This window comes from Pseudobutyrivibrio sp. 49 (assembly GCF_900100545.1).
Taxonomy (GTDB): Bacteria; Bacillota; Clostridia; order Lachnospirales; family Lachnospiraceae; genus Pseudobutyrivibrio.
This window is the reverse complement of sequence record NZ_FNDP01000005.1, coordinates 57,672-115,342: the sequence shown is the minus strand read 5'-3', so window position 1 is coordinate 115,342 and position 57,671 is coordinate 57,672. Positions and strand designations below refer to the sequence as shown.

Sequence of the window (57,671 nt, the reverse complement as noted above, 5' to 3'; positions counted from 1 at the left end):
TACAATCGAGGCACTTATGCACGATGGAAAGGCTTTACAGTCTGGTACTTCACACAACTTTGGCCAGAACTTCTCAAAGCCATTTGGTATTCAGTACTCAGATAAGAATAATCAGCTTCAGTATGTACATCAGACATCTTGGGGTATGACAACACGTCTTATCGGTGCTATCATTATGGTACATGGTGATGATTCAGGACTTGTTCTTCCACCACGTATCGCACCTACACAGGTTATCGTTATTCCTATTCGGCAGAAGAAGGAAGGGGTACTTGAGAAGGCAGCAGAGGTTACAGAGCGCCTTGGCAAGACTATGCGTGCTAAGCTTGATGATTCAGATAAGTCACCAGGTTGGAAGTTCAACGAGGCAGAGATGCGTGGTATCCCTGTTCGTGTAGAGCTCGGACCAAAGGATATCGAGGCAGGTAAGTGTGTACTTGTTCGTCGTGATACACGCGAGAAGATTGAGTGCCCACTTGATCAGGTAGAGGCAAAGGTTGCAGAGCTTCTTGAGACAATCCAGAAGGATATGTTTGAGAGAGCAAAGGCTCACCGCGACAGCCACATCTGGGATGCTCACAACTATGCAGAGTTTACAGAGATTGCAAATAACAAGCCAGGTTTCATTCGTGCTATGTGGTGCGAGGATGAAGCTTGTGAGAACAAGATTAAAGAAGATTTAGCTGTTACTTCACGTTGTATGCCATTCAATGATCAGGAGCATATTTCTGATGTATGTGCATGCTGCGGCAAGCCAGCTAAGAAATTAGTATATTGGGGTAAAGCTTATTAATATGAATTTACCAGCAGACGTTCAAAACATAATAAATGTATTAGAATCTAACGGACACGAAGCCTATGCAGTAGGCGGCTGTGTCCGTGACTGCATTCTAGGGAAAAATCCTCACGATTGGGACATTACCACATCGGCCTTGCCAGAACAGGTGAAGGCTTTGTTTGAGCGCACTTTTGATACAGGCATTGAGCATGGCACGGTTACTGTTTTGATGCATGGCATTGGCTACGAGGTTACTACTTACCGTGTAGATGGTAAGTACGAGGATGGTCGTCATCCTAAGGAGGTTACCTTCACAGCTTCTCTTGAGGAGGATTTGAAGCGCCGCGATTTCACCATCAACGCCATGGCATATAACGATACAAATGGTCTAGTGGATTTGTTTGGTGGAAAAGCAGATTTGGAGGCTGGCATCATAAGGGCTGTTGGTAATCCGATCGAGCGCTTTACAGAGGATGCCCTTCGTATGTTGCGTGCTCTTCGCTTCTCAGCCCAGCTTGGTTTTGAAATTGAGCAGGACACTTATGAGGCAATCAAGACTCTTGCGCCTACCCTGGAAAAAATCAGCGCAGAGCGTATTCAGGTGGAGATGGTAAAGCTGGTTACTTCTGCTCACCCAGAACGTATCAGGGATGTATATGCTACAGGTCTTACAAAGATATTCTTCCCAGAGTTCGATGCCATGATGGAATGCGACCAGGTAAACAAGCATCATATGTACTCAGTAGGAGAGCATACTATTGTGTCTATGGGACTTGCTCCAGAGGACAAGGTTATTCGCCTTACAATGATGCTTCATGATGTTGCTAAGCCAGTTTGCAAGACTACAGATGAAAATGGTCAGAATCATTTCAAGACCCATCCTGTAAAGGGTGCTGATATGGCTCGTACAGTATTGCGTCGCCTGAAATTTGATAATGACACTACTGATAAGGTATGCAATCTTGTAAAGAATCATGATGACAGACCGGAGATTAATCACCGCAATGTTCGTCGAATGATTATTCGCGTGGGACAGGAGAATTTCCAGGACCTATTGGCGGTTAAAAGAGCAGATACACTGGCTCAGAGCGCATATCATCGTAAAGAGAAGCTTGAATATATAGATGAGCTTGAAAGAGTTTTTAATGAGGTGGTTGCAGCAGGCGATTGCCTTCGAATCAAGGATTTGCAGATAAATGGCAAGGATTTAATTGCCATGGGAGTTCCACAGGGACAAAGAATAGGAGAGGTATTATCCACTATTTTTGACTCGGTTGTGGAAAATCCTGAATTGAATCAGAGGGAAACTCTGTTAAATATGGCTAAAAGTATGATAAAATAATCCCATGAGAGGGATTTTTACGAAAAAATGGTCTAATTTAATAGTATTATCAGTTATTTGTGCAGGGGCATTGCTGGGATGTGGATATCGTAACAATGCCACTGTTACTAACTATACTGGTTCGGCTCTTCAGAATGGTAATGAGACTGAAGAGGTGGAGGACCAGCAGGAGCAGGCTGAGGCTGAGAACCCGGAGCTTTACATAGTTGAAAGTCTGGATATGACAGATGAGACTATAGCCCTTTATTCTATCGAATCTGACCAGCAGCTACGCTACAATTACAACATGACCACGAAATTCTTAAATCAATATGGCAGTACAGACACCTGGGCCGAGTTTACTACCGGTTCCGTAGTTTCTATAGGTGATTTTCTGCCGTCTTCAGGAGCACTAAGTCTGGTGCAGAAATCAGCAGATGTATGGATGTATGAGGATATTAAAAAATATAATATCGATATGTCCCACAATTTAATAGCTATCGATGGTAAGAATTATAAGCTTACAGAGAAGACCAAAGCATATTCTGACAGTGAAAAGATTCTTATAGAGAATATAGGTAAGGATGATGCAATAACTGTCATAGGAAAGGACAAGGAGGTAATATCTATTGCTATCACTACTGGGCATGGATATCTCAGCCTTGTAAATACAGCTGTTTTTGATGGTAGTCTAATTTTTATAGGAAATAAGATTGTTTCAATGGTAAATGGAAATGAGACAATTGAGGTGCCTGAAGGCACTTATCTGGTGACTGTGGCCAATAACGGCTGGGGCGGTTCTCAGGAAATAACAGTTAATCGTGGCGAAAATATCATGGTGGATTTGGATTCCATGAAAGGAGACGGTCCATCCTACTGTCTGATGACGTTCCTGGTGACGGTACCAGAAACCTATGTATATATAGATGGAAAGATTGTGGACACAAACGAGCCTCAATATGTACAATACGGCACCCACAAGTTGGTGGTAAAATGCTCTGGCTATAAAGCCTGGAAAAAGACCCTTGTAGTTAATTCAGAATCTGCTGAGATTACCTTGGCAATGGAGGCTGAAAATGATAGTGGAGTTACCTCTTCGGAGTCAACAAGTGAGGCTTCTGAACAGGCTGAAGAAATAATTGACGAAACTGTTTCAAACGGCCATGAAGAGGAGACTGCAGGCAGCGCAATTAAGGATGATTATGACTACGAAGTTGACTATTTATCAACGATTTCCGACCTTATAAGCAACTTAATGAACTAGATTGTGTGAAAAAGTTGTGAACTTCCTAGAAAATCAAGGGTTTGTAAATGGTAATTATAGTTAAAAATCACGTTAGAAATTTGTAATATTTCATAAAACCCTTATAAAATCGGGATTTTTTGGGGTTTTTGTGTTGACACTGTTATATAAAACAATTATAAAGGATATTGTAGTTATTAAGGATTTTGGTCCTAAAATAAAAATAACAATTCTCGAGGAGGAATAAGTAATGAACAAGACAGAATTAGTAGCAGCTATCGCTAGCAAGGCTAACATTTCAAAGAAGGATGCTGAGGCTTCTGTAAAGGCTTTCACAGAGGTTGTAGCTGAAGAGCTTAAGAAGGGGGAGAAGATTCAGCTTGTTGGCTTCGGTACATTCGAAGTTTCTAAGAGAGCAGCTCGTACAGGTAGAAATCCACAGACAGGCGCTGAGATGAAGATTCCTGCATCTAAGGCTCCTAAGTTTAAGGCTGGTAAGGCTCTTAAGGATTCTATCAACTAATAACTTTTAGAATCGACTAGGGTTCGGCAATGCCGAACCCTTTTTTTAAGCCTACGCTAGTTACGGCTACAAGCCTACTAGCTTATGTTGAGATAAGAGGTACGCTATGAGACTAGATAAGTATTTAAAAGTAAGTAGATTGATAAAACGTAGAACTGTTGCTAATGAAGCTTGTGACAGCGGTCGTGTACAAATTAATGGAAAAATTGCGAAAGCTTCCACCGACGTTAAAGTTGGTGATATAATAGAAATAGCATTTGGTAATAAAAATGTGAAAGTTGAGGTCCTTGATATTCAGGACACTACAAAGAAGGATGCAGCTGCAGATCTCTTTAAATATTTATAATTATGGCAAAGAAAAAAAGAAAACAGGTTAGAAGACGAAAGAAAACCTCCACAGGTAGAATATATGTAGCGGTTATTATGCTTTTCATGATAGGCGTAATGACTGTCCAGATTGTGCGCCTCTACGATAAGAATGAGGAGCTCAAGAAGAAGGAGGAGACTTTACAGACTCAGCTTGATGCAGCAGAAGAAAAGAGTAAGCAGTTAAAAGAACAGGAAGAATACGTCGGTAGTGACGAATACATAGAAAATGAGGCTTCACAGAAGCTTGGATTGACACATGACAATTGGATCATTTTTAGACAAAAAGAAGATTAGAGAATATATTCAAAAAAATAATATGTTAAACAAAGGCGACAGGGTGGTCTTGGGTTTATCCGGAGGACCTGATTCTGTATGCCTTTTTTTTGTGCTCCTTGCATTGAAAGAGGAGTATGGTCTTGATATTCATGCCCTTCATGTAAATCACTGCATAAGGGAAGGGGATGCTGATGAAGATCAGGCATATGTGGAGAGTCTTTGCAGGGACTTTGAGGTGCCGTTAAAGGTCGTTAGAGTGGATATTCCTGCAATGGTGGCAGAATCAGGCAGGTCTACTGAAGAAGAGGCCAGAATGGCACGATATGAGGCCTTTGAGGCCTACGCAAAGGAACTGGAAGGTGATAGTGATGAGGAGACAGTAAAGATTGCGATAGCCCACAATGCGGACGATAACGCAGAGACGGTTCTTTTCCATATGGCAAGAGGTACAGGCTTGGATGGAATGTGTGGAATAGCCCCAACCAGAGGAAGAATTATACGTCCTTTATTGGAGATTCCCAAGGCAGAAATATTGGAATTTATTCAGGATAATGAGATTGCCTATTGCGTGGATGAAACCAATTCAGAGGTCTGCTATGACAGGAACAGGATAAGACACAATATTTTACCAGAACTTTCAGAAATAAATCCTAAGGCACTAGAGCATATTACCGATATGACTAACAGATTGATGGAAGTTGCAGATTATATCTCACTTGAGGCGAAAGGGCTTTTGGCTATTGCCAAGGATGAGGGAGATAAGCTGAGAAAGCGAGCTTTTATCACTGCTCCACGAGTTATCGCCAGTCAGGCCTTAAAAGAGTATCTTAGTGGTTTTATGCCAAATCAGAAGGATGTAAGTGCAGTTCATATTGAAAGTATTTTAGGGCTCCTACAGGAGGAGGGAGAGCGACAGGTACAGCTTCCATATAAGAAGACTCTCATCATTTCCTACGAGCATTTATATGTGATTGACGAGGAGGAAGATGATGAGCCAAAAGGTACCATTTCCTACCGTGAATTCGACCTTGAGCCGGGTATGAAATACCCTACGTCAACCTATACTAAATGGTTTGATTGTGATAAAATATCGGATAATGTTGTAATAAGAACCCGAGCTGAAGGGGATTATCTTACTATCGATTCCGCTGGAAATCATAAGTCTATTCAGGACTATTTTGTGGATGAAAAAATACCTAAGCATATGAGGGACAAAATCATTCTTGTGTGTGATGGTAGCCATGTAATGTGGGTAGTAGGTTATCGAATCAGCGAATATTATAAAATCTCTAATAATACCACTCGTGTATTAGAGGTAGTTTACGGAGGAATTGGAAATGAGTGAGAACATCAGAGTCCTTTTACCAGAGGATGAATTAGCAGCACGTATTGCTGAGCTTGGAGCACAGATTAGTAAGGATTATGAGGGTGAGACAGTATTTTTAGTTTGCATCCTTAAGGGAGCTTCATTCTTCGCATGTGAGCTTGCTAAGAGAATTACAGTGCCAGTTATTATCGATTTTATGGCTACATCAAGCTATGATGGTGGCACAGTATCTTCTGGAGTAGTTAAGATTAAGAAGGACCTTGATTTAGATCCAACAGGTCAGAATGTAATCATTGTTGAGGATATTATTGATAGTGGTAATACACTTAACTACCTCGGTCAGCTTTTCAAGGACCGTGGCGCAAAGTCAGTTCGTATGGTTACAATGCTTGATAAGCCTGACCGCAGAGAAGTTGATGTTCATGTTGACTATACAGGCTTTACAATTCCAGATCAGTTTGTTGTTGGCTACGGTCTTGATTATGACCAGAAATATCGTAACCTTCCATACATCGGTATTGTTGAGCTAGACTAGGAGGACACTTTGAAGAAAAACAGAGCTTCAGGAATGATTATCTACGCCCTATTTGTTGTGGTTGTGTTAGGTATTCTTTACAGCAGCATGGGCAACAAGACTACTACCTATTCTATGGCGGAGTTTAAAGGTGCAATGAAAAGGGAACAGGTCAAATCTGTTAGTATTACACAGAATGAGGAAGTTCCTACAGGTGCGGCTACCATAAAGCTCACCACAGGCGATACAGTCACACTGTATGTGTCTGATGTAAATGATTTTCAGGATATGCTCACTGAGGCAGATATTGCTTACAATCTCAGTGATATTCCTCATGATAGTTGGCTTTCTGAGCTTTTACCTATGCTCATTGTTCTTGGTGCAGTATTCATTCTCTTTATGATTATGATGAATGCGCAGGGGGCAGGTGGCGGTGGTGCCAATGCCAGAATGATGAACTTCGGCAAGAGCCGTGCCAAGATGTCTACAAAAGAGGACATCCACACACGTTTCAATGACGTTGCAGGTCTTAAAGAAGAAAAGGAAGAGGTTGAGGAGCTTGTTGATTTCCTCAAGGATCCTAAGAAATATACAAAGCTTGGAGCACGTATCCCTAAGGGAGTTATTCTTGTAGGCCCTCCAGGTACAGGTAAGACACTTCTTGCCAAAGCTATTGCTGGTGAGGCAGGAGTACCTTTCTTCTCAATTTCTGGTTCGGACTTTGTGGAGATGTTCGTCGGTGTAGGTGCATCACGTGTGCGTGACCTTTTTGCAGAGGCAAAGCAGAATGCGCCATGTATTGTTTTTATCGATGAGATTGATGCTGTTGCCAGACGCCGTGGTACAGGTATGGGCGGCGGTCATGATGAGCGTGAGCAGACACTGAATCAGCTTCTTGTAGAGATGGATGGTTTTGGTGTAAACGAAGGCATCATTGTTATGGCAGCCACAAACCGTGTAGATATTTTGGATCACGCTATCATGCGTCCAGGACGTTTTGATAGAAAGGTATTTGTTGGACGTCCAGATGTGCAGGGACGCGAAGAAATACTTAAAGTACATGCTAGTAATAAGAGTTTGGGCGATGACGTTGATCTTAAACAGATTGCTCAGACTACAGTTGGCTTCACAGGCGCAGATTTGGAGAATCTTCTTAATGAAGCAGCCATTCTTGCAGCAGGTGAGGACAGACAATACATCACAAATGATGATATTAAGAAGTCATTTGTAAAGGTTGGTATTGGTAAGGAAAAGAAGAGCCGTGTGGTTTCTGATAAGGAAAAGAAGATTACAGCCTACCACGAGAGTGGACATGCGATTTTATTCCATGTGCTTCCTGATGTAGGTCCTGTATATTCTGTTTCTATCATTCCTACAGGTGCCAGCGCAGCAGGCTACACTATGCCTATCAATGAAAATGATGAAATGTTCAATACAAAGGGCAAAATGCTTCAGGATATTGTGGTTTCATTAGGTGGTAGAGTTGCTGAAGAGCTTATTTTTGATGATGTTACCACAGGTGCATCTCAGGATATTAAGCAGGCTACTCAGGCAGCCAGAAACATGGTTACCAAGTTTGGTTTCTCTAAGAATATTGGTATGGTTCATTATGGTGATGACGAGGAAGAAGTCTTCATCGGAAGAGATTTGGCTCATACTAAGGGATTCTCAGATGCAACAGCTAAGGCCATCGATGATGAGGTTAAGATGATCATCGATGAATGTTATGAAAAAGCTGTGAAACTTTTGAAAGAGTATGAACCTATCTTACACAAATGTGCTAATCTATTATTAGAGAAAGAAAAGATTAGTCGATCAGAATTCGAAGCTTTATTTGGGGATGAAGTGAAGGATGAAAATACCGAAGAAAGCCTCGAGGGAGTCGCTGTAGAAGGTATTAACTGGGATAATTAGTGCAATATGCACAAAAAATATTGAGGGGTTTTGGTATGTTTGTGCACACTTGAGTGTTGCACCGCCATATAATAAACATCGTAAAAACCCCCCAATACATTATATAATTTTTACTAACCCCATAGTAAAAATACCTTCTCCTAAAAAGACAGCGATCGTTGCTGTCTTTTTTACTATCTAAAAATATTCTTAGTCAGCTAGGGGGATTCACATGAATATCCACGCAATATACTCAGATGGAACAGCTGAATATAGATACCCTATGGAACCAGATGAGAATTCTCTGGTGACTATTAGTATTAGAGTTTATCATCAGGAAGATGTAGATGTTTTTTTGATGTCTAAAACTGACAATCTCAGTCAGCGCATGCACCTGGACAGAACTCGTGGTGAATTTGATTTTTATTCTTGCACAGTACAACTGGGCGAAAAGGAATTTAGATATTATTTTGAGCTCGTAGTGGGCCTTGATCATTATTACTATGACCGTGTAGGTCTGTGGAGAGATTACAGGGAGCACTATGAGTTTTCTATTATGCCAGGCTTTTCCACACCAGCCTGGTCTAAAGGTGCGGTTATGTACCAAATCCTGGTGGATAGATTCTGCAATGGAAATCCTGACAATGATGTGGTAACAAACGAATATCATTATGTTGGTGCGCCAGTTGAGGGAGTAAAGGACTGGAATTCTATGCCAGCAAATCTTGATATAGGTAGATTCTACGGTGGAGATTTAGAGGGAGTCCGTCAGAAGCTGCATTACCTGAAGAGTCTTGGCGTGGAGGTAATCTATTTCAATCCGCTGTTTGTATCTCCTTCTAATCATAAATACGATACTTCGGATTACGATTATATTGATCCTCATTTTACTGTAATTAAAAAGGATGGCGGAGAATGCCTTGATCCAGGGGACTATGACAATACCCATGCCACAAAGTACAAGCTCCGTGTTACCAATAAGGAGAATCTGGAGGCCAGCAATCAGTTTTTTGCTGACTTTGTTAATGAGGCGCACCAGAAAGGTATCCGTGTAATCATAGATGGTGTATTTAACCACTGTGGTTCCTTCAACAAGTGGCTGAATCGAGAGAAGATTTATTCTAAGGCGGAGGGCTATGCGCCAGGTGCTTATGAAAGTAAGGATAGTCCTTATAACAGCTTCTTTAAGTTCTATGAGGACAGTTGGCCAGATAATAAGAGCCATGACGGTTGGTGGAGCCATGATACGCTTCCTAAGCTCAATTACGAGGATTCGCCAAAGCTATATGAATATATACTAAATATAGGCAAAAAATGGGTTAGCGAGCCATATAACTGTGATGGCTGGCGCCTTGATGTTGCTGCTGATTTGGGACATTCCGAGGAGTTTAATCACAAATTTTGGCGTGATTTTAGAGATGCGGTAAAGAGTGCCAATCCAAATGCCATTATTTTGGCAGAGCATTACGGAAATCCTTCTGCCTGGCTTGCAGGTGACCAGTGGGATACTATTATGAATTACGATGCTTTTATGGAGCCTCTTACCTATTTCCTTACAGGTATGGAGAAGCATTCTGATGAGTTCCAGCCTAGTGCCTTGGGTGATGGTGACCGTTTCAAGAATACTATGCTTCATTTTATGGCGAGACTTAAAACACCATCCCTGTACTGTGCCATGAATCAGCTTTCAAATCACGATCATTCACGCTTCCTAACACGTACTAATCATACTGTGGGAAGAATTGCTACAAAGGGCACGAAGGCTGCTGAAGATGGTGTAAGCATTCCTGTGATGAAGCTTGCAGAGATGATTCAGTTCACATGGCCTGGAGCACCTACACTTTATTATGGCGATGAGGCAGGTGTATGTGGATTTACTGACCCGGATAGCCGTCGTACTTATCCATGGGGTAATGCAAATTATGATTTGATAGATTATACCCGAGATATAATTATGATTCATAAGCAGAGCCACGCTATTAAGGAAGGATCCTTTAGATTTTTGAATTGTGGGCAGGGATTTATCAGCTATGGAAGATTTACCAGCAATGAACAAATTGTTGTTTTAATTAATTCCAATGGCCATGATATCGACGTAGATGTGCCTGTTTGGATAGCTGGTGTGCCACTTAATTGTCAACTTGAGAGATTGATTTTGAGTAATGAGGTTGGGTATTCCATCATGCCGACCGATATAACTGTTGAGGGAGGAAATCTCCATGTTACACTTGGACCAAATTCGGGCATAGTGTACAAAAGAATTTAAAAATACTTGACCAATGTACTAATTTACAACGCCGAAGTTACCATAGTATAATTAGGAAAACCAAAAAATTTGGTAATTAAAGCGGGAGAAAAATTATGGCGAAGAATCTCACATGTCAGGACAAGATCGACATGCAGGAACTTGAGAAGCGACATAAAGAGTTAGAAAAAGCATGGAACGATTTATTAAAAGAAAAGAGGGAAGTCGAGGCTAGGATACATACCCTCGAGCAGCAGGAAAAGCAGTTTGAGATGAAATGGGAAATGCTCATTAGAGAGACTCAACAGCTTGCTGATGATAAACAACAGTTTGAGCGCAAGAAAAAGTTTTATGACCACGTTCAGGCTAACGCACAGGAGGAGTATGCTGTCGCTACATCTGACAACATAGTCCATGGCGAAATGTTCTTCTCTGGCGTATCCACTCAGAAAGCACTTAAAAAGCGTTACAAGGATCTTATTAAGATTTATCATCCAGATGGAGACGCAGGTGATACAGCTACAGTTGCTGAAATCAACAGAGAGTACGAGGACCTTAAGTCTCAGATGAATTAAATATTGCAGACATATCATCAGGTAATGGAGCAACAAACTCCATTACCTTTTTTGTTATCGGATGAGTAAAAGCAATCTTATGAGAGTGCAGTGCCTGCCTCTCCATATACTCAAAATCTGGATTGTACAAGTGGTCACCAATCAATGGATGACCAAGATATTTAAAGTGAACACGAATCTGATGGGTGCGGCCTGTCTCAAGATGAATTGAGATGAGGCTGTGCCCATTTTTTTCGTCCATAACTTTGTAGTGGGTGACAGCTCTTTCACCATTTTCGAAATCCACCTGTCTTGTGATGATTGAGTCGCTAACACGTCCAATAGGAGCATCTATAGTGCCTTCCTGCTCATCTAGTGTGCCACGAACGATGGCATAGTATTCCCTGTGAAACTCTCTGTTCTTTACCATTGTGGAAAGAATGTTGGCACTAACAAGATGCTTGGAAATAACCGTTAGCCCAGAAGTGTTCTTATCTAATCTATTAGCACATCTGAATATAAATGGTTTGCCCTGCTGCTCATAGTAATATGCAAGTCCATTTGCTAAAGAATCCTCGTAGTGATTTAGGCTTGGATGAATTGAAAGCCCTGCTGGCTTGTTAATTACTATGATATCTTCATCTTCATAAACAATATCTAAAGGCATTTCTACAGGAGGAATCTTCTCAGAAGAATCTTCCTCAGTGATATTTACAATCAGAATCTCTCCAGTGTGAAGCTTACGATTCATATGTACCCATTCGCTATCAATAACCACGTTGTTTGGCATTTTTTTAATAGCGGTGATGTTGGCAGATGAATAGCCGTTGGCTTTAAGGAATTTATCTATTTGAAATCCATCATATTCAGTTGAGATTGTGTATGTTAATGTTCGATTCATACTCATCATTAAACAGCAAAAGAGCCGAACGGTCAACGTCGGCTCTTTTTCGAAGGAGAATAAATTAATATATATGAAGAAAATGAAAAGAAACTATTTCATTGTAGCAACGACATTTACTGTCTTCTTGCTACCATCGAATGGAATGATGTTTCCTTCGATTTCCTTACCATCAACAAGTAAGCTTGCTACACCCTTCTGTACCTTGTTAGGGTTCTTGATTTCGATGTTGTATGTAACACCGCGGTAAACACGAGTTACATTGAAATCACCAAATTCAGCTGGAGTACAAGGATTTACTGAAAGTCCCTCAAGTGTTGGATAAATACCTAAGATGTACTGAGAGATATTTGTAAATGTCCAAGCTGCTGTACCTGTAAGCCAGCTGTTCTTAGCTTCACCATGGAACTTTGCGTCAGCACCAGCAACCATCTGTGAGTAAACATATGGCTCAGTTCTATGAATCTCAGAAATGTCCTCGATGTATGAAGGACAAGTCTTCTTGTAAACTTCAAATGCTCTGTCGCCGCGACCAATGCAAGTCTCAGCGATAGAAATCCAAGGATTGTTGTGGCAGAAGATACCAGCATTCTCCTTGTATCCTGGTGGATATGATGTGATTTCACCAAGCTCGAGATGATATCTTGTGTAAGCAGGCTGAAGAATCATAACACCATATTTTGTATCAAGCTTCTCTTTAACTGAATCAAGGGCCTTCTTAGCGTTGCCATCTTCAACACCAACACCAGCCATTACGCACATACCCTGTGGCTCGATGTAAATCTGTCCCTCGTCACATTCCTTAGAACCAACCTTGTGGCTGTAAGCATCATAAGCACGTACGAACCACTCGCCGTCCCAGCCATCCTTCTCGATAGCTGCAATCATCTTATCAACCTCTGCAAGAACTCTTGCTTCCTCAGCTGTATCACCCATGAGCTTAGCAAGTGCTGCGTACTCACGACCATACTTAACAAACATACCAGCGATGAATACTGACTCAGCAACTGGTCCTTCAGAAGGTCCGAAGCACTGGAAGCTTTCGCCTGGATGCTCAGAGAAGCAGTTAAGGTTCAAACAGTCGTTCCAGTCAGCACGACCGATAAGTGGAAGGTCATGTGGACCCTTGTGGTTTACGATGTAATCAAATGAACGCTGTAAGTGCTCCATAAGTGTAGTTGCAACTGACATATCGTTGTCATATGGAACCATCTCCTTAAGGATTGAAGTATCACCTGTTTCACGGATGTAAGCTGATGTACCAGCGATGAGCCAAAGTGGATCATCATTGAAGCCTGAACCGATATCAGAGTTACCCTTCTTTGTAAGTGGCTGATACTGGTGGTAAGCTGAACCATCCTGGAACTGTGTAGATGCGATATCAATAATACGTTCTCTTGCACGGTCTGGAATAAGGTGAACGAATCCGAGAAGATCCTGACAAGAATCTCTGAATCCCATTCCACGTCCGATACCTGTCTCATAGTAAGAAGCAGAACGTGACATGTTAAATGTAACCATACACTGATACTGGTTCCAGATGTTAACCATACGGTTTACATGCTCGTCCTTAGACTCGATATGGAATTTGCTGAGAAGGTCATTCCAGTAAGCATTAAGTGCTGCGAAAGCCTTATCAAAATCTTCTGTTGTCTGGTACTTAGAAAGAAGAGCAGTTGCTTTCTTCTTATTGATAACGCCTGGCTTCTCCCACTTGTCATCTTCAGCGTTCTCTACATAACCAAGTGCAAATACAAATGTCTTTGACTCGCCTGGATTTAAGCTAACGTTGAGCTGGTGTGAAGCGATTGGATACCAACCAGAAGCGATTGTGTTATGAAGTTTTCCTTCGATAACAGCTGCTGGCTTATCAGGACCATTGTAAGCGCCTCTAAATTCATCACGGCTTGTCTCGAAACCATCAATCTTAGCGTTTACAGAGTAAACAGCATAGTGATTACGACGCTCTCTGTACTCAGTCTTGTGATAGATTGTAGAATCGATTACCTCAACCTCACCGATTGAAAGGTTACGCTGATAGTTCTTCATATCATCATCGGCGTTCCAGAGGCACCACTCTACATATGAGAAAAGAGTAATATCTTTCTTTGAGTTTCCTTTATTTGTAAGAGTAACCTTAGTAAGCTCTACAGGATCATCGAAAGGAACAAAAGTAACAAGTGCTGCTTCGATATCATTTTTTACACCTGTGAACTTGCTGTAGCCAATGCCATGGCGGCACTCATAAGAGTCAAGTTCAGTCTTTGTTGGCTGCCAACCTGGATTCCAGATTGTATCGCCATCTTTAATATAGAAATACTTACCATTTGTATCTGGTGTAGTATCGTTGTAACGATATCTGGTCATGCGAAGAAGCTTTGCATCTTTATAGAAGGTATAACCTCCGCAAGTATTTGATAATAATGTAAAGAAATCCTTGCAGCCCAGATAGTTAATCCATGGCAAAGGAGTCTTTGGAGTTGTGATGACATATTCCTTATTAGCATCATCGAAAAATCCGTATTTCATGTTTTCCTCCCTTTTTAAAGTGATCATATTTATGGTATTTCGAAGTACGGCCTGCATTAAATTTAAGAAAACGATTAAGTAACTGAGAGCCTATGCATTAGCCGTTTTCGAAATAATAGACCCGTAAACGTTTAAGTAAATAAACCAAGGTACTCCACAAAAAGAATAACATAAACAAGGTAAAAAGCAATTACTCTATTGAATTTTTGTGCAAAATGCACTAAACTGTAATAGAAAAATCTAACGAAAATCCAAATTTTCGAAAAAGACTTGTGTATCTACTTAAATCGAGCTATATTTAAGTTAGCGAAAACGATTAAGGGAGAAATCAAAATATAGAGCTGGGAGAGAGTAATGGTTTCATTGAAAGATATTGCATCGGAATGTGGTGTATCAATAGCTACTGTTAGTAAGGCTTTGAATGACCATAGTGATATAGGTGCAGAAACAAAGACCAGAATTCGAAAGGCTGCTAAAGATATGGGATACGTTCCAAATGCGGCAGCGAAATCTATGAAAACAAATCGCACCCATAATATAGGAGTTTTATTTATGGATGATGCGAACAGCGGGTTGACACACGATTTCTTTGCAGGAGTTCTGGAGAGTTTTAAGAGGGAAGTAGAACGAGAAGGGTACGATATAACATTTATATCGAATGATAGAAGCAGGCCGGGCAGGGCAACCTACCTTGAGCATGCAAGGTACAGAAGATTTGATGGTGTTATTATAGCAAATGTTCATTTTGATGACCCAGAGGTAGTTGAGCTGGTAAAGAGCAACATTCCGGTGGTAACAATTGATCATATCTATAATGAAACAACAACAATTCTTTCTGACAACGTTGGCGGAATGTCCGATCTGGTTGATTTTGCAGTACAAAACGGACATAACAGAATAGCATACATACATGGTGCTGAATCCGCTACCACCAATTTGAGATTGGTTACTTTTAATAGGAAGTTAGAAGAATACGGGATTGAAGTTCCTGAGGAATACATCAAAGAATCTCCTTATAGAGATACTCATGGTGCATACGAAAGGACCTTGGAGCTTTTAAAGCTTCGCACAAGACCGACCTGTATCTTTTACCCAGACGATTATGCTACATACGGCGGCATGAGAGCTATAGCAGAAAGGGGCCTTAAGATTCCTGATGACATTTCGGTGGTAGGATTCGATGGAATTAAGGTCGCAAGACACATTAGACCACGTCTTACAACTTACAGACAGAACACCGAGGAGCTTGGGACTCTGGCAGCAAAGAGTCTGGTTGCATTAATTGAAAAGCCTAAGACAACATTGATTCAGCAAATCACAGTCAAGGGCTGGTTACTTGAGGGTGACACTCTCAAGAAACTCAATTAGGCATTTAGTTGAGCCATCAACTTGAATAAATGCAGTAACTTAAAAAAAACGTGACAAACACGTAAAAAATTTGGGAGGAACACAAAATGAAAAAAAGAATTGTTAGTTTGCTTGTATTAGCAACAATGACAGCGACAATGTTTGCTGGCTGTGGCGGCTCTGATTCAGCTACTACAGAAGCTCCAGCAGACAGCGCAGCTACAGAGACAGCGGATGCTGAAGTAGCAGCAGAGTTACCTGCAGACACAGGTAAGGTACTTAACATCCAGTGCTGGAATGATGAGTTCCAGTCAAGACTTAAGTCACACTATCCAGGATATGAGGAAGTTGACGCTACTCATGGTAAGATTGGTGATGTTGAGGTAGTTTGGACAATTACTCCTTCTACAGACAACGCATACCAGAACAACCTTGACGAGGCACTTCTTGCACAGGAGTCAGCAGCAGCTGATGATAAGGTTGACTTATTCTTAGTAGAAGCTGATTACGCTCTTAAGTATGTTGATACAGATTATGCTATGGCATTATCAGATCTTGGTATCACAGATGCTGACCTTGCAGATCAGTATAAGTACACACAGAGCATCGTTACAGATAGCAATGGAAAGTTAAAGGGTTCTTCATGGCAGGCTTGCTCAGCTGGTCTTATCTACAACAGAGAAGCAGCTAAGGAAGTTCTTGGAACAGATGATCCAGACGAAGTACAGGCAGCAGTAGCTGATTGGGGCAAGTACAACGAGACAGCAGCAAAGGTTGCTGAGGCTGGTTATACAATGTGTTCTGCTTATGATACATTCCGTGTATATTCAAACAATGTATCAGGTAAGTGGGTACAGGATAACAAGGTTGTTATCGACAAGAACATTGATAAGTGGATTGATGATTCAAAGGAACTCGTAGACGCAAAGGCTGAGGATACAGATGACCTTTGGGGCGATGACTGGGCAAAGGGTAAGAATCCTGAAGGAAAGGTATTCTGCTACTTCGGACCAGCTTGGTTCTTCAACTTCTGCCTTAACGCAGATGATCCTGCTTCAATCGCTGGCCAGGGTGGCTGGGGATACTGTGTAGGACCACAGTCTTACTACTGGGGTGGTACATGGATCTGCGCTGCAACAGGTACAGACAATGCTAACCTTGTAAAGGATATCATCCTTAAGATGACAACAGATAAGGGTATCCTTAAGGATATCGCTCAGCAGGATGCTGACTGTGTAAACAGCAAGACAGTACTTGCAGAGCTTGCAGCTGATGACTCAGGTAACCTTGATCTTCTTGGTGGACAGAACCCATACAAGCAGCTTGCAGAAGGTGCTGAGAAGGTAGACCTTTCAAATATTTCTGCATACGATCAGGGATGTAACGAAGAGCTTCAGAAGGCAATCAAGAACTACTTCCAGGGCAATGCTACAAAGGAAGAGGCACTTGATATGTTCAAGAAGGCTGTAGTTGAGAAGTATCCAGAGCTTACAGCAGAGTAATTTTACAATTACACTTAGCGGGAAATAAAATAATGGGGGCGCATGGGTTAGTCCTGTGCGCCCTATATTAAAGATATTCAAAAGGGAGCACTTATGAACAAGAAGAGTAAAGTAGTAAGCTACAACAAATGGGGCTACATATTCTTAATTCCATTTACTGTAATCTTTTTAATTTTCCAGTTGGTGCCACTTGCAACAACTATTTACAATTCATTTTTTGAGAATTACCGTTCAGGTCTTACTCAGATTGGCCCTAACTTCGTAGGGCTTCAGAATTATGGCACAATTATCACAAATGGTGATTTGCCTACATATTTCTATAACACAATGGTTATGTGGTTAATGGGATTCATTCCACAGATTCTATTATCGCTTCTTTTAGGAGCTTGGTTTACAGATCCATCACTTAGATTAAAATGCCAGACATTCTTCAAGACAGTAATTTACTTACCAAACTTGATTATGGCTTCGGCTTTTGCCATGTTATTCTTTACATTATTCTCAGATAGCGGTCCTATCAACTCTATGCTTATGCAGATTGGAGTTTTTAAGGAAGCATATCAGTTTATGAGTCATGTTTGGACAGTTCGTACTCTTGTTGCTACAATGAACTGCCTTATGTGGTTTGGAAATACGACAATTCTTCTGATGGCCGGAATGTTGGGCATTGACCCATCACTCTTTGAGGCTGCACAGGTAGATGGAGCTACATCTACTCAGATTTTCTATAAAATTACATTACCACTACTTAGACCTATTCTAATCTTCGTTATGATTACATCACTTATTGGTGGTTTGCAGATGTTCGACGTTCCACAGATCTTAACAAACGGAACTGGAGATCCAATGCGTTCATCAATGACACTTATTATGTATTTGAACAAGCACCTGTTCAGCAAGAACTACGGTTTAGCTGGTGCGCTTTCAGTATTCCTGTTTGTAATAACTGGTATCTTAAGCTTGATCGTATTCAAGTTTACAAATTCTGATAAGGTGAAGTAATTCTATAGTTATTTAAATAGAAACGAGGTAAAATATTATGGATATGGCAGCTAACACTACTATAGCAGGCAAGCAGGACACTGGTGCCTCTGTACATGCTAGAAGAGTAGTATCATATGTAGTATTGATTTTAATTTCATTCTTGTGCCTGTTTTGGTTTTATGTATTGTTTATCAATGCCACAAGAAGCAATTCTGAGCTTAGCTTAGGATTTTCAGCAGTTCCAAGTACTCATTTTGTTGAGAACTGGACAAACCTTAAAAATGGAACACTTCCTATTCTTAATGGTTTGATTAACTCGCTTGTAATTGCATTCTTAACAGCAGGTCTTGCAACTTACTTCTCTGCAATGACTGCTTATGCAATTCACGCCTATGATTTTAAAGGTAAGAAGTTCATGTTCACATTCATTCTTATGATTATGATGATTCCAACACAGGTTACTGTACTTGGTTTCTTACAGTTAATTGGTAAGATGGGACTTGATAACAACCCAACAGCACTTATTGTGCCTGCAATTGCATCTCCAGCTGTATTCTTCTATATGAAGCAGTACATGGATTCTACACTTCCTCTTTCACTTGTTGAGGCAGCAAGAATCGATGGCTCTGGAGAGTTTAGAACTTTTAATCAGATTGTAGTACCTCTTATGAAGCCAGCTATTGCTGTTCAGGCAATCTTCAGCTTCGTAAACAGCTGGAATAATTACTTCACTCCAGCACTTGTACTTCATGATGATACAAAGAAGACGCTTCCTATATTAATTGCACAGCTACGTTCAGCTGACTGGCTTAAGTTTGATATGGGACAGGTATACATGATGATTGCATTCTCTATTTTCCCTGTAATCATTGTTTACCTTATTCTTTCTAAGCATATCGTAGGTGGCGTAACTCTTGGTGGTGTAAAGGGTTAATCCCGTTGAATTGATATAACTAAAAGTTTATTATTTAAAGGGGGCTAAAATTTAGTCCCCTTAATATTTTCGAAAGACTTGACAGAGTTGACTAGCTGTGATATATTTTGCTAGCGACTAAGAAAAGCAGGTCTTTTTTTTATGCTCTTTTTTCGCCTCATCAAATTGTTCGCTATGATGAGTGAGCGTAAGTAAGACCAAAGTAGAATTATAACGGAGGTGGAAGTTGTGCGCACAAAGATAACATTGGCATGTACAGAATGCCAGCAGCGTAATTACAACATGACAAAAGACAAGAAGACACACCCTGACAGAATGGAAACAAAGAAGTACTGCAGATTTTGCAAGAAACACACAATGCACAAGGAGACTAAATAGTCTAACGGGGGTGCTATTATGGCAGAAGAGAAGAAAACTAAGTCAGGACGTTTTGCAGGTCTCAAGGCAGAATTTAACAAGATTGTCTGGGCAGACCCAACAGACGTGTCAAAGCAGACAACAGCAGTTGTTGCTGTGTCAGTAGTTGTAGCAGTGATCATCATCGTATTAGATGCAGTGATCAACAAAGGTGTAAATATCCTAGTTAATTTATAATGGAGGCATCGGATATGGCAGAGGCAAAGTGGTATGTAGTTCATACTTACTCAGGCTATGAGAACAAAGTCAAGACAAACATTGAAAAGGCTATCGAGACACAACATCTCGAGGAGCAGATTCTTGATGTACGCGTACCTATGGTTGAGGTAACAGAGACTAAGGATGGCGTTAAAAAGCAAGTTTCAAAGAAGATGTACCCTGGTTACGTTCTTATTGAGATGATTATGAATGACGAGACCTGGTACGTTGTCAGAAATACCAGAGGTGTTACAGGCTTCGTAGGACCAGGAAGCAAGCCAGTGCCATTGTCAGAGGCAGAAGTTAAGGCTTACTTACTAGGTGATAACACTGAAAAGGTCAACGTTGAGGTTGACTTCGAGGTTGGTGATACTCTTAGCGTTATCGACGGTACCTGGAAAGATACTGTCGGCGTTGTTAAGTCTATCAATGCTAAGAAGCAGACAGTTACAATCAGCGTTGAAATGTTCGGACGTGAGACTCCAGTTGAGATTGATTTCACGGACGTACGAAAAATGGATTAATTTTTTTGCAGGAGGAATAGGATAATGGCAAAGAAAATCGAAGGCTATATCAAGTTGCAGATTCCAGCAGGCAAGGCTACACCAGCCCCACCTGTAGGTCCAGCACTTGGTCAGCACGGTGTAAATATCGTGGAGTTTACAAAGCAGTTTAACGCAAAGACAGCAGATATGGGAGATACAATCGTTCCTACAATCATCACTGTTTATGCAGATAGAAGCTTCAGCTTCATCACAAAGACTCCACCAGCAGCAGTTCTTATTAAGAAGGCTTGCAAGATCCAGAAGGCATCTGGCACACCTAATAAGACAAAGGTTGCAAAGATCACAAAGGCTCAGGTTCAGGAGATTGCAGAGACAAAGATGCCTGATCTTAACGCAGCTTCACTTGAGGCAGCTATGAGCATGATCGAGGGAACATGTAGATCAATGGGCGTTGAGGTTGTAGAGTAATCACAGCTTAGCGAAAACAACGTTCTTACTATTAATTATTGAGTGGGAGAGCTTAGAGCTCGATTAACCACAGGAGGTAAACATGAAAAGAGGAAAGAAATACGTTGCAGCTGTAGCTACATACGACAAGTCAGTTGCATACGATCCAGCAGAAGCAATCGCTCAGGTTAAGAAGAATGCTACTGCAAAATTTGATGAGACAATTGAGGCTCATATCAGAACTGGTTGTGACGGACGTCACGCAGAGCAGCAGATCCGTGGTGCAGTTGTACTTCCACACGGAACTGGTAAGTCAGTTAGAGTTTTAGTATTCGCTAAGGGTACAAAGCTTGACGAGGCTCAGGCTGCTGGTGCTGATTTCGTTGGCGGCGAGGAGCTTATTCCAAAGATCCAGAACGAAGGATGGAATGAGTTTGATGCAGTAGTTGCTACACCAGACATGATGGGTGTTGTTGGTCGTCTCGGTCGTGTACTTGGACCTAGAGGACTCATGCCAAACCCAAAGGCTGGTACAGTTACTATGGATGTTGCTAAGGCTGTTGAGGAAATCAAGGCAGGTAAGATTGAGTATAGACTTGATAAGACAAACATTATCCATGTACCTATCGGAAAGGCTTCTTTCTCAGAGGAGCAGTTAGCGGACAACTTCCAGACTCTTATGGATGCAATCAACAAGGCTAAGCCATCAAGCTTAAAGGGTCAGTACATTAAGAGCATTTCACTTGCTCCAACAATGGGACCTGGCGTTAAGCTTAATGTTGCAAAGGTTTCAAACTAATTGTTGACAATCCAATATACATAATGATATAATGCACAAAGTTGTTGCCGAAGACAGCAGGTGGCGTTAGCCGTAAAGAGATTTATCTCTACCAGCCGAGGACGATTAAGTATTTATCGACTAATCAAACCTCTATGTCTTTATGGCATAGAGGTTTTTTAAATTACTTTATCCTCATATAAGCAACACAAAAATATTATAAGGAGGAAAAAAATCGTGGCAAAAGTTGAATTAAAGCAGCCAATCGTTGACGAGATTTCAACACAGGTTAAAGATGCAGCTTCAGTTGTAGTTGTTGATGCTCGTGGACTTACAGTTGCAGAAGACACACAGTTACGTAAGCAGCTTCGTGAAGCTGGCGTTACATATAAGGTTTACAAGAACACTCTTATGAAGCACGCTTTCGAAGGAACAGACTTTGCACAGCTTGACGAGGTTCTTGAAGGACCTAGCGCAATCGCTGTATCAAAGGATGATGCTACAGCACCAGCAAGAATTCTTGCTAAGTTTGGTAAGACAGCTCAGAACCTTGAGATCAAGGCAGGTGTAGTTGAAGGAACATACTATGATGCTAAGGGTATGGCAGCAGTTGCAGCAGTACCAAGCAGAGAGGAACTTCTTTCAAAGTTACTTGGAAGCTTACAGTCACCAATCACAAACTTCGCTCGTGTTCTCAACCAGATCGCAGAGCAGGGTGGTGCATCTACAGAGGCACCTGCAGCAGAAGCTCCAGCAGAGGAAGCACCAGCAGCAGAGGCACCAGCAGAGGAGCCAGCTGAGGCTCCAGCAGAGTAATTTAGAATACTCAAAACAAATAATTATTTATATTAATTTTTTAATGGAGGAAAATTATCATGGCAAAGATGACAACAGAAGAGTTTATCGCAGCTATCAAAGAGCTTAGCGTATTAGAGTTAAATGACCTTGTAAAGGCATGTGAGGAAGAGTTCGGCGTTTCTGCAGCAGCAGGCGTTGTAGTTGCAGCAGCAGCTGGCGATGCAGCAGCAGCTGAGGAGAAGGACGAGTTCGACGTAGAGCTTACAGAAGTAGGTTCTGAGAAGGTTAAGGTTATCAAGGTTGTTCGTGAGGCAACTGGCCTTGGTCTTAAGGAAGCTAAGGAGCTCGTTGATGGCGCTCCTAAGGTTATCAAGGAAGCAGCTGATAAGGCTACAGCAGAGTCAATCAAGGCTCAGCTTGAGGAGATCGGTGCAAAGGTTACTCTTAAGTAATCATTGTTACGAATTTTCTATTGGCAGGTCATCATTGACCTGCCAATTTTTTGCTTTTAAATAAATACAAAAAATGTATTGACTTTACTATTGTTTTTGGCATAGAATGTAGTTTGCACTATTATGGTGCAGTGTGCATTCCTATGCCTTTTTTCATGGCTGGAAATATGCCACATTTTTTCATGAAAGATTTATCCAAATTAAAAATAAAATGAGAGGTGGAACGTCAATGGAGAAAAACAGAATACGTCCAGTGAAAGCTGGAAAGAACTTGCGTATGAGTTACTCGAGACAAAAAGAGGTACTTGAGATGCCTAATTTAATCGAGGTCCAGAAGGACAGTTACGACTGGTTCGTTAAGGACGGATTAAAGGAAGCATTTGCAGATATCTCACCTATTCAAGATAGGGGAAACCAGCTTGAATTGCATTTTGTTGACTTCACACTGTGTAAAGACGAGGTGAAGTACACAATTCCACAGTGCAAAGAAAGAGATGCAACATACGCAGCGCCTTTAAAGGTTAAAGTGCGCCTTGTTAACAAGGAGTCCGGCGATATGCAGGAGCACGAAATCTTCATGGGTGACTTGCCACTTATGACAGATACAGGCACATTCGTAATTAATGGAGCGGAGCGTGTTATTGTATCACAGCTTGTTCGTTCACCAGGCATTTACTATGCAATTGGCCACGATAAAATCGGTAAGGAGTTATATTCATGTACTGTAATCCCTAACCGTGGCGCTTGGCTTGAGTACGAGACAGATTCCAATGACGTTTTCTATGTTCGTGTAGACCGTAACAGAAAGGTACCTGTTACAGTTCTTATTCGTGCTCTTGGCTTAGGAACTAACCAGGAAATCATCGATGTATTTGGCGAGGAGCCAAAGATTCTTGCAACATTTGCAAAGGATCCAGCTATCACAGAGAAGAACCCACAGGGTAGTTACGAAGGAGGTCTCTTAGAGCTCTATCGTAGACTTCGTCCAGGCGAGCCTCTTGCAAAGGATAGCGCAGAGTCACTTATCCATGGTATGTTCTTCGATCCAAGACGTTATGACCTTGCTAAGGTTGGTCGTTATAAGTTCAATAAGAAGCTCATGCTCAGAAATCGTATTGCTGGACATGTTCTTGCTGAGGACGTTATCGACACAACAACAGGTGAGATTATTGCAAAGGCTGGAGATAAGGTTACACTTGAGATGGCTGATGATATTCAGAATGCAGCTGTTACTCATGTATTCATCCAGACTGAGACTCGTAATGTAAAGGTTCTTTCTAATATGATGGTTGACATCACAAAGTTTGTTGATTGTGATGCTAAGGCTCTTGGTATTACTGAGCTTGTTTACTATCCAGTACTTGAAAGAATTCTTTCAGAGAATACAACAAAAGAAGATATCGAGGATGCAATCGCTCGTTCAGTAGCAGATCTTATTCCAAAGCACATCACTGTTGAGGATATTTTTGCATCTATTAACTATAACATGCACCTTGAGTACGCTATTGGTAAGGATGATGATATTGATCACCTTGGAAACCGTCGTATTCGTGCTGTTGGTGAGTTATTACAGAACCAGTATAGAATAGGTTTATCACGTCTTGAGAAGGTTGTACGCGAGCGTATGACTACTCGTGACCTTGAGGATATTTCTCCACAGAACCTTATCAACATCAAGCCTGTTACAGCTGCAATCAAAGAGTTCTTTGGTTCATCACAGTTGTCACAGTTCATGGATCAGAATAACCCACTTTCTGAGTTAACACACAAGAGACGTCTTTCAGCACTTGGTCCTGGTGGTCTTTCAAGAGACCGTGCAGGTTTCGAGGTTCGAGACGTACACTATTCTCACTATGGACGTATGTGTCCTATCGAGACACCTGAAGGACCAAACATCGGTCTTATCAACTCTCTTGCAAGCTATGCTCGTATCAATGAGTATGGTTTTGTTGAGGCGCCATACAGACGTATTGATAAGTCAGACCCAGAGAATCCTCGTGTAACTGACGAGGTTGTATATATGACAGCTGACGAAGAGGATAATTATCATGTAGCACAGGCTAACGTCAAGCTTGACGAAGAAGGCCACTTCATGAGAAAGAATGTATCTGGTCGTTTCCGTGAGGAGACACAGGAGTACGACAAGAAAGTATTTGATTACATGGACGTATCTCCTAAGATGGTATTCTCAGTTGCTACAGCTTCAATTCCATTCCTTCAGAACGATGACCCTACTCGTGCCCTCATGGGATCAAACATGCAGCGTCAGGCCGTTCCACTTCTTACTACAGAAGCACCAGTAGTTGGTACAGGTATGGAGCCAAAGACAGCAGTCGATTCAGGTGTCTGCGTAGTTGCTAAGCGCGCAGGTATCGTAGAGATGTCTGAGACAAACAGAATTATTGTTAAGGCTGACGAGGACGGAACAAGAGATGAGTACACACTCTTCAAGTTCACACGTTCTAACCAGTCTAACTGCTATAACCAGCGCCCAATCGTATTTAAGGGCGATCATGTAGAGGCTGGCGAGGTTATCGCTGATGGTCCTTCTACAAAGAATGGTGAGCTTGCCCTTGGAAAGAACCCACTTATCGGTTTCATGACATGGGAAGGTTACAACTACGAGGATGCCGTTCTTCTTTCAGAGCGCCTCGTTCAGGATGATGTTTATACATCTATTCATATTGAAGAGTACGAGATTGACGCTCGTGATACAAAGCTCGGACCAGAAGAAATCACTCGTGATGTAGCTGGTGTTGGTGATAATGCTCTTAAGGATCTTGATGAGAGTGGTATCATCCGTATCGGTGCGGAGGTTCGTGCCGGTGATATCCTTGTTGGTAAGGTTACACCAAAGGGTGAGACAGAGCGTACTCCAGAAGAGAGACTTCTTCTTGCAATCTTCGGTGAGAAGGCTAGAGAAGTTCGTGATACATCACTTCGTGTACCACACGGAGCTTACGGTATCGTTGTTGATGCTAAGGTATTCACACGTGAGAATGGCGATGAGCTTTCTCCAGGTGTTAATAAGTCAGTACGTATCTACATCGCTCAGAAGAGAAAGATTGGTGTAGGTGATAAGATGGCCGGTCGTCACGGTAATAAGGGTGTAGTTTCCCGCGTACTTCCAGTAGAAGATATGCCATATCTTCCAAACGGTCGTCCACTTGATATCGTACTTAACCCATTGGGCGTACCTTCACGTATGAACATTGGTCAGGTCCTTGAGATTCACCTTTCACTTGCTGCAAAGGCTCTTGGATTTGATATTGAAACACCAGTATTTGATGGTGCAAAGGAAATTGATATTCAGGATACTCTTGAGCTTGCAAATGACTATGTAAATATGCCATTTGATAAGGAAGAGGCTGAGAACGGTGAGGAGACATTCTACGACAAGTACGTTGATATTCTTCGTGATGATGTTATGGAATACTTATCTACAAATCGTGCTCACAGAGCTCTTTGGAAGGGTGTTCCTATTTCTAGAGATGGTAAGGTTCAGCTTCGTGACGGTCGTACAGGTGAGCCATTTGATGGTCCTGTTACAATCGGACACATGCACTACCTGAAACTTCACCACCTTGTAGATGATAAGATTCACGCACGTTCAACTGGTCCTTACTCTCTTGTTACACAGCAGCCACTCGGTGGTAAAGCACAGTTCGGTGGACAGCGTTTCGGAGAGATGGAAGTTTGGGCCCTCGAGGCTTATGGTGCATCATATACACTTCAGGAAATCCTTACAATGAAGTCAGATGATGTTATCGGACGTGTTAAGACATATGAGGCTATTATCAAGGGTGAAAACATCCCTGAGCCAGGCATCCCTGAGTCATTCAAGGTATTGCTTAAGGAATTACAGTCACTTGGTCTTGACGTTCGTGTTCTTGATGAGAACCGCGAAGAGGTTGAGCTCATGGAGACAAGTGAATATGGAAATACTGACCTCAACGCAATTATCGCAGGTAGCGACAGAAACTTCGCATTCGAGGATGACAGCTCATTTGCACAGGCAGGCTTCTCTACAAAGAAGTTTGATACTGAAGGCGAACTCGTAGATGACGAGGAAGAGCAGTTCGAAGATGAAGAAGATGATTTTTCTGATATACCAACAGATTTTGATGAGGAATAAATAGGAAGGGAGCTACAAAATGCCAGAGAATAAAGAAGCGACATATCAACCAATAGCATTTGACGCAATACAGATTGGATTGGCATCACCTGAGAAGATCAGACAGTGGTCTCGTGGCGAGGTTAAAAAGCCTGAGACAATCAATTATCGTACACTGAAGCCTGAAAAGGACGGTCTTTTCTGCGAGAAGATCTTTGGACCTAGCAAGGACTGGGAATGTCACTGCGGAAAGTACAAGAAAATTCGTTATAAGGGTGTAGTTTGTGATCGTTGTGGTGTTGAAATCACAAAGGCATCAGTTCGTCGTGAGCGTATGGGTCACATCGAGCTCGCTGCACCAGTTTCACATATTTGGTATTTCAAGGGTATTCCTTCACGTATGGGACTTATTCTTGATCTTTCACCAAAGACATTAGAGAAGGTTCTCTACTTTGCATCATACATCGTACTTGATGCAGGTGAGACAGCTCTTATGTATAAGCAGGTTCTTACAGAGGCTGAGTACCAGGAAGCTAGAGAGCAGTATGGTAACGGCTTCAGAGTAGGAATGGGTGCTGAGGCTATCCAGGAGCTTCTTAGAGATATCGATCTCGATGAAGAGGCTACAAAGCTTCAGATTGAATTAGACAGCGCTACAGGCCAGAAGCGTTCACGTATCATTAAGAGACTTGAGGTTGTTGAGGCATTCCGCGAGTCAGGAAACAGACCAGATTGGATGATTATGACAGTTATCCCTGTTATTCCACCAGATCTTCGTCCTATGGTACAGCTTGATGGTGGCCGTTTCGCTACATCTGATTTGAACGATTTATATCGTCGTATTATTAATAGAAATAACCGTCTCCGTAGATTGTTAGAGCTTGGTGCTCCTGATATCATCGTTCGTAACGAGAAGAGAATGCTTCAGGAAGCTGTTGATGCTCTTATCGATAACGGTAGACGTGGTCGTCCTGTTACAGGTCCTGGTAACAGACCTCTTAAGTCACTTTCAGACATGCTTAAGGGTAAGTCAGGACGATTCAGACAGAACCTCCTTGGTAAGCGTGTTGACTACTCAGGACGTTCAGTTATCGTCGTTGGACCAGAACTTAAGATTTACCAGTGTGGTCTTCCAAAGGAGATGGCACTTGAGCTCTTCAAGCCTTTCGTTATGAAGGAGCTCGTTGGTAATGGCATGGCCCACAACATTAAATATGCTAAGAAGATGGTTGAGAAGTTTGAGCCAGAGGTTTGGGACATCCTTGAAGATGTCATTAAAGAGCATCCAGTTATGCTTAACCGTGCTCCTACACTTCACCGACTTGGTATTCAGGCTTTCGAGCCAATCCTTGTAGAAGGTAGAGCTATCAAGCTTCATCCACTTGTATGTACAGCTTTCAACGCCGATTTCGACGGTGACCAGATGGCTGTTCACCTTCCACTTACTCAGGAGGCACAGGCTGAGTGTAGATTCATGCTTCTCTCACCTAACAACCTCTTGAAGCCTTCAGACGGTGGTCCTGTTGCCGTTCCTTCACAGGATATGGTACTCGGTATCTACTACCTTACACAGGAGCGTGGTACTACAGTAGGCGATAGCCGTGAAGAGCTTGGTGAAGGTAAGGCATTTAAGAACCTTAACGAAGCAATCCTTGCTTACGAGAATGATGCTCTTACAATGCATGCACGTATCACTGTTAACGTATCTAAGACACGTCCAGATGGTACAGTTGTAACTGGTAGAGTTTCATCTACACTTGGTAGACTTCTCTTCAACGAGATCATTCCACAGGATCTTGGTTACGTAGATCGTACAAATCCTGAGAACGAGCTTGTTCCTGAGGTAGACTTCCACGTTGGTAAGAAGCAGTTAAAGCAGATTCTTGAAAAAGTTATTAATACACATGGAGCTACAAAGACAGCAGAAGTTCTTGATGATATCAAGGCTATGGGTTACCATTACTCAACAATTGCTGCCATGACAGTTTCAATTTCAGATATGACAGTTCCACCTCAGAAGCCAGAGCTTATTGCACAGGCTGAAGAGACAGTTGATAAGATTACTCGTCAGTACAAGAGAGGTCTTATTACTGAGGAAGAGCGTTACCGTGAAGTTGTAGATACATGGAAAGAGACTGATGATCAGCTTACTAGAGACCTTCTTGATGGTCTTGATAAGTACAACAACATCTTCATGATGGCTGACTCAGGTGCCCGTGGTTCTGAAAAGCAGATCAAGCAGCTCGCAGGTATGCGTGGTTTGATGGCTGATACAACAGGTAAGACTATCGAGCTTCCTATTAAGTCTAACTTCCGTGAGGGTCTTGACGTACTTGAGTACTTCATGTCAGCTCATGGTGCTCGTAAGGGTCTTTCAGATACAGCTCTTCGTACAGCCGATTCTGGATACTTGACACGTCGAATGGTTGACGTTGCTCAGGAGCTTATTATCCGTGAGTCAGACTGTGTTGCTGGAACAGACCGTGAGATTCCAGGTATGTGGGTATACGCATTCATGGATGGTCGTGAGGAGATTGAGTCTCTTAAGGACCGTATTACAGGTAGATTCTCTTGCTACTCTATCTACGATGCTAAGGGCGAGATGATTGTTAAGGCTAATCACATGATTACACCTAAGCGTGCAGCTGCAATCATTGAGCGTGGTGTTGATGATAAGGGCGAGCCAATCAAGAAGGTTAAGATTAGAAACGTACTTAACTGCCGTTCACACGTTGGTGTTTGTGCTAAGTGTTATGGTGCTAACATGGCTTCAGGTCGTGCCGTTCAGGTCGGCGAAGCAATCGGTATCATCGCTGCACAGTCAATCGGTGAGCCAGGTACACAGCTTACCATGAGAACATTCCATACTGGTGGTGTTGCTGGTAACGATATTACACAGGGTCTTCCTCGTGTAGAGGAGCTTTTCGAGGCTAGAAAGCCTAAGGGACTTGCTATCATTACAGAGATTGCTGGTACAGTCACTATTGAAGAGGACTCTAAGACAAAGAAGAGAGAAGTTGTTGTAACAAACTCTTCTACAGGCGATGTTGAGAAATATCTCATCCCTTACGGATCACGTATCAAGGTTCTTTCAGGTCAGGAGCTTGAGGCTGGTGATGAGCTTACAGAAGGTTCTGTAAACCCACACGATATCCTTGCTATCAAGGGTAAGGCAGCTGTTCAGGATTACCTCATCCGTGAAGTTCAGCGTGTATACCGCTTACAGGGTGTTGATATCAACGATAAGCATATTGAAGTACTTTGCCGTCAGATGCTTAAGAGAATCAGAATCGACGAAGCAGGTGATACAGGCTTCATGCCAGGTTCACTTGTTGATTGGCTTGATTTTGAGGAAGCAAACGAGCAGATGGAAGCAGAGGGCAAGGAGATTGCAACAGGTACACAGGAGCTTCTTGGTATCACAAAGGCAGCACTTGCTACAAACTCATTCCTTTCAGCAGCTTCATTCCAGGAGACAACAAAGGTTCTTACTGATGCAGCTATCAAGGGTAAGGTTGATCCACTTAACGGTCTTAAAGAGAACGTTATCATCGGTCGCTTAATTCCTGCTGGTACAGGTATGAAGAGATACTCTAATATCCCTCTTTCAACAGACAACGATTTAGCTAATGTTGAGATTCCAGAGGATTTTGAAGATATGACTGGTGAGTCTGATGAATTAGTATCAGATGAGTTAGTAGAAATTGAAGAGTAATCTCGAAATTTTATATTGAAATTGATGGACTAGGGTCAGAAATGACCCTAGTTTTTTCACATTTTTAGGGTTGACATTATGATTTTAAGGAAATATAATGTTCTAGCATGCGCTAATAGGATAACTATGCCTATATTTAAGCATGCGAAGAAATAAATTAGGAGGTAAAAAGAATGCCAACATTCAACCAGCTAGTTAGAAAAGGTCGTCAGACATCTGTAAAGAAGTCTACAGCACCAGCACTTCAGAGAGGTTATAACTCTCTTCAGAAGAAGCCTACAAACACTTCTTCACCACAGAAGCGTGGTGTATGTACAGCTGTTAAGACAGCTACACCTAAGAAGCCTAACTCAGCTCTTAGAAAGATTGCCAGAGTTCGTCTTTCAAACGGAATCGAAGTAACTTCATACATTCCAGGCGAGGGTCACAATCTTCAGGAGCATAGCGTTGTTTTGATTCGTGGTGGTCGTGTTAAGGATTTACCAGGTACACGTTATCACGTAATCAGAGGTACACTTGATACAGCCGGCGTTGCTAACCGCAAGCAGGGACGTTCAAAGTACGGCGCTAAGAGACCTAAGGACGCAAAATAAATCTTAGGATAATTTAGTTGTAATTCACATTCACTTTGGTTAATGTTGTATCTATTTTACTTAGAAATAAATACTGCATGGACACATAGTAATTAAATGTGAGTACCGTTGATCTAACAAATTTTAGTTAAGGAGGGAAGTATCGTGCCAAGAAAAGGACATACTCAAAAGAGAGACGTTTTGGCAGATCCTATATACAACAGCAAGGTAGTTACAAAGCTTATCAACAACATCATGCTTGATGGTAAGAAGGGTGTAGCTCAGAAGATTGTATATGGTGCATTTGACAGAGTCGCAGAAAAGACTGGAAAGCCTGCACTTGAGGTTTTCGAAGAAGCTATGAACAACGTTATGCCTGTACTTGAGGTAAAGGCTAGACGTATCGGTGGTGCTACATATCAGGTACCTATCGAAGTAAGACCAGATCGTCGTCAGGCCCTTGGCCTTAGATGGCTCACAATGTTCTCACGTTCACGTACTGAGAAGACAATGGAAGAGCGTCTTGCAAACGAGATCATGGATGCAGCTGGCAACACAGGTTCAGCTGTTAAGAGAAAAGAAGAAATGCATAGAATGGCAGAAGCTAATAAGGCATTTGCTCATTACAGATTCTAATAGGAGGGACGAACAGTGGCAGGAAGAGAATATCCACTTGAGCGTACCAGAAATATTGGTATTATGGCTCATATCGATGCCGGAAAGACTACACTTACAGAGCGTATTCTTTACTATACTGGTGTAAACTACAAGATTGGTGATACTCACGAAGGTACTGCAACCATGGACTGGATGGAGCAGGAAGCTGAGAGAGGTATCACAATCACTTCAGCTGCTACAACATGTCACTGGACTGAGCAGGAAAACTGCAAGCCTAAGAAGGGTGCTCTTGAGCACCGTATCAATATCATTGATACACCAGGCCACGTAGATTTCACTGTTGAGGTTGAGCGTTCCCTTCGTGTACTTGATGGCGCCGTTGGTGTCTTCTGTGCAAAGGGTGGCGTTGAGCCACAGTCAGAGAATGTTTGGAGACAGGCTGACACATATAACGTACCAAGAATGGCTTTCATCAATAAGATGGATATCCTTGGTGCAAACTTCTACGGAGCTGTTGATCAGATCCGTGACAGACTTAAGAAGAACGCTATCGTTCTTCAGCTTCCAATCGGTAAGGAAGATGATTTCAAGGGAATCATCGATCTTTTCGAGATGAAGGCATACATCTATAACGATGATAAGGGTGATGATATTTCTATCACAGACATCCCAGCTGATATGGCAGAGGATGCTGAGCTTTATCACACAGAGCTTGTTGAGAAGATCTGTGAGTTAGATGATGATCTTATGATGGAGTATCTTGAGGGCGAAGAGCCATCTGTAGATGCTCTTAAGGCAGCACTTCGTAAGGGTACTTGCGAGTGTAAGGCTATCCCAGTATGCTGTGGATCTGCTTATAGAAACAAGGGTGTTCAGAAGCTTCTTGATGCAATCCTTGAGTTCATGCCAGCTCCTACAGACGTACCAGCTATCCAGGGTGTAGATATGGATGGCAACCCAGTTGAGAAGCACTCATCAGATGATGAGCCATTCGCAGCTTTAGCATTCAAGATTATGGCTGATCCATTCGTTGGAAAGCTCGCTTTCATCCGTGTATATTCAGGTACATTGAACTCAGGTTCATACTGCCTTAACGCTACAAAGGATAAGAAGGAGCGTGTAGGTCGTATTCTTCAGATGCACGCTAACAAGCGTACAGAGTTAGACAAGGTTTACTCTGGTGATATCGCAGCTGTTGTAGGTCTTAAGGTTACAACAACTGGTGATACAATCTGCGACGAGCAGCACCCAGTAATCCTCGAGTCTATGGAATTCCCTGAGCCAGTTATCGAGCTTGCTATCGAGCCTAAGACTAAGGCTGGACAGCAGAAGATGGGCGAGGCTCTTGCAAAGCTTGCTGAAGAGGATCCAACATTCCGTCAGCATACTGACCAGGAGACAGGCCAGACAATCATCGCTGGTATGGGTGAGCTTCACCTTGAAATCATTGTTGATCGTCTTCTTAGAGAGTTCAAGGTTGAGGCTAACGTTGGTGCACCTCAGGTTGCATACAAGGAAACATTTACAAAGCCTGTTGATCAGGAATACAAGTATGCTAAGCAGTCAGGTGGTCGTGGACAGTACGGTCACTGTAAGGTTAGATTTACTCCAATGGATGCTAACGCTGAGGAGACATTCAGATTTAAGTCTTCAGTAGTTGGTGGTGCTATTCCTAAGGAATACATCCCATCTGTTGGTGAGGGTATTGAGGAAGCAGCTAAGGCTGGTATCCTTTGCGGATTCCCTGTTCTTGGTGTAGAAGCAGACGTTTACGATGGTTCTTACCATGAAGTCGATTCATCAGAAATGGCATTCCACATTGCTGGTTCAATGTGCTTCAAGGAAGCTATGGCTAAGGCAGCTCCAGTTCTTCTTGAGCCTATCATGAAGGTTGAAGTTACTATGCCAGAGGAGTACATGGGTGATGTAATCGGATCTCTTAACGCTAAGAGAGGTCAGATCCAGTCTATGGATGATCTTGGCGGCGGAAAGATCGTTAGAGCACTTGTTCCACTTGCAGAGATGTTCGGATACTCTACAGAGCTTCGTTCATCTACTCAGGGTCGTGGTAACTACTCAATGTTCTTCGAGAAGTATGAGGCAGTTCCAAAGAACGTTCAGGAGCAGATTATCTCTAATCACGCTAAATAATTTAGAAAAATACTAGATAGTTGAAAAATCTCGATATTTCCATTATAATCGGAAATATCGAGAGTTTAGAACTAAACAGCCCATTGAAGGGCATTATCTTAAGGAGGATTTTTAAAAATGGCAAAAGAGCATTTTGACAGAACCAAACCACATTGTAACATCGGTACTATCGGACACGTAGATCACGGTAAAACAACTCTTACAGCAGCTATCACAAAGGTACTTGCTGAGCGTGTATCTGGTAACGCAAAGGTAGATTTCGAGAACATCGATAAGGCTCCAGAGGAGAGAGAAAGAGGTATCACAATCTCTACAGCTCACGTTGAGTATCAGACAGAGAAGAGACACTATGCACACGTTGACTGCCCAGGCCATGCTGATTATGTAAAGAACATGATCACAGGTGCTGCTCAGATGGACGGCGCTATCCTTGTAGTTGCTGCAACTGACGGTGTTATGGCTCAGACAAAGGAGCACATCCTTCTTTCTCGTCAGGTAGGTGTACCTTACATCGTTGTATTCCTTAACAAGTGTGATATGGTTGATGATGAGGAGCTTATCGAGCTCGTAGAGATGGAAGTTACAGAGCAGCTTGAGGAGTATGACTTCAACGATTGCCCAATCGTTAAGGGATCAGCTCTTAAGGCTCTTGAGGATCCAAACGGTGAGTGGGGCGACAAGATCATGGAGCTCATGGACACTGTAGATTCTTACATTCCAGATCCACAGCGTGAGACAGACAAGCCATTCCTTATGCCAGTAGAGGACGTATTCACAATCACAGGTCGTGGTACTGTTGCTACAGGTAGAGTAGAGCGTGGTGTTCTTCACCTTAACGACGAGCTTGAAATCATCGGTATCAAGGAAGATACACAGAAGACTGTTGTAACTGGTATCGAGATGTTCCGTAAGCTTCTTGACGAGGCTCAGGCTGGTGATAACATCGGTGCACTTCTTCGTGGTGTTAACCGTGACCAGATCCAGCGTGGACAGGTACTTGCTAAGCCAGGTACTGTAACATGCCACACAAAGTTCACAGCTCAGGTTTACGTTCTTACAAAGGATGAAGGTGGTCGTCATACTCCATTCTTCAACAACTATCGTCCACAGTTCTACTTCAGAACAACAGACGTTACAGGTGTTTGCGAGCTTCCAGCAGGTACAGAGATGTGCATGCCTGGCGATAACGTAGAGATGACAATCGAGCTCATCCACCCAATCGCTATGGAGCAGGGTCTTACATTCGCTATCCGTGAGGGTGGTAGAACAGTAGGTTCTGGTCGTGTTGCTACAATCATCGAATAATTTCGATCGAACAGCCCAACCCAAATAGTAAAATCAAGGCTTCCGAGGATTTCCTCGGGAGCCTTTTTTAATGCAAAAATATATTAAATAGCAATCATAAAATAAGTGCTTGGTACCTTTTTGGTACCTTTTTTGCCTATAAAGGTACCAAAAAAGCACATTCTAGATATAAAGAATGTGCTTAAAATATTAATTATTTTCAATTGGAACTCTGAATGTATGTAATAAATCTTCGAACCAGATATTATATTCATCTGAATCTATAGCATCTCTTGCTAACTTATCATCTAAGTCTTTCCAGCCATTTAAAAGAGAAGCTACCTGAGGACTCTCTATTGTAAGAGTAGAAGTGAGAGTCTGTGTTTCTTTATTTACACCAACATGTATATCTATAGGGATTTCTTTTGATTTCATCTTATTAAGAACAAGTAACAAATCTGCGTATGTACTGATTTGTGAATTAGGTTTAGTAGGTGTATTGAAACCAAAGAATGAATCTATAGTTATTCCTATAATCTCACAAAATGATTCAATTATCTCCATTGGAGGCTCACTATAGCCATTTTCATAATTTGAATAGCTTGGAACTGAAAGCTCCAGCTTAGCGGCCATATCCTTTTGAGATATATTGGCATTTTGCCGTAATGCCTTCATCTTTTGATTAATTTCTAAATAATGTGAAATTCTCATAGCAATAATCCCTTCATAATCTTCATTAACTATTTGCTAATTGATATTTTAGCACAGTAATTTAAATTTTAATATTATTAAATATAAAATATTAAAAATTTAATATTTAGGTATTGACATATTAAAATACAAATAATATGATTAAATACAAGAAAACTAATATCGATATTAAATATTTAATAAGGAGGGCGAAATGAATGAAATCTAATTACATGATTGGTGTAGATGAAGTTTCAAAAGAGCTTGGAGTATCTAGAGGTCATGCGTATAAGATTATCAGAACTTTGAATGATGAGTTAGCAAATAAAGGTTTTATAGTAGTTTCTGGTAAGGTACCTAAAGCTTATTGGGAAACAAAATTCTACGGTTATAAGACCGAAGTAATAGCAATGTAAAGGAGGTTTGGATGCCAGCATACAAAGAGAAAGATGGTACTTGGTCCAGTTCCTTTCATTACACAGATTGGACAGGTGCCAATAAAAGAAAACACAAGCGAAAATTCAAAACAAAGAAACAAGCACTAGATTATGAAGCTGAATTTAAACTAGCGGCTAGAGCGGATATGTCAATGAAACTAAAGAACTTTGTAACAATCTACTTTAGTGACAAGGCAAATGAACTCAAGGTTAGGTCAAAAAAGAATAAGGAGTATATGATTCAGGCTTATCTTATTCCATTCTTTGGAGAGAAGCCAATGAATGAAATAACAGCAGCTGATATCATTGCTTGGCAAAATGAGGTTCAATCAAGCAATAACTTCTCTGCATCGTATCTAAGGATGCTACAGAATCAATTAACGGCATTGTTTACACATGCTGAAAGAATATATGGGTTGAAAGATAATCCGTGTAAACGAGTTAAGAAGATGGGGAACTCAGATGATAGAAGTTTAAATTTCTGGACAATAGAAGAATACTCAAAATTCATAGATACATTTGAAATTGGTTCAATGCATCATTTGATGTTTGAGATTCTATTTTGGACAGGAATAAGAGAGGGTGAGCTCTTAGCGTTGACAATGAATGACATTGATTTAGCGTTACAGAAGCTTAACATTAATAAGACGTTCTACAGGCTTGAAGGTGAGGATATCATTACAAGTCCGAAGACAAAGAACTCGATACGAACAATAGACTTGCCAACATTCTTGGTAAAGGAGATACAAAGCTATCTTGAAAAACTATATCGGTTCCCTAGTGATGAAAGATTGTTTGCAATAAGTGATAGAGCCTTACAGATGTTAATGAAAAGGCATATTCAAAAAGCAGGGGTTAAGAATATCAGAGTTCATGATCTGCGACACAGTCATTGTGCATATTTAATTCATCAAGGCGTACAGCCATTGATAATAAAAGAAAGATTAGGTCATAAGGATATAAAAGTAACATTAAATACTTATGGTCATCTTTATCCTAGTGAACAGCGAAAGGTTGCTTCATTACTAGATAATCTTCAGAGTGAAAGGGGGAATCAGTAATTGCCAGTTTTAAAGAATAAGACTCAAGGCAATTTCACGATGGTGAGTAATGGAATATTAAGGGATAAAGAATTGCCACTAAAGGAAAGAGGTTTATTGGTAACTTTGTTGGGGCTTCCTGACAATTGGGATTTTTCAATAAATGGTTTAGTTGCGATACTACCAGACGGTAAGGATAAGATTAAAACAGGTCTCAGGAAACTCGAAGAGATGGGATATCTTAGAAGATATCAGGCTCGTAATGAAAATGGAGTTTTTGGAGACTTGATTGTGGAAGTCAATGAAATACCAGCAGTTGTACCGCAAGTGGAAAATCCGTCAGCGGTAAATCCGTCCACGGATAAACCGCATACGGAAAAACACCAACAATATAATACTAATAAATATAAAACTAAAGAATATAAAAAACAAAAATATGTAAAGGGGGATAGTCAAAATGGAAATTCAAAATCTTATGGAACAGGAGTTAATGGCTCTAAAAGAGAGAGCAGTTGGACAAAGTCAGAAATTGATTTATATGGATTCTAAGGTTTGTCCAATATGTAAAGGCACTGGCTTTGAGTATTATGAGGATGAACAAGGGCGTCCATTTACTAGGGAGTGTTCTTGCGGTATTAGGCAGAAGCAGATTAAGAAAAATAGAATTGAGTTTGCCAACATACCTTATGGGTTTAAGGCAATGAGACTTGCTAATTACCGTGAAGATGTCTATGAATCTCAAGAGTCTAGAATCATAGTTGAAAAGAATTTAAAGGCTGCCAATTGGTGGATGGATAACTTTGAAGATATGAAAAAGTTTGGGAAAGGTTTTTATCTTTATTCACCAACCAAAGGTTGTGGTAAAACCAGATTTGCAATTTCTCTGGCTAATGAATTAATTGAAACCAAGAATTGTTCAGTGAAGTTTGCCACATCAATTCAGATTATCAATGAACTGAAAGCTACCTGGAACAAAAGTTATGAATATACGGAACAGCAGTTATTGGAAGAATTAGCAAGAGCAGAAGTTTTGATAATTGATGATTTTGATACTGAGACACCTAAAGAATGGATTGAGGAAAGATTTTATCAAATCATTAATACAAGGTATATGAACAATCTGATTACAATTTTTACAAGTAACACTGCATTGGAAAATACAAGCTATGATGAGAGAATCAAAAATCGAATTCTTGAAAAAAGTTATAGACTTGTCTTTCCAAATGAATCAATACGAGACCAGCTAGGGAAAAGTAATCAAGAAGAATTGAAGGCAGCGATAGCCTGACGAGCGAAGCGAGTTACCGCATAACGTGTCGTTATGGGTAACCCCCTAGAGATAATGACACTGCGTATCATTATCTGGGGGCTCTCCGAGGGGTCTGCCGACGGCTTGCCCGCCAAATGAAAGGAGTGATTTATATGATATCTTGTTCATGTCATTTGTCGAATAAAGACCATGCGCTTACCACAACACATTCAATCACGGCAGCTAGTAAACATAATTTGAGGCTATACACTAAGCAAACAGAATACAATGTCGACCTGATTGAAATTGTTGAGGGAAGCGGTACCAGCATCCTAGATGATGTGAAAAAAATTTATAAAGAAGAATTCTCAGAAGTGTTGAAGGAGTACAATGAAGGTAAGAGAGCGGATAGAAAAATTAAGGATTATTTGAAATATGTTTCCGATAATAAAAAGAACGATGTTGCAGCTGAGGTTATATTGCAAATCGGAGATATGGAATTTTGGAAAGATAAATCAATTGAACAATGGAAAGCCATGACGCCACTTTTGAAGGAGCAACTGGAAGTATTCAAAGCTACAGTTCCTGAATTCAAAGTGGCGTCTGCTGTTATGCACCTTGATGAGAAGTCACCACATATGCAAGTTATAGGAGTTCCTATAGCTACAGGTTATCAAAGAGGAATGAAGAAGCAAGTGGCTAAAACAAAAGTTTTCAATAAAGAACGACTGGAGGAAATACAAGATATTTTGCATGATCATGCTGAAGGATTAATAAAAAATCATCCAGAGATTTTTGGAGACGAAAAACTGAAACCTAAGGAAAAAGGTCGTAACAATGATATGTCAAAGGAGTTCTATATCAGGTGTAAGCAACAGCAATACGAAAAGCTTCAGGCACAAGTTGATGAGCTAGAGGTTCAGCGAGATAGTCTTATCGAAGAACAAAAGGCAGTAATGGTAGAAACAGACAAGGTGGTTGCTGAGGCAATAGATAAAGTTGCTGACACAGAAATGAAAAAAGAATTCATGAGGTATGCGATGTTGGAAAAGCCTAAAACGGCACTAGGTCGAATTGTTTCTGGAGCGTTCAGGCAGTTTAAGAAATGGTGGGAGAGATATAAAAAGCCTGAGGTAAAAGAAAGTACGCTTGAGAAGCTAGAGAGAATCAAAAAGGATATTGCGGGAAAAGAAAAAGAAAGAGCTGAAGCAAAAAAGAAAACTCTTGATTTTGAAAGATAATTCGAATATGCGAAAATAATCCATTAGTATTTGGAAAAATCATGGTGTTCTTAAGTGAAGAATACTATAAACAATAGCTAGAAATTTGAATTACTTTTGTGAAACGGTTGCAATTAGATGATTTCTGAAATATATTTAATGCAAAGCATAGTGTCAATTGTTTTTGTACTTGCGGAGGTGATTCCATTATGAAGCGAAATATTGTAATGATAATCTGTGTGTTAAGTTTTGCAGTTTTAGTTGGCTGCTCATCTAATAAAGAGTCTGCCAAGGCAGAAGATACTTCAAATGATATAACAGAAGAGATTCAAAAACCTGGTGGAATTCTTGAGAAAGGTAAAGATGAGGAATTAGATGATTCTTTAGAGGAAACAACTGATGAGTATATAGTAAGTTCTTCGTCACCGGTGGAAACATTACCATATGACCCAGATGCTGAGTGGAATTATGTGCCACTTGACTAAAATGTTCATTTTAAGTTTCATAGTATTTTAAAAATACTAGGTGATGCTGATGGCTCACGTTGACATTTCCCCTGCTAAATATTGCAGGGGATTTTTCTTGTTTACATTAATAATGATTAAAACGAATGTTTCTAGTAGCAATTCTTTTCGAGTCCCGTCTCACGCTCTTTTAGTATAAGAAAATAGGGCTGTTCATTCTGGTAGAGAGTCTTTTCTTTAATAAAGTTATAATTAATAGACATCAGCCCAATTTTACACTAAAATAGTTATACTGCGCAAAATTTAATGAATGAAAAATTGGGAGAAATAATGAGAAGAAGATTAATAAAAAATACAGCTATTATGACACTTGTAATATCTGTATTTTGTGGGTGTAGTACATCAAAAAATGACGTATCAGAAAATATAAAAGAATTACCAGAAGTAAAAATTGAAAAACAACAAGTTACCATTCCGGCGATATCTTATTATTGGGCAAGGGAAGATAGCACTGGAATCTATTATTTTGCTGATAAGAAACTATGGAAATATGATCAGAAGACCGATTCTAATGTGGTTGTAACTGAAAATCTTATTAATCCATATGATTTTGCAGTGTATGAAGGAACCATTTATACATTGGAATGTGACGAAGCAGATTCAAATGGATTTGTACTTTTTGTTTATGATGAGAATACTGATGAATTCGATGAATTGATGAGCTTTGATAATCAGGTACATTCGATTATTACATCAAATCATTATATAGTTGCAACTACAGATGCTGAAGATCAATATGAGGTATATGACATTTCAACACCGGATAAGCCTCAGAAGGTGAATGCAGATGAAGTTGAGATAGTCAAGGAAACACCAGCTGTTGAGGTAGATGAAGCCAACGAAAAGGTGATTTATGAAGGACATACTATAGCTGATATTAATCAGTTAGAAGCAGATATGGTTGAAGTATGGGGCTGGAATGAGTCTTATGCATATATTGGTGCTCCGGTTCAAGGGGAAGATGAGTTTTATAAAATCAATCTCATTAACACAGATGAAATAACAAAGCTTGCTGATGACACAGCGAAAGTGGCTGTGTTTGAAGATACAATACTAACAAAGAATAAGGACGGATTAGTTGAAATTGAAGACTAGATATGTAAAGCAAATAATGATGGTGTTATCACTAACTTCTATTATTGGACTTGTAGGATGTGCAAAAAACGATGAGCCTACAATTCAAAATTCTGAAGAACAAATCACTCAGTCTACAGATAATATTGATGTAGAATCCAATGAGGATGAAACAGATTATACGATTTCTAAAGAAGACTATTCGAGCTATGAAGGTACCTGGACATTAGATGGCAAGCCATTAAATGGCAATGGCGCCGAGCTAACTATTCAGATAAATAATGGTAACCAACTCACTGGAAGCATGTGTAAGGAAGAAGATATCTGTGATAGATTTGCTGAAATTGAAAATATTTCAGCTACCATTACAAATGGTGAATGTTACTATAGCTTTTCTGATGATGGTTGGGGTGATACAGGAACATTATATATTGTATTGAGCGATAATAGAGTTAAGGTAGAAGTTCAAGATTTTGTTATGTCTGACGAAAATTTAATAGGGTATGGAATAAACGGAACATATGATTTAATCAAAGTTGATGAAACCAATGATATCGCTATTGAATTTGAAAAATATAACGAAGATTGGGATGATGATAAGATTTCAGACGAGAATAAAAAGCGTAGAAACTATAGAGATAACTGCTCATTCTATTCTGAATTTGTAGCATATATGGAGGAAGTGCGAGGCGTAACAGATATATCATATAATTGTTATCCTCTTTATGACACAGATTCAAAGTATTATGAGGCATCCGATTTTATAAATGATCCATCTCGCATTATTTATTTAGCTAAAAATGAAATATATGCTCGACATGGATACATTTTTACAGACCCAGATTTATATGATTTCTTTATGGGGCAGCTATGGTATGTGCCAACTGTAGAAGCTGAAGATTTTGACGACTCTGTTTTTAATGAGTATGAAAAGGCTAATTTACAGTTACTATCTCAATTAGATAAGCACTAAGAGGAATAGTGAAAATGGAAAGTACGAAGATACTGCTCCTGCGAATATCTCTGATGATATGATTACAGATAAAAACACAGTGGAAAAGTATTATGGTGTGATTAATGTAATGGAATAGAATGGTAGATGTGCAGATAGTAAGAATTAAATAATATGGGGAATTATATTATGATAGATATGACTGAGCATGAAAGAGAAGTTTTAAAGAAACTGAGAGATTACCCTCAGTTTTCAGGGGAGAAGATAAAAGAATCAAAATTAAAAACTTTTTTTGCATATCACTGTATTTTTATTATTGTGGCTTCTGTGCTATGGATACTGTTAAACCTTGTTGGGATTACATATAGAATTGTTCCTACTTATTTGTTCTTAGGATGGGGAGCTCTTGGTTTAATCATATCCTTTTGGTGGGGGCTAATAAAAAGTGGGTTTCATGCATTAATTAAAGTGTTACTTGGATTTGTAGGTTTTGGACTGGTATTTGGTTTCATAGTAGCGGCCTTTATAGGAGTTTTTTTATTTACTCCAGAGCATGTTGTTAAACTAGAGGGACACACTTATGTAGCTGAAGTAAGAGCCTTTCTAAACGTTAACGTGGATTACTATAAGTATTATGGTCCATTATTGAGAGGCAAAACTAAGATAATTAGAGGCGATTTTGGTAGCGGTGGTTATGATCCATATACAAGTGACAATCATGGTACTGTTGAATACTATCGCCTAGGGCCAAAAGGTGAGCATTATATTGATAGTTGGACTGATACTTTCTAGTTCTTTGATTTTCAGAAAACAACGGGAGAATGGATTTGCGGAATATATGATGCCTATTAATGTTAAAAACATCAAAAAATTATTGTTACTATTCACGGTTGCATAAGTATGTTGGATAAAGCTCACATATTGTGGGCTTTTATTTATGTGAGATAAAGCGTACAATAGTTTGTGCTGTCAAAAATAAAGTTAAGGATTATATTGAAATGTATTATAAAAAAGCAAAAGTATTATTATCGCTCTGTATAGCTGTATTGATGTTAACGGGCTGTAAAAATGCCAATACAATAACAGAAGATAGTAATAGTGAAGTTTCTACTGAAGAAAAAAATACAGATATTTCAGAAACCAATATTTTGCAGAATGTGTACAATTCCTATGCCGATTATCTTGAGAATAATTCGCTATATTACGGTTTTGAACCAGGTGAATATGAAACGGATGAAACTAAGTTGGCATTTTCTTTAGTATATATAGATGAGGATGAGATTCCAGAGCTCATTATTGGTTGGACAAAGCAATTAGCAAATACTTCTGATATATGTATTTTAAAATATGTGGATGGTAATGTTATCAGTAGCGGTCCAATTGGTCACTACAATAGCATAGGCTATATACCAAGAAAAAATGTACTGGAAGAGAATAATTTCAATTTGGGTATTTGTTCTTATTGGTATGGATATCTTGATGAAAAAGGTGAAATATCAACTTACTGCGAGTCATATGAAGAATGTCCAGAAGGGGAATCTTTAGGATTTACTTATTATGTAGAAGGCAAAGAAGTTGATGAAGCAGAGTATAATAATTATCATGACTCTGTTATAGATGGTGAGTTTGCCTATTGGTCTGGATTTAGGAGTTCAAACAAAACATACATACTAAATGAAGAATCATTGGAACTCTTGCGTACGGGTAAGGTTGAAGTCGATGTTGCATCAGAGAAATCAAAACATCCCGAAATAACAGCCTACAAAGACTTGCTTGAGGATATGATTCAGGAGACTGAAGAACCACTCCGTGTAACATTAATAATGCTTGATAATGATGATACTTATGAGCTTGTCGTATTTCAAGGAGATTTACATAATGAAGGGGCGTTGCTCTACTCTTATAGAGATAATACAGTAATACCGTTGGCTATAGATGGCTTTCCGCAATTTGGTTCATATGGTTCGTTTGAATTATTCCCAAATCAAGGGATGATTTCGTATAGCTATGACAGAAGTGGTGGAGCTGGTGGATATCTTTTTTACTTGTCTTTTTCGAATGGGAAAATGACATTAGACAAAGAGTTGCAATTAGATTTGATATACACAGACGATGGCAAATTAATAGAATGCAAGTATTATTTGAATGATAAGGAAATAACTGAGGAAAAATATAATTCTATAATACAAACCTATGAAGATTCTTTATCTACAATTGTAAGATACGATTCATGCTACGAAGTTATGGGAAAAGATGATATACCAGAAGCGTTATCGCACGAATATATTGATAAAGATTATGCATTTTAACTAGGCAGGGCTTTATGCTCTGCCTAGTAGTTCATTTAGGGTATATGGATTCCCGTTTGTGAGTCTTAGAAGTGCCTGGAATTCATTGACTCCATTTCTTGCACAGGTCTCAAGGTACGTTCTGATATCAGCAAAGTACGAAGCGTATTCTACACTTTGGAACTGCCCAGAGACTTTATCCTTCGTTTTTATGAATCTAAGAGATCTTTCGCTTAGGTTGTTTGTTGTCGGAATGGAGAAATCCTTAACCCAGTCAAAATCTATCTTGATATTTTTAACAATACTTGGTAATATAATATTACTTAGGGCTGGTCGAAAGACCCGGGTCCACATATCGACGGGCAGGACGCCCGTCATTTTTTATATGGAGAATTATGAAAGAACTCAGTATATTTGTTGATGAATCAGGTGATTGGGGCGAATACAAGGCACACTCGCCATACTATATTATCTCGTTTATTTTTCATGACCAGAGTGTAGATATTCATGAAGAACTAACTAGACTTGAAAATGATTTAAAGAGCATAGGTTACTCTGGTCATTGTCTTCATGCTGGTCCTATTATACGTGGTGAAGAAGACTATAGAGGCGTTGATATAGCAACAAGAAAAAAGATATTCATGAAAACAATGGCATTTCTCAGAAGAATGGATATTCATTATAAGACCTTTTATATTGAAAAGAGGCAGTTTGACAACTCACTTGATGCTATTGGACGTTTGAGTAAGCAGCTATCCATCTGTATAAGAGAAAATTTGAATTACTTTTTTAGTTTCGATAAAGTAAAGGTTTACTACGACAACGGTCAAAATGAAGTAAATAAGATTCTATCATCGGTGTTGAACATACTACTTGATAATGTAGAATTTAAGAAGGTTTTGCCTAAAGATTATAGATTGTTTCAGATGGCTGATTTCATATGTACAATGAAGCTTATTGAGTTAAAGATGGAACAGAAGTTGTTATCTAGATCAGAGATTTATTTCTTTGAAAATGAACGTACATTAAAGAAGAAGTATCTAAAACCTATTTATAATAAGGAACTAGATACAAGAAAATAAAGATGTTGAGATGAGCTCTGGTACCATTCTGGTACCAAAAACTTCAAAAACAATAAATAATGATGCGAATATAGATAATCACATCAAAAGAAACACTGTAAAATCAACGATTGTAACTACGATAAACGTAAGTATGAATCGTGAGGGTGGTAGAACAGTAGGTTCTGGTCGTGTTGCTACAATCATCGAGTAATAACGAGCGAACAGCCCAACCCAAATTATAAAATTATGCCCTTCGAGGATTTCCTCGGAGGGCTTTTTTACAGTTTGACAAATATCTATTGTATGGTATTCTTTAGTAAAGATAGAACTCGACCCATCGCTGGATTTAGCGAAGGGCCAGAGTTCTGTTCTTTAATATTAAGAAACATATAGTTGTAATATGTTATAGGGATTGATAAAATAAATTTGTAAATATTTACAAGGATTATCCGTAAGGCTCTGGTCCACCGGCGAATGGGGATTTACCTCATCATATTGGAGTGAAAAATCAGTCCACATGATGGCGGGCGGGACGCCCGTCAATGATATTTGACGAAATAAGCTATAGATGTTAATATTTATATACAAAGAGTGCTACCGATAGACGGTTAGCCCTAGTATAAAACGATTAGAAAATAACCGCTCAGTTTCCTAGGCTCGGCGGTTATTTTTGTGTCTTGGAATCATGCTTTCCGCGCACGTACCCAAGACTATAGAAAGTCGCACACAGTCCTAAGACTGCGATTAAGTCCGTGATTGTAAGCATACGCACAAGTCCTCCTGTAAAGATTTCCCTCAAAGAGGGATCGGAATCTCTATATAAACGGAGGTCACAGTCCTCCGAGAGAAGGACCAACCGCCTACCGTAAATGGTAGCACTAAAAAGCATTATAGAGAACAATTGTTTGTGTGTCAATGGGAGAATTAGATATGGCAGGTACAATTATGTATTTAGCAATATCATTTTTTGTTTCGCTTATATTTATTATATTGGGGATTCAACAGTACAAAAGTAAAAAGCCAGTATCAATTAACACTGGAGAAAAACCACCAAGCGAAGATGAATTAACTAGTGTCACAGAATGGAATCATAGGCATGGAAGAAACTTTATTTTATATGGCTGCATGCTTTTTATATCACTGTTTATATTTGGTGAGAACCACACATGAGGAAAAGAAAAGCAGCGAAGCTGCGATTTTCCGAATGGGTGATGAATAGTAATAGCAAAAATTCTAGAGGTACCAAAAGTGTTTCAAAAGAATAAAGACAATGACTCAATAAAGAAGATAATTTTAAATATGCTGCTGGCGACAGCAAGCTTATTCGTTAATGGATTTGGAGTATATCTTACAATCCAGGCTAATATTGGGGCATCTCCATGGGATGTGCTTAATCTTGGTTTATCGAATACCTTTGGGATACTTTATGGTACAGCAGCAATCATAGTGTCATTCTCAATCCTAGGAATTGATCTACTGATGAAAGAGCCAATTGGAATAGCGATGATAATAGATTCTATTGTTGTTGGAAAGTCGGTAGATTTCTTCAATAAGATTAATTTAGTAGAGAAATGTGATTCAATCTTCATTGCGATACCTGTAATGATTTTAGGACTCTTTGTAATGGGATATACCCAGTACACATATATGAGTGCATCCTTAGGATGTGGTCCTCGTGATACTCTTCTTATAGGGTTAACAAGAAGAACTAAGCATGTATCTATTGGCATAGTAAGCATTATGCTACTTGCTACAGCTACTGTAGTAGGATGGCTTCTTGGAGGACCTGTTGGAATAGGTACAATTATTTGTGCTTTTGGAATGGGGCCTATTATGCAGTTTGCATTCTTTACAGTGAAGTTTAATGCTACTGAGATTAAGCATCAGACTATATTAGAATCGTTTAAAATATTAAAGATTAAGAAATAATAGAAACTATGCTTCCGAATCAACGATAATACTGAGAAGAGGTCCACACATCTGGGGGTGCCGCTATACAAATTAGCCTAAGAAATTTGGGAGAGTCCCCATGAGCTAGTATGTTTAGGCTAGCAAAAGTAAGTAAATTACAGTAATAACTGAAAGCATTACCAAAGGTAGTGCTTTTTTGTTTGCAAAACATTTCATGATTGCTATAATTTGAGTAATTATTTTACTCATAATTAGGAGATTGTGTTGCATTAGATGAGGGTACTGGAGAAGAAAATGAGGAAAAAATACTGGCTGTGTACAATGACTTTACTGATTATGATAGTATTTGGTGGATGTAAGTATAGGAAGAATATTATTGAATTCTCTAAGGATTTATATAAGAGGGAATATAGTTATTCAGGTGTGTTTGATATTATTACAGCTGAATATAATGGATCTACATATAGTTTTGAACAAGCAATTATTGATGAGCCAGAAGCGTCTAAGTTAGTAAAAGAGTTTGATGATGCTAAAAAGCAGATTATAGATTTCTATAATGCTGATGTTGCTGAAGAAAAAATAAAGGTTTATGTTGTAGATGACAATAGATTGGTGGGACCTGTAATAGACGGGGATGCACTTTTTTTACCAAAGGAAATAATAGAAAACTCAGCATTTAGGTACCATCTTGTTCAACTTATCTCAGGAAGAGGACAGTGCGCAAGGACTTTTAATGATTACAAAAGCATATTCAATGTAGAAAATGCAGAACAACCGACATTATTTCCAATAGAAGATTTCAATACAGAGGAACGGGACATTATTGAAAAAACAGAACTTTATATAGATGGAGACAATAACTATATTTTCAAAACAAACACCTCTAAATTTATTATAAGCAATAAATTACTTGATGAGGATGCCTATAGGAAAGTAATAGAGTTAATAAGAATTGAGGCTGAAATAAAGGATAAATTAAAGGAATACTTAGCTGAAGCGGGGATAAATAAGTCTGTGTATGGTAGCGATGTGGATAACATCACATATCATATTGAAAATAAAGGTGGTAGAAGCTATGCACATATAGAAAATGGGCAAATCGATATAACCCTTAATGACTATGGGGTTCGCACTCTTGAGCATGAGTTGATGCATGGGTTTTTCCAAGATTATGAGGATATGAATAAATACTGGCTAGAAGAAGGTTTTTGCGACTACGTAGCTTATGTTCTCTATCCAGAAGAGTATATGGTTGAGTATATAAGAGGATTCGTTAATGATGAGGATTACGACAACGGAGATTTTAAAGAATACTACAGTAAAAAGAATGGTAATGATTCTAATGTAGTAAGACTATACTATGATTATGTTGTAGACAGACTATATCAGGGGAAAGATGTGTCTGATTATCCAAAACTAAAGGATAAGGTAGGAGTCAATTTGGGGCCTAATACAACGTACACTGGAGTAGATTTATCATATACAGAGGCTATGAGCTTTGTGGAGTATTTAATAGATAAGAAAAGCAAAAAGGAATTGTTTACATTTATTACTTCAGACGCTTCCTATGAAGAATGGTGGGGCAAATCATATGAAGAGCTAAAAACTGAATGGATAAATAGTATTAGTGAATAAAGGAGAATTATTATGCTCACACTATTCAACAGAAAGAAGCTATATGAAGACTATTCATCTATGGAAATATCAAGAATAACGGAGCTTTTAAAAGCTAATAACATAAGCTATGAGACACGAACCAAGAGGAACCAGTCTAATTTTGATATGGTTTTACATACATCAATGACTTCTAGTATCGGTCGAGGTGGCGTTTATACTGGTGGTCAGGCTGTAGGAAATCTGACATTTCTATATAGAGTTTATGTGAGTAGAGCTGACTATGAAAAGGCGAAGAAGCTTATAGAAGAGTAGACCACAGGAGGAAACCTTGATTACATACAAAGCAATTCAACTAAAAGATGGAAGAGAATGCGTACTAAGGAATGCAGAGCCTGAAGATGCAGAGGATTTTCTTAGATATTTTGATATATCTCATGGGGAGACAGAGTTTCTGACCACATACCCTGATGAGACAGAGCACAATGAATCGATAGTGTCAGTAAGACTAAAGACACAAAAAGAAAGTGAGCATGATATTGAAATTGTAGCTATCGTAGATGGGAAACTCATCGGTAGTGCTGGGATACATATGGTTCAGGATAGGGACAAGACCAGACACAGAGCTGAGTTTGGTATCACTGTAATGAAGGATTACTGGGGATTGGGAATTGGAAATGAGTTGACGGCTATGTGTATAGAGATTGCCAAAGAGGCAGGTTATCTACAGCTTGAGTTAGATGTTGTAGCAGACAATGAAGCCGCCCAAAATCTATACAAAAAGCATGGCTTTATAGAATATGGCAGGAATCCAAGAGGCTTTAAAACAAGAGCAGGCAAGTGGCAGGAGCTGGTACTAATGCGACTAGAACTGGATAAATAGAAATTACAAGATAACAACATACTAACAAACACTAGACTACAAGGAGACCTCATGACAGAAAAAATCTACAAAACACCAAAAGGGGATATCCACTACTGGATAAATACTGAGGGCACTAATACGCTGTATCAGCTGGTTTTTCTACCTGGGTTAACAGCTGCCCATAGATTATTTGAAAAGCAGATTCAGGAGTTTGAAGGAAAATATCCTGTGTTTGTTTGGGATGCACCAGGACATGATACATCCTATCCTTTTGAGATGACATTTTCACTAAAGGATAAGGCCATATGGGTAGATGAAATCCTTAAAGAAAATGGATTTGATAATCCAGTTATAATAGGTCAATCCATGGGGGGATACCTAGGGCAGATGTATGCTGAGCTTTTCCCAGAAAAGCTGCAGGGATTTATATCGGTAGATTCAGCGCCCTTACAAATCCAGTATTATACCAAGCTGGAATTATGGCTTCTTCACAGAATGGAGCCAGTGTATCGTTATTATCCATGGAAAACTCTCCTTAGACAGGGAACAGATTATGTAGCTACCTCAGAATATGGGAGAGCGCTCATGAAAGAGTTTATGATGACCTATGATGGAGACAAGGATAGATATGCAAAGCTTGCTGGAGGCGGATACAAGATTCTAGTGGAGGCGGTAGAAGAAGCTCTTCCATATGAGATCAAATGTCGTGCATGTCTTATATGTGGAACTAAAGACCATGCAGGCTCGTGTATAAGATATAATAAAGCATGGCATAAAAAGACAGGACTTCCAATCTACTGGATTGAGGGAGCAGGTCACAATTCAAATACAGACAGGCCAGAGGAAATAAATGAAATCATAGCAGATTTCATGAAGGAATTAGAAGGTAATAAGTAAATGAAAAACAATGATAAGACAAATGTAATGCGAGTCCTGGACTCAAAGAAGATAAAGTATGAAAGCCACACTTATGAGGCGGATCCAACACTTACAGGTGAACAAATCGCAGGAATCCTAGGTGAGGACACAGAGAAGGTTTTCAAAACACTTGTAACACAGGGCAAGACTGGAACTTACTATGTTTTTGTAGTTCCAGTAGAAGCAGAGCTTGATTTGAAGAAAGCAGCTAAGGCAGCTGGTGAGAAATCAATCAGCATGATTAAGCAGAAGGACTTACTGGGACTCACAGGCTATGTACACGGAGGTTGCTCACCAATCGGTATGAAAAAGCAGTTCGCAACTTTCATACATATGACCGCAGAAAATTACGAAAAGGTATTTGTCAGCGCAGGAAAGGTGGGAGCACAAATCGAATTGGCACCAGCTGACCTGATAAAAATTTCAAATATCAAGGTGGCTGACATCATAAGCTAGAAAGGTAAAATAAATGACAATCAGATTAGCTCAGGAAAAAGACATTCCAAAGATTATAGACTTATTGCAGCAGGTACTGGAAGTCCATGCAAAAATCAGACCAGACATTTTTATTTCAGGCACAACAAAGTACTCTTTTGATGATGTGAAGGAAATGCTTTGTGTAGAGAGTAAACCTATATACGTTGCTGCAGATGAAAATGATAACGTGTTGGGCTATGCCATCTGTGAGATAAAAGAGACACCGGAAGATGCCACAAACAAGGTTAAGTTTAAGCAACTTTATATCGATGATTTGTGTGTAGATGAAAAAGCCAGAGGTCAGCATGTGGGTAGAGCCCTATTTGAATATGTCAAAGAAGAAGCAAAGAGAATGGGTTGTTATGAAGTGACCTTAGCGGTGTGGACAGGCAACGACAGAGCTGAAGCTTTCTATGAAGGCCTTGGAATGAAGACAAAAGAACGTATTATGGAATTTATTTTATAAAAAATATAGAAAACTATTGACCTTCCATCTTGTGGAAGGTTTATATTTTAGGCAAAGATAAGGCCAAATCTTTTAAAGGACAATCGTTAGTGAGGGCGTTTTAATGAAGATCAACCAGGTAGAAGAGCTTGTGGGAATCACAAAAAAGAACATAAGATTTTATGAAGACCAAGGCTTAATTACACCCAAAAGAAATTCAGAGAATGGTTACAGAGAGTACTCCTTGGAGGATGTAAGAGTTCTAAACCAAATCAAACTCCTTAGAAGACTTGAGGTACCAATCGAAGAAATCCGAAAGCTTCAAGTAAAGGAAATCTCATTAGATGATTGCTTACAAAAGCAGAAACAAGAATTTGCCAAAAGACAAAAAGACATGGACATTCTGTCTCAGCTATGTCAGGAAATCATCGACTCAAGTGATGAGCTGGAGGATATGGATGTAGAAAAATATCTGGATGATATGAAACGCCTTGAGAAGGGAGGCGTAAGCTTTATGGATATCAATAAGATTGATGTAAAGAAAGCTAAGCGAGGCCCAAAGATTGCAGCATCAGTATTCATAATTATTATGATTGCGTTTATTGCATTAATGGTGCTTGGAAAGATAACAGACCCAGAGACCCCAATGTTTTTCATAATTCTTATGATAGGACTGTGCGCAGCAGCAATCATTGGAGTCAGCTTGGCATTATCACAAAGATTAAAAGAAATAGATGGAGGAGAACAAAATGAAGCTAATAAGTATTGAAAACATTCCAGGACAGGAATACGAAGTATTAGGATTGGTAAAGGGTACAATCGTACAGTCAAAGAATATCGGAAGAGATTTTATGGCTGGTATGAAGACTATTGTAGGTGGAGAGCTTGCTGGCTACACAGAGATGCTTACAGAGGCAAGACAAATCGCCACAAAGCGTATGGTAGATGAAGCTGAGCAGCTTGGCGCAGACGCTATTATTGGTGTCCGTTATTCAGGCTCAAGCGTAATGCAGGGCGCAGCAGAGGTTCTTGCCTATGGCACAGCTGTAAAATTTTTATAGAACTTGAAGCTTAATAGGGTATACTGTAGTTAGAAAACGATTCTAACGAAGGGAGAAAGTTATGGATGCACTATTAAGCTTTATTACAGCAGTATGTGGTAAGATTCAGGTAGTTTCAGATTTATTTTGGGATTTTCCAACTAATTTTGATTGGTATGCCAATATTCCAATCCTTGGAAATTTCTCACTGGCTATTATTTTATTAATTGGCTCTGGAATCTATTTCTCTATAAGACTTCGTTTTATTCAGGTTCGAAAGTTTAAGAGGGGAATAGAGGTTTTAAAGAACAGTAAAGCGAAGACAGGTATTTCTCCGCTTGCATCATTTTTCCTATCCACAGCAATGCGCGTAGGCCCTGGTAACATCCTTGGCGTAACAGGCGCTGTATCAGTAGGCGGCCCAGGTGCATTGCTGTGGATGTGGATTTCTGCATTCTTCGGAATGTCTACAGCATTTGTAGAGTCTACACTTTCCCAGATTTTTAAAGAGAAAAAAGATGATGAATATATCGGTGGTATGGCCTTCTACGGCAGAAGACTTCTAAAAAATTCTGCAATCGTAGGTGTTGTACTTTCACTTATGTATATCATTTATGCGCTGCTTTGCTTCCCAGCACAGGGCTTTAACACGGTATCTGCAATGGGACAGATTGCCAGCATAGTAAGTGGAACAGAGCTTCCAACCACACATGCGGTTTATTGGATTGGTTTTGTAATCGTAATCATTGCAACAATCGCGGTTTCCTTTGGTGGAACAAAGAAGATTTCTCATGTAACAGATATTCTTGTACCTGTTATGGCAATTGTATATGTGCTTACAGTACTTGTGCTTATAGTTATTAATATCACAAGAATTCCTTGGTTCTTCTATGCTGTATTTACAGAGGCTTTTAAGCCAGAAGCAGTATTTGGTGGTGCATTTGGTATTGCATTAATGCAGGGGGTTAAGCGAGGACTTATGTCTAATGAAGCTGGTCAAGGTACCATCACAATGCCAGCAGCTGCATCAGATGCAGACCATCCATGTGATCAGGGTTGCGTACAGGCTATCGGCGTTTTCCTTGATACAATTGTAATTTGTACACTAACAGGTTTTGTAGTTATTATGGGCCGCGTATGGCTTACAGATAATGGAGCAGCTTGGTTTGAGCTTGGAAAGCTTCCAAAGTATTTGGCATCTGCAGCAGAGCTTACACCAGGCACAGCATTTAATAACGTGGTTACATTGCTGATATCTCTTTGCTTTGGTTTGTTTGCCTTTACATGTCTACTTGGATTTATGTCCTTCTCAGAGATTTGTGCTAACAGAATCAATCGAAGCAAGACATTTATCAATGTAATCAGAGTACTGGATATCCTAGTAATTTGCTTCGGAATGCTTACATCTATCGTTGGAATGGATTTAGGGGCATTGTGGGATTTATCAGATTTTGCTAATATCTTGATTGCATACTGCAACATTCCTCTTTTATACATTGGATTTAAGTATGTAAAAAAAGCCCAGCTCCATTACGAGAAAGAGGATGGAACCCCATTCACATCTGACGTTATCGGCATGGATGTAAGCGTCTGGGATGAAAGAGCAAGAAAGAATTAATGTTAGAAAAAGATTTTATTGAGTTATACACATCACAATTAAATGAGCAACAAATGGAAGCAGTACGGACCGTCGAAGGGCCCGTGCTGCTTTTGGCTGTTCCGGGAAGTGGTAAGACCACAGTTTTGGTGAACCGCCTTGGATACATGATTTATTGTAAGGGAATAGCCCCGGAGAATATTTTGACTTTGACCTACACAGTGGCAGCCACAAAGGACATGGCCAACAGATTTGAAAAAATATTTGGACCAGACCTTTCGGATAGATTAGAATTCAGAACCATAAATGGAATTTGTTCCAAGGTCATTGCCTACTATGGCAGAATGATTGGAAAGAATTCCTTTGAGCTTTTGACGGACGAGAAGGAGATAATCAGACTCCTTTCAAGCATATATCTAAATGTGGAAGGGGAATATCCTACAGAGAGTGATATAAAGAATATCCGCACTCTTATAACCTACTGCAAGAATATGTATCTTACAGGTGACGAGATTGATAAGCTTGGCAAAGATGAGGATATAAATCTTCGCAAGATTTATGAGGCGTACAATAACGAGCTGAAGAATCACAGCCTGATGGATTATGATGACCAGATGCTGTATGCATACAGAATCCTGAAGGGCGCACCTGTGGTGCTCAACTACTATAGAAATCTGTACAAATTTATTTGCGTGGATGAGGCTCAGGATACTTCAAAGATTCAGCACATGATAATATCATTACTTTCAGGTGAAAGCGGAAATCTTTTTATGGTTGGAGATGAGGATCAGAGTATCTATGGATTTAGAGCAGCTTATCCAGAGGCACTGTTGAATTTTGAAAGAAATCATGTAGGTGCAAAAGTTCTGGTGATGGATAAGAATTATCGTTCTAATGCAAAGATTGTAGAGGCTGCTGATATCTTTATCCAGCACAATAAGGACAGACATAAAAAGCATATCTGTGCCACAAAGGATGCCAAGAGCGATATTAGCTTTGTGAAGATAGACAGAGAAAAGCAGTACAGCTATCTGGTTAAGGTGGCGGAAAACGTAACAACGAAGACAGCTGTCTTATATCGAGACAATGAAAGTGTGCTTCCTCTTGTGGATATGTTGGAAAGACAGTCAGTGCCTTATAACATCAAAAATGTAGACATGGCATTTTTCACAAACAGGGTGGTAATCGATATCATCAATATGCTTCAGTTTGCCTTCGTGCCGATGGATGCAGAGCTGTTTATGAAGATATATTTCAAGTTCCAGTTGTATCTCAGCAAAAAGGACGCTATAGAAATGTGTGCGCTGGCAGAGAGAAATCATTCTGGAATTCTTGATGCTATAGAATTGTTAAATCTCAACGGACATGTTTTGGGTAACTGTAAATCCCTAAGAACACACTATAGAAACATGGTGGATGAGACACCATATAAGGCCATAAATCGCATAGAGAATTTCATGGGATATGGAGATTATCTTAATTCCAACAACATAGATACCAACAAAATCTTCATCCTAAAGATGCTGGCTAAAAAAGAAAAAGATATTCCATCCTTCCTAAACAGATTAAATGAGCTTAGAAGGATTCTTATGGAAAAGAAGAATGATAGTAGCACAAAATTCATTCTTTCCACGATTCATTCCAGCAAGGGATTAGAGTATGATTCGGTAATCTTGATGGATGTAATTAACGGTGTATTTCCAAACAAAGTACTAAGAGCTAATACAAAGGCTACACAACAAGAGAAGAGGGATTATGAGGAAGAACGTAGGATCTTTTATGTTGGCATGACTAGAGCCAAGGATAAGCTGACAATCTTTAAATATGAAAACAGGAACTCAACTTTTATAAATGAACTAAAGCCTGAGACCAAGAAAGCCGAAATAGAAAACAAGGTGTCCTACTCAGCAACAAAGGTTACATCATATTTCAAACAGCCTAAGACCACAATCCAAGGAAAGGAAGGTGCTCCTGACAGGCTTATAATAGGCCAGGTGGTTTCTCAAAAGAAATATGGAAAAGGTACAATTACTGATGTTATTCTTTCTGATGATGGACAGCCAGAAAAGTTTTCAGTACAATTTGAATCAGGTGTAGAGAAGGATTTTATGTTTCCAAATGCATTTTCTTATGGAATGCAGCTAATGGGTTAATTTAAGAGGGGTAGTAAAAATGGATAAAGAATTACAAGATTTAAATAAGCAGGTTATGCAGGTTCATGAGCGAGTGGATGTTTTATTTAAGACAGCCAATATACCATCTATGCTTATGAGCGAGTATAAGAATAAGGTTTCACAGTATGAGAACATGATTGAATCTGTGGAGACCATGAAGAAGATGGCAGGGTCTGACGATGCAGTGGAAAAGCTTATTTTCCAGCAGAAGGAAATTCTTAATCGAAGAATGAAATGTGAGCTTGAACTTGCAAGAAAAGCCCAGAGCTGTCTGTAGAATTAATAGAATACAGGTAATAAATTTGTAATATTTTTAGTTTTTCCCTAGGAATTCCCTTCATTTTACGATATAATTGACGAATGCGGGGAGATGAGTATGGATAACATACGATTGGGGGATTAATGTTTTGAACAAGAAATTTAATTATAAGGACTACGTGTCAGAAAGTGCTATTTTCATAATTCTTCTTGGCATGATTGGTCTTCTATTTAAGGAAGAAAGCGTATACATCTATAAGTGGTATTTTGCCCTGTTGATAGTTGGTATAGGCTTTTTTTCATTGACTAAAAAGATCTTCAAAAACTTCACTGACAGAGGTTACATCTTTTCAAAGGTAATAGGTGTATCTATTTCTGGAATGGTTGTATTCTGGCTGTCGAATCTTAAGTTGTTAAAGTTCACACCTTTAAACTGTGCCTTTGTCACGGTTCTTTTGGCTGTGATTATTTCGACAGTATCAATCCTACAAGACAAGAAAAGTGACAACGCTGTTTCCGTAGATAAGGATAACCTAAAGCTCAT

Annotated in this window: 57 protein-coding genes and 1 other annotated feature (2 of these 58 cut by a window edge); of the genes, 54 read left to right on the top strand and 3 right to left on the bottom strand. The window is 39.8% G+C overall.

The features are described from left to right. From proS to BLP54_RS06615, 11 genes are all read left to right on the top strand, one after another. Positions 1 to 793: the 3' portion of a proline--tRNA ligase gene (proS, locus tag BLP54_RS06665; protein ID WP_090167959.1), read on the top strand. The gene continues 647 nt to the left of window position 1, outside the view; the window shows 793 of its 1,440 coding nt (coding positions 648-1,440); the start codon falls outside the window, past its left edge; the stop codon is at positions 791 to 793. Then, positions 789 to 2,120 (top strand): CCA tRNA nucleotidyltransferase, encoded by a 1,332-nt coding sequence (locus BLP54_RS06660; protein ID WP_090167958.1) that lies wholly within the window; start codon positions 789 to 791, stop codon positions 2,118 to 2,120. The genes proS and BLP54_RS06660 overlap by 5 nt, the downstream gene beginning before the upstream one ends. Positions 2,121 to 2,124: 4 nt before the next feature. Further along, complete coding sequence (locus tag BLP54_RS06655) at positions 2,125 to 3,363, top strand: hypothetical protein (RefSeq protein WP_143002003.1); 1,239 nt, start codon at positions 2,125 to 2,127, stop codon at positions 3,361 to 3,363. A gap of 229 nt (positions 3,364 to 3,592) precedes the next feature. Then, entirely contained in the window at positions 3,593 to 3,865 is a 273-nt protein-coding gene (locus BLP54_RS06650) for an HU family DNA-binding protein (RefSeq protein WP_015548570.1), read from the top strand. Between the two features lie 106 nt (positions 3,866 to 3,971). Beyond that, positions 3,972 to 4,211, top strand: a complete 240-nt coding sequence (locus BLP54_RS06645) for an RNA-binding S4 domain-containing protein (protein ID WP_015548569.1) — start codon at positions 3,972 to 3,974, stop codon at positions 4,209 to 4,211. A gap of 2 nt (positions 4,212 to 4,213) precedes the next feature. Continuing rightward, positions 4,214 to 4,528 (top strand): septum formation initiator family protein, encoded by a 315-nt coding sequence (locus BLP54_RS06640; protein WP_090167954.1) that lies wholly within the window; start codon positions 4,214 to 4,216, stop codon positions 4,526 to 4,528. Then, the gene (gene tilS / locus BLP54_RS06635) at positions 4,491 to 5,855 is read left to right on the top strand and encodes a tRNA lysidine(34) synthetase TilS (RefSeq protein WP_090167952.1); all 1,365 of its coding nucleotides are present in this window, start codon (positions 4,491 to 4,493) and stop codon (positions 5,853 to 5,855) included. The genes BLP54_RS06640 and tilS overlap by 38 nt, the downstream gene beginning before the upstream one ends. After that, complete coding sequence (gene hpt, locus BLP54_RS06630) at positions 5,848 to 6,372, top strand: hypoxanthine phosphoribosyltransferase (RefSeq protein ID WP_028247590.1); 525 nt, start codon at positions 5,848 to 5,850, stop codon at positions 6,370 to 6,372. Before tilS ends, hpt begins: the two co-directional genes overlap by 8 nt. Before the next feature lie 33 nt (positions 6,373 to 6,405). Next, on the top strand, positions 6,406 to 8,265 hold the full coding sequence (gene ftsH, locus BLP54_RS06625; protein ID WP_242870652.1) for an ATP-dependent zinc metalloprotease FtsH: 1,860 nt from the start codon (positions 6,406 to 6,408) through the stop codon (positions 8,263 to 8,265). Positions 8,266 to 8,476: 211 nt separating this feature from the next. Next, positions 8,477 to 10,510, top strand: a complete 2,034-nt coding sequence (locus tag BLP54_RS06620; protein ID WP_090167949.1) for a glycoside hydrolase family 13 protein — start codon at positions 8,477 to 8,479, stop codon at positions 10,508 to 10,510. 95 nt (positions 10,511 to 10,605) lie between these two features. After that, entirely contained in the window at positions 10,606 to 11,064 is a 459-nt protein-coding gene (locus BLP54_RS06615; RefSeq protein WP_090167947.1) for a J domain-containing protein, read from the top strand. Here BLP54_RS06615 and BLP54_RS06610 read toward each other — a convergent pair. Both BLP54_RS06610 and BLP54_RS06605 read right to left on the bottom strand, forming a co-directional pair. Then, entirely contained in the window at positions 11,045 to 11,944 is a 900-nt protein-coding gene (locus BLP54_RS06610) for an RluA family pseudouridine synthase (RefSeq protein WP_090168063.1), read from the bottom strand. The genes BLP54_RS06615 and BLP54_RS06610 overlap by 20 nt on opposite strands. Before the next feature lie 93 nt (positions 11,945 to 12,037). Further along, the gene (locus tag BLP54_RS06605) at positions 12,038 to 14,473 is read right to left on the bottom strand and encodes a glycoside hydrolase family 94 protein (RefSeq protein WP_090167946.1); all 2,436 of its coding nucleotides are present in this window, start codon (positions 14,471 to 14,473) and stop codon (positions 12,038 to 12,040) included. A gap of 354 nt (positions 14,474 to 14,827) precedes the next feature. Here BLP54_RS06605 and BLP54_RS06600 point away from each other — a divergent pair, with 354 nt between their 5' ends. The 17 genes from BLP54_RS06600 to tuf all read left to right on the top strand — a co-directional run bounded on the left by BLP54_RS06600 (position 14,828) and on the right by tuf (position 35,311). Beyond that, entirely contained in the window at positions 14,828 to 15,841 is a 1,014-nt protein-coding gene (locus BLP54_RS06600; RefSeq protein ID WP_090167945.1) for a LacI family DNA-binding transcriptional regulator, read from the top strand. Positions 15,842 to 15,927: 86 nt separating this feature from the next. Continuing rightward, positions 15,928 to 17,322, top strand: a complete 1,395-nt coding sequence (locus tag BLP54_RS06595; protein WP_090167944.1) for an ABC transporter substrate-binding protein — start codon at positions 15,928 to 15,930, stop codon at positions 17,320 to 17,322. A gap of 93 nt (positions 17,323 to 17,415) precedes the next feature. Beyond that, a complete protein-coding gene (locus BLP54_RS06590) occupies positions 17,416 to 18,324 on the top strand; it encodes a carbohydrate ABC transporter permease (RefSeq protein WP_090167943.1) in 909 nt (302 codons plus the stop codon). Positions 18,325 to 18,367: 43 nt separating this feature from the next. After that, entirely contained in the window at positions 18,368 to 19,240 is an 873-nt protein-coding gene (locus BLP54_RS06585; RefSeq protein WP_090168061.1) for a carbohydrate ABC transporter permease, read from the top strand. A 228-nt stretch (positions 19,241 to 19,468) separates the two neighbouring features. Then, positions 19,469 to 19,618: a 50S ribosomal protein L33 gene (gene rpmG, locus BLP54_RS06580; RefSeq protein WP_028234592.1), complete on the top strand. Its 150-nt coding sequence runs from the start codon at positions 19,469 to 19,471 to the stop codon at positions 19,616 to 19,618. Between the two features lie 18 nt (positions 19,619 to 19,636). Next, complete coding sequence (secE, locus tag BLP54_RS06575) at positions 19,637 to 19,834, top strand: preprotein translocase subunit SecE (RefSeq protein ID WP_028247598.1); 198 nt, start codon at positions 19,637 to 19,639, stop codon at positions 19,832 to 19,834. 14 nt (positions 19,835 to 19,848) lie between these two features. Beyond that, a complete protein-coding gene (gene nusG / locus BLP54_RS06570; RefSeq protein WP_090167942.1) occupies positions 19,849 to 20,379 on the top strand; it encodes a transcription termination/antitermination protein NusG in 531 nt (176 codons plus the stop codon). 24 nt (positions 20,380 to 20,403) lie between these two features. Beyond that, positions 20,404 to 20,829: a 50S ribosomal protein L11 gene (rplK, locus tag BLP54_RS06565; RefSeq protein WP_028247600.1), complete on the top strand. Its 426-nt coding sequence runs from the start codon at positions 20,404 to 20,406 to the stop codon at positions 20,827 to 20,829. A gap of 82 nt (positions 20,830 to 20,911) precedes the next feature. Further along, positions 20,912 to 21,607, top strand: a complete 696-nt coding sequence (gene rplA, locus BLP54_RS06560; protein ID WP_072913461.1) for a 50S ribosomal protein L1 — start codon at positions 20,912 to 20,914, stop codon at positions 21,605 to 21,607. Between the two features lie 29 nt (positions 21,608 to 21,636). Further along, positions 21,637 to 21,777: a sequence feature (ribosomal protein L10 leader region), on the top strand. 46 nt (positions 21,778 to 21,823) lie between these two features. Continuing rightward, on the top strand, positions 21,824 to 22,402 hold the full coding sequence (gene rplJ, locus BLP54_RS06555; RefSeq protein ID WP_090167941.1) for a 50S ribosomal protein L10: 579 nt from the start codon (positions 21,824 to 21,826) through the stop codon (positions 22,400 to 22,402). Between the two features lie 59 nt (positions 22,403 to 22,461). Continuing rightward, positions 22,462 to 22,836: a 50S ribosomal protein L7/L12 gene (gene rplL, locus BLP54_RS06550; protein WP_028234586.1), complete on the top strand. Its 375-nt coding sequence runs from the start codon at positions 22,462 to 22,464 to the stop codon at positions 22,834 to 22,836. A 229-nt stretch (positions 22,837 to 23,065) separates the two neighbouring features. After that, on the top strand, positions 23,066 to 26,971 hold the full coding sequence (gene rpoB, locus BLP54_RS06545) for a DNA-directed RNA polymerase subunit beta (RefSeq protein WP_090167940.1): 3,906 nt from the start codon (positions 23,066 to 23,068) through the stop codon (positions 26,969 to 26,971). Between the two features lie 19 nt (positions 26,972 to 26,990). Then, positions 26,991 to 30,665, top strand: coding sequence for a DNA-directed RNA polymerase subunit beta' (gene rpoC / locus BLP54_RS06540; protein ID WP_090167939.1), 3,675 nt, complete (start codon positions 26,991 to 26,993; stop codon positions 30,663 to 30,665). Positions 30,666 to 30,838: 173 nt separating this feature from the next. Next, a complete protein-coding gene (rpsL, locus tag BLP54_RS06535) occupies positions 30,839 to 31,258 on the top strand; it encodes a 30S ribosomal protein S12 (RefSeq protein WP_015548550.1) in 420 nt (139 codons plus the stop codon). Between the two features lie 144 nt (positions 31,259 to 31,402). Beyond that, on the top strand, positions 31,403 to 31,873 hold the full coding sequence (gene rpsG / locus BLP54_RS06530; RefSeq protein ID WP_143002002.1) for a 30S ribosomal protein S7: 471 nt from the start codon (positions 31,403 to 31,405) through the stop codon (positions 31,871 to 31,873). A 15-nt stretch (positions 31,874 to 31,888) separates the two neighbouring features. Then, a complete protein-coding gene (gene fusA, locus BLP54_RS06525; protein ID WP_090167937.1) occupies positions 31,889 to 34,006 on the top strand; it encodes an elongation factor G in 2,118 nt (705 codons plus the stop codon). A 117-nt stretch (positions 34,007 to 34,123) separates the two neighbouring features. Continuing rightward, the gene (tuf, locus tag BLP54_RS06520; protein WP_072913474.1) at positions 34,124 to 35,311 is read left to right on the top strand and encodes an elongation factor Tu; all 1,188 of its coding nucleotides are present in this window, start codon (positions 34,124 to 34,126) and stop codon (positions 35,309 to 35,311) included. Positions 35,312 to 35,500: 189 nt separating this feature from the next. Here tuf and BLP54_RS06515 read toward each other — a convergent pair whose 3' ends face one another. Then, positions 35,501 to 36,001 (bottom strand): helix-turn-helix domain-containing protein, encoded by a 501-nt coding sequence (locus BLP54_RS06515; protein WP_090167936.1) that lies wholly within the window; start codon positions 35,999 to 36,001, stop codon positions 35,501 to 35,503. 197 nt (positions 36,002 to 36,198) lie between these two features. Here BLP54_RS06515 and BLP54_RS06510 point away from each other — a divergent pair, with 197 nt between their 5' ends. The 26 genes from BLP54_RS06510 to BLP54_RS06380 form a co-directional block, all read left to right on the top strand. Further along, on the top strand, positions 36,199 to 36,396 hold the full coding sequence (locus BLP54_RS06510; RefSeq protein ID WP_090160558.1) for a DNA-binding protein: 198 nt from the start codon (positions 36,199 to 36,201) through the stop codon (positions 36,394 to 36,396). Between the two features lie 11 nt (positions 36,397 to 36,407). Then, a complete protein-coding gene (locus BLP54_RS06505) occupies positions 36,408 to 37,478 on the top strand; it encodes a tyrosine-type recombinase/integrase (RefSeq protein WP_090167935.1) in 1,071 nt (356 codons plus the stop codon). Next, positions 37,479 to 38,006 carry a helix-turn-helix domain-containing protein gene (locus BLP54_RS06500; protein ID WP_090167934.1) on the top strand — a complete coding sequence of 176 codons (528 nt, stop codon included), beginning with the start codon at positions 37,479 to 37,481 and terminating at the stop codon, positions 38,004 to 38,006. It abuts the gene before it with no gap. Next, a complete protein-coding gene (locus tag BLP54_RS06495; RefSeq protein WP_242870647.1) occupies positions 37,915 to 38,745 on the top strand; it encodes an ATP-binding protein in 831 nt (276 codons plus the stop codon). Before BLP54_RS06500 ends, BLP54_RS06495 begins: the two co-directional genes overlap by 92 nt. A gap of 134 nt (positions 38,746 to 38,879) precedes the next feature. After that, positions 38,880 to 39,947, top strand: coding sequence for a plasmid recombination protein (locus tag BLP54_RS06490; protein ID WP_090167933.1), 1,068 nt, complete (start codon positions 38,880 to 38,882; stop codon positions 39,945 to 39,947). 188 nt (positions 39,948 to 40,135) lie between these two features. Then, complete coding sequence (locus BLP54_RS06485; RefSeq protein WP_090167932.1) at positions 40,136 to 40,411, top strand: hypothetical protein; 276 nt, start codon at positions 40,136 to 40,138, stop codon at positions 40,409 to 40,411. 309 nt (positions 40,412 to 40,720) lie between these two features. Then, positions 40,721 to 41,545: a hypothetical protein gene (locus BLP54_RS06480; RefSeq protein ID WP_090167931.1), complete on the top strand. Its 825-nt coding sequence runs from the start codon at positions 40,721 to 40,723 to the stop codon at positions 41,543 to 41,545. Beyond that, the gene (locus BLP54_RS06475; RefSeq protein ID WP_090167930.1) at positions 41,529 to 42,497 is read left to right on the top strand and encodes a YARHG domain-containing protein; all 969 of its coding nucleotides are present in this window, start codon (positions 41,529 to 41,531) and stop codon (positions 42,495 to 42,497) included. The genes BLP54_RS06480 and BLP54_RS06475 overlap by 17 nt, the downstream gene beginning before the upstream one ends. 168 nt (positions 42,498 to 42,665) lie before the next feature. Then, on the top strand, positions 42,666 to 43,268 hold the full coding sequence (locus tag BLP54_RS06470; protein WP_090167929.1) for a hypothetical protein: 603 nt from the start codon (positions 42,666 to 42,668) through the stop codon (positions 43,266 to 43,268). Between the two features lie 206 nt (positions 43,269 to 43,474). Further along, positions 43,475 to 44,785 carry a hypothetical protein gene (locus BLP54_RS06465; protein ID WP_176754488.1) on the top strand — a complete coding sequence of 437 codons (1,311 nt, stop codon included), beginning with the start codon at positions 43,475 to 43,477 and terminating at the stop codon, positions 44,783 to 44,785. Between the two features lie 374 nt (positions 44,786 to 45,159). Continuing rightward, on the top strand, positions 45,160 to 45,846 hold the full coding sequence (locus tag BLP54_RS06455; protein WP_090167926.1) for a DUF3800 domain-containing protein: 687 nt from the start codon (positions 45,160 to 45,162) through the stop codon (positions 45,844 to 45,846). 10 nt (positions 45,847 to 45,856) lie between these two features. Next, positions 45,857 to 46,039, top strand: a complete 183-nt coding sequence (locus BLP54_RS06450; RefSeq protein ID WP_090167924.1) for a hypothetical protein — start codon at positions 45,857 to 45,859, stop codon at positions 46,037 to 46,039. A gap of 719 nt (positions 46,040 to 46,758) precedes the next feature. Beyond that, complete coding sequence (locus BLP54_RS06445) at positions 46,759 to 46,998, top strand: hypothetical protein (protein WP_090167923.1); 240 nt, start codon at positions 46,759 to 46,761, stop codon at positions 46,996 to 46,998. 78 nt (positions 46,999 to 47,076) lie between these two features. After that, positions 47,077 to 47,757 (top strand): YczE/YyaS/YitT family protein, encoded by a 681-nt coding sequence (locus BLP54_RS06440; protein ID WP_242870646.1) that lies wholly within the window; start codon positions 47,077 to 47,079, stop codon positions 47,755 to 47,757. A gap of 276 nt (positions 47,758 to 48,033) precedes the next feature. Beyond that, entirely contained in the window at positions 48,034 to 49,374 is a 1,341-nt protein-coding gene (locus tag BLP54_RS06435) for a hypothetical protein (protein WP_090167922.1), read from the top strand. A 12-nt stretch (positions 49,375 to 49,386) separates the two neighbouring features. Continuing rightward, positions 49,387 to 49,668, top strand: a complete 282-nt coding sequence (locus BLP54_RS06430) for a putative signal transducing protein (protein WP_090167920.1) — start codon at positions 49,387 to 49,389, stop codon at positions 49,666 to 49,668. A 16-nt stretch (positions 49,669 to 49,684) separates the two neighbouring features. Beyond that, entirely contained in the window at positions 49,685 to 50,236 is a 552-nt protein-coding gene (locus tag BLP54_RS06425) for a GNAT family N-acetyltransferase (RefSeq protein WP_330386134.1), read from the top strand. A gap of 51 nt (positions 50,237 to 50,287) precedes the next feature. Then, positions 50,288 to 51,115, top strand: coding sequence for an alpha/beta fold hydrolase (locus tag BLP54_RS06420; protein WP_090167917.1), 828 nt, complete (start codon positions 50,288 to 50,290; stop codon positions 51,113 to 51,115). Next, on the top strand, positions 51,116 to 51,592 hold the full coding sequence (gene ybaK, locus BLP54_RS06415; RefSeq protein ID WP_090167915.1) for a Cys-tRNA(Pro) deacylase: 477 nt from the start codon (positions 51,116 to 51,118) through the stop codon (positions 51,590 to 51,592). Between the two features lie 13 nt (positions 51,593 to 51,605). Further along, positions 51,606 to 52,079, top strand: a complete 474-nt coding sequence (locus tag BLP54_RS06410; RefSeq protein ID WP_090167913.1) for a GNAT family N-acetyltransferase — start codon at positions 51,606 to 51,608, stop codon at positions 52,077 to 52,079. A gap of 103 nt (positions 52,080 to 52,182) precedes the next feature. Further along, positions 52,183 to 52,827 (top strand): MerR family transcriptional regulator, encoded by a 645-nt coding sequence (locus BLP54_RS06405; RefSeq protein WP_090167911.1) that lies wholly within the window; start codon positions 52,183 to 52,185, stop codon positions 52,825 to 52,827. Beyond that, positions 52,808 to 53,119 carry a YbjQ family protein gene (locus BLP54_RS06400; RefSeq protein ID WP_090167909.1) on the top strand — a complete coding sequence of 104 codons (312 nt, stop codon included), beginning with the start codon at positions 52,808 to 52,810 and terminating at the stop codon, positions 53,117 to 53,119. Before BLP54_RS06405 ends, BLP54_RS06400 begins: the two co-directional genes overlap by 20 nt. A gap of 61 nt (positions 53,120 to 53,180) precedes the next feature. Then, complete coding sequence (locus BLP54_RS06395) at positions 53,181 to 54,716, top strand: alanine/glycine:cation symporter family protein (RefSeq protein ID WP_090167907.1); 1,536 nt, start codon at positions 53,181 to 53,183, stop codon at positions 54,714 to 54,716. Further along, complete coding sequence (locus BLP54_RS06390; RefSeq protein ID WP_090167905.1) at positions 54,716 to 56,848, top strand: ATP-dependent helicase; 2,133 nt, start codon at positions 54,716 to 54,718, stop codon at positions 56,846 to 56,848. Before BLP54_RS06395 ends, BLP54_RS06390 begins: the two co-directional genes overlap by 1 nt. A 19-nt stretch (positions 56,849 to 56,867) precedes the next feature. Then, positions 56,868 to 57,146 carry a hypothetical protein gene (locus BLP54_RS06385; RefSeq protein WP_090167902.1) on the top strand — a complete coding sequence of 93 codons (279 nt, stop codon included), beginning with the start codon at positions 56,868 to 56,870 and terminating at the stop codon, positions 57,144 to 57,146. A gap of 130 nt (positions 57,147 to 57,276) precedes the next feature. Then, positions 57,277 to 57,671 carry the beginning of a DUF2298 domain-containing protein gene (locus BLP54_RS06380; RefSeq protein ID WP_090167900.1) on the top strand. It continues 1,918 nt past the right edge of the window, so the window shows 395 of its 2,313 coding nt (coding positions 1-395); it begins with the start codon at positions 57,277 to 57,279; its stop codon lies beyond the right edge, outside the window.

Excerpts from the sequence above, each read along its gene's own strand:
- BLP54_RS06470 (WP_090167929.1), top strand. The coding sequence starts at position 42,666 with ATGATAGATATGACTGAGCATGAAAGAGAAGTTTTAAAGAAACTGAGA.
- BLP54_RS06485 (WP_090167932.1), top strand. The coding sequence starts at position 40,136 with ATGAAGCGAAATATTGTAATGATAATCTGTGTGTTAAGTTTTGCAGTT.
- BLP54_RS06610 (WP_090168063.1), bottom strand. The coding sequence starts at position 11,944 with ATGAATCGAACATTAACATACACAATCTCAACTGAATATGATGGATTT.
- BLP54_RS06615 (WP_090167947.1), top strand. The coding sequence starts at position 10,606 with ATGGCGAAGAATCTCACATGTCAGGACAAGATCGACATGCAGGAACTT.
- BLP54_RS06480 (WP_090167931.1), top strand. The coding sequence starts at position 40,721 with ATGAGAAGAAGATTAATAAAAAATACAGCTATTATGACACTTGTAATA.
- ftsH (WP_242870652.1), top strand. The coding sequence starts at position 6,406 with ATGATTATCTACGCCCTATTTGTTGTGGTTGTGTTAGGTATTCTTTAC.
- nusG (WP_090167942.1), top strand. The coding sequence starts at position 19,849 with ATGGCAGAGGCAAAGTGGTATGTAGTTCATACTTACTCAGGCTATGAG.
- BLP54_RS06510 (WP_090160558.1), top strand. The coding sequence starts at position 36,199 with ATGAAATCTAATTACATGATTGGTGTAGATGAAGTTTCAAAAGAGCTT.
- secE (WP_028247598.1), top strand. The coding sequence starts at position 19,637 with ATGGCAGAAGAGAAGAAAACTAAGTCAGGACGTTTTGCAGGTCTCAAG.
- BLP54_RS06650 (WP_015548570.1), top strand. The coding sequence starts at position 3,593 with ATGAACAAGACAGAATTAGTAGCAGCTATCGCTAGCAAGGCTAACATT.
- rplK (WP_028247600.1), top strand. The coding sequence starts at position 20,404 with ATGGCAAAGAAAATCGAAGGCTATATCAAGTTGCAGATTCCAGCAGGC.
- hpt (WP_028247590.1), top strand. The coding sequence starts at position 5,848 with ATGAGTGAGAACATCAGAGTCCTTTTACCAGAGGATGAATTAGCAGCA.
- BLP54_RS06595 (WP_090167944.1), top strand. The coding sequence starts at position 15,928 with ATGAAAAAAAGAATTGTTAGTTTGCTTGTATTAGCAACAATGACAGCG.
- BLP54_RS06410 (WP_090167913.1), top strand. The coding sequence starts at position 51,606 with ATGACAATCAGATTAGCTCAGGAAAAAGACATTCCAAAGATTATAGAC.
- ybaK (WP_090167915.1), top strand. The coding sequence starts at position 51,116 with ATGAAAAACAATGATAAGACAAATGTAATGCGAGTCCTGGACTCAAAG.
- BLP54_RS06445 (WP_090167923.1), top strand. The coding sequence starts at position 46,759 with ATGGCAGGTACAATTATGTATTTAGCAATATCATTTTTTGTTTCGCTT.
- rpoB (WP_090167940.1), top strand. The coding sequence starts at position 23,066 with ATGGAGAAAAACAGAATACGTCCAGTGAAAGCTGGAAAGAACTTGCGT.
- BLP54_RS06585 (WP_090168061.1), top strand. The coding sequence starts at position 18,368 with ATGGCAGCTAACACTACTATAGCAGGCAAGCAGGACACTGGTGCCTCT.
- tilS (WP_090167952.1), top strand. The coding sequence starts at position 4,491 with ATGACAATTGGATCATTTTTAGACAAAAAGAAGATTAGAGAATATATT.
- BLP54_RS06405 (WP_090167911.1), top strand. The coding sequence starts at position 52,183 with ATGAAGATCAACCAGGTAGAAGAGCTTGTGGGAATCACAAAAAAGAAC.
- BLP54_RS06435 (WP_090167922.1), top strand. The coding sequence starts at position 48,034 with ATGAGGAAAAAATACTGGCTGTGTACAATGACTTTACTGATTATGATA.
- BLP54_RS06640 (WP_090167954.1), top strand. The coding sequence starts at position 4,214 with ATGGCAAAGAAAAAAAGAAAACAGGTTAGAAGACGAAAGAAAACCTCC.
- tuf (WP_072913474.1), top strand. The coding sequence starts at position 34,124 with ATGGCAAAAGAGCATTTTGACAGAACCAAACCACATTGTAACATCGGT.
- BLP54_RS06455 (WP_090167926.1), top strand. The coding sequence starts at position 45,160 with ATGAAAGAACTCAGTATATTTGTTGATGAATCAGGTGATTGGGGCGAA.
- rplA (WP_072913461.1), top strand. The coding sequence starts at position 20,912 with ATGAAAAGAGGAAAGAAATACGTTGCAGCTGTAGCTACATACGACAAG.
- BLP54_RS06465 (WP_176754488.1), top strand. The coding sequence starts at position 43,475 with ATGTATTATAAAAAAGCAAAAGTATTATTATCGCTCTGTATAGCTGTA.
- BLP54_RS06395 (WP_090167907.1), top strand. The coding sequence starts at position 53,181 with ATGGATGCACTATTAAGCTTTATTACAGCAGTATGTGGTAAGATTCAG.
- BLP54_RS06490 (WP_090167933.1), top strand. The coding sequence starts at position 38,880 with ATGATATCTTGTTCATGTCATTTGTCGAATAAAGACCATGCGCTTACC.
- BLP54_RS06505 (WP_090167935.1), top strand. The coding sequence starts at position 36,408 with ATGCCAGCATACAAAGAGAAAGATGGTACTTGGTCCAGTTCCTTTCAT.
- BLP54_RS06645 (WP_015548569.1), top strand. The coding sequence starts at position 3,972 with ATGAGACTAGATAAGTATTTAAAAGTAAGTAGATTGATAAAACGTAGA.
- BLP54_RS06495 (WP_242870647.1), top strand. The coding sequence starts at position 37,915 with ATGGAAATTCAAAATCTTATGGAACAGGAGTTAATGGCTCTAAAAGAG.
- BLP54_RS06590 (WP_090167943.1), top strand. The coding sequence starts at position 17,416 with ATGAACAAGAAGAGTAAAGTAGTAAGCTACAACAAATGGGGCTACATA.
- BLP54_RS06605 (WP_090167946.1), bottom strand. The coding sequence starts at position 14,473 with ATGAAATACGGATTTTTCGATGATGCTAATAAGGAATATGTCATCACA.
- BLP54_RS06430 (WP_090167920.1), top strand. The coding sequence starts at position 49,387 with ATGCTCACACTATTCAACAGAAAGAAGCTATATGAAGACTATTCATCT.
- BLP54_RS06515 (WP_090167936.1), bottom strand. The coding sequence starts at position 36,001 with ATGAGAATTTCACATTATTTAGAAATTAATCAAAAGATGAAGGCATTA.
- BLP54_RS06390 (WP_090167905.1), top strand. The coding sequence starts at position 54,716 with ATGTTAGAAAAAGATTTTATTGAGTTATACACATCACAATTAAATGAG.
- BLP54_RS06655 (WP_143002003.1), top strand. The coding sequence starts at position 2,125 with ATGAGAGGGATTTTTACGAAAAAATGGTCTAATTTAATAGTATTATCA.
- rpoC (WP_090167939.1), top strand. The coding sequence starts at position 26,991 with ATGCCAGAGAATAAAGAAGCGACATATCAACCAATAGCATTTGACGCA.
- rplL (WP_028234586.1), top strand. The coding sequence starts at position 22,462 with ATGGCAAAGATGACAACAGAAGAGTTTATCGCAGCTATCAAAGAGCTT.
- BLP54_RS06420 (WP_090167917.1), top strand. The coding sequence starts at position 50,288 with ATGACAGAAAAAATCTACAAAACACCAAAAGGGGATATCCACTACTGG.
- rpsL (WP_015548550.1), top strand. The coding sequence starts at position 30,839 with ATGCCAACATTCAACCAGCTAGTTAGAAAAGGTCGTCAGACATCTGTA.
- BLP54_RS06620 (WP_090167949.1), top strand. The coding sequence starts at position 8,477 with ATGAATATCCACGCAATATACTCAGATGGAACAGCTGAATATAGATAC.
- BLP54_RS06600 (WP_090167945.1), top strand. The coding sequence starts at position 14,828 with ATGGTTTCATTGAAAGATATTGCATCGGAATGTGGTGTATCAATAGCT.
- BLP54_RS06400 (WP_090167909.1), top strand. The coding sequence starts at position 52,808 with ATGAAGCTAATAAGTATTGAAAACATTCCAGGACAGGAATACGAAGTA.
- BLP54_RS06450 (WP_090167924.1), top strand. The coding sequence starts at position 45,857 with ATGAGCTCTGGTACCATTCTGGTACCAAAAACTTCAAAAACAATAAAT.
- BLP54_RS06385 (WP_090167902.1), top strand. The coding sequence starts at position 56,868 with ATGGATAAAGAATTACAAGATTTAAATAAGCAGGTTATGCAGGTTCAT.